Origin of the sequence: Pseudomonas sp. R1-6 (assembly GCF_051132115.1) — a bacterium.
GTDB lineage: Bacteria > Pseudomonadota > Gammaproteobacteria > Pseudomonadales > Pseudomonadaceae > Aquipseudomonas.
In genome coordinates this window covers 5,507,874-5,564,888 of record NZ_CP071662.1, presented here as the reverse complement: position 1 = coordinate 5,564,888, position 57,015 = coordinate 5,507,874, and the positions used below count along the sequence as shown (strand labels likewise).

Here is a 57,015-nt window from a genome sequence, read left to right as displayed (position 1 = left end):
ATGATGATGAAAACGTAGGGTGTGAGTATGGCCCCGAAGCCTTGTTGCATGAGTTCAATCATGGCCGTCCCCTAGAAATCCAATAAACCGACCGGCAGGAGCAAGTCGAAGCCATGGCGGAAGATGTAAAAGATCAACACCGACGAGACGACCGCGATCAGCCCGTATTGCAGGTGCTTGATTTTCTGTTCCGCAGGGGTCAGTACGATGAACTGGGCATAGAGATAAAGCACAGTCGTGATCACGAAACCCACCGGCTCCATCAGCGCTGTATACAGCAGCACCAACGCCAGGGATTTGAAGACCGTTGGGTAATCGATCGCCTCGGGTTTTTCCGCGGGTTCGGCACTTTTGTTCGGCAGCTTTCGCCAAGCCCACAATTGCAGCGCGCCCAACAGGCACAGCGACACGGCGAGCACCCAGGGCACAAACGCGGCATCGACCGTCCCGCGACGTGGCAGGTTCAAGGTCAACACCAGATAAGCCACGCCAGCGCCGAGCATGGCCAGGCCGGCGATCAGCTCGTTTCTTTTATAGGAATCCATACAGGCTCCTCTTGCTTGGAAGGACGGGGCGTCGGGTGCCTGCCAGCGCGGCGTGCACCCGAGCCGCTACGCAGATTATTTAGCCTTACGCATCTCGTCCTTGAACTGCATGAAGCTGTCGCGGGTTTTGTTCAACGTGGCAATGGCTTCTTCGGTGCCCTGGAAACTGACCGGCTGTTTGAACGACTTTTTCAGCTCTTCGGCGTATTCAGGTTCTTCGGTGATTTTTTTCATGGTTTCGGCCATTTTCTTGACGATGGCCGGGTCGGTGCCTTTCGGGAACGCGACAACGTAAGGCTTGTCCAGAACCAGGTCCACGCCTTGCTCCTTGAACGTCTTGACGTCACCCAGCAGCGCGTTGCGCTCGGCGTTGGGTTGGCCCAGGGCGGTCATCTTGCCGCTGGAAATGTAATCCTGGACCGAACCATAGCTGATGGCTCCCAGATCGATCCGCTTGCCCAGCAAGGCGACGATCTTTTCCGAGACGGTGCCGCTGTCCACCATTTTCAATTTCACGCCGGCGAGCTTTTCAAACATCAAGCCTTGCAGGTGGGAGAAGTTGCCCATCTCGGTGCCGTAGGTGATGGTGCCGGGCTTGGCCTTGGCTGTTTCAATCAGTTGGTCGAGGCTGTCGATGCCCGAGCTCTTGGCCGAGACGAACACCGCGCCTTTGTCGACGCCAGCGATGCAGGAGATATCAAACGCATCGAAACGGTCTTCGGACAGCCCCGCCACCTCATTGACGATCAACTGGCCGGTGTGGGTGAAAAGAATGGTGTTGCCATCGGGCGCCGCGCTCTTCACCGCATCGGCGGCGATGGTGCCGCCCCCGCCGGCCATGTTGGTGACCACCATGGTCTTGCCGGTGACCTTGGTGAAGTACTTGGCCATCATGCGTGCGTTGAAATCGGTGTCACCGCCAGCGTTGGCGATCACCACCACCTGTATCGGACGATTTGGCCAGTCGCTGGCATCGGCAGCGATCGCCGTCCCGGCAGTCAGGCTCAGGAAAGACGCGAGCAGTGAGGCATAGAGTTTTTTCTTCATTGTTGTTCTCCAAATACTGCCATTCAGTGTGAGGGGGAAACGGCTCGAGCAGCGCCTGCGGCCGGCGCTGATGCCTGGCGGGACGGACGAAGTCGATAAAGGGATGCGAGGGAGGAATCGGGTTGTGCTTGCAAGCAGGCGAAAGGGTTTTCAAGCGCCGACGCGAAGCGTGGCGGCAGCGCATCAGTGGCCGAGGCTGGCACGATGTGCAATGGATGGGCTGCAAGTGTGGAAACCATGACTGCGCCTTTCGTTTTTATTATTTTTTGATGTCATACGTTGTCGTACGACTGAATATCAACACCTATGCCCGGCATTGTCAACGCAGTTGTTCACTCGCCCATGAGGAAAGCGACAAACAGGAAAGGCGCGAATCAGAGGGCCCTCCGTAGCGCGTTTGCCCAAGGACGAGCCGGACCTTTTCCCAGCCCAAGAATAAACCCTTGGGTTTCAGGGGGTTAGTGCTCAAGCCTGGGGGCTTCTGATCGCTGGAAAAACTACTTGTGCCTGCATAACAAAGGGGATCCCAACCCTCCTGATTCGCGGCCGCTAGGAGTAGACGAGACATGGAACAAAAAAGATTTAAATCGCCCCCAGCAACCTCGGGATCGGTACAGCGCGACATTTCGGCCATTTGAGAACGAACTCACTGACGTTCGTTGAAGCAACTTTCCGCTGGTAATGACAGGGTCACGTCAGCAAGTTCCTTCACCATATAAACCGCCGATGCAGGGCAGAGCGCTGTGAATTCCTCGGAGTTGGAAATCACCTCCGGCGCTTGGGAGCGATCTCTGCGCTCGTATCCCCGAGCCTCGAAAAACTCGGGCGCCGTGTCGGTCAGAAGATGAAGGCTCAGGGCGCCATCGGCGGCAGCTATACCCTCAAGCGCTTGCAACAACAAAGTGCCAGCCCCAGATTTTCTCTGATTAGCCACGACGATGAGCGAGCGAAGAAGGCGCGCACCGCCGTTTCCTTCAATACCCCCGAAACCCAGCTCGGTTTCTCCACGGTGAAAGGAATAAAAGATTCGATTGGGCTGCAGAAGGTCCTGGGTTGGCAATCCCGCTGCGCTCAAATGAGCAGCCATCCCTTGGATTTGATCAGCATCAAGTAATCGCACGGAGATATCTGGGGGGTTCATCGCAGGCTCTGAAGGAGGTGATGGACGTTCAGTATAGGTTTCTAAACAAGGACACCTGCTGTGTTTGGGCGGAGCCTGGTGACCTAGGCCAGGCGGAATATCTGATTTACCGCATATTCGAATAAACGTATATTCCCGTTTTCAGATATGAGCCGTGCATTCCCCAGGAGGCCACATGCAGGAACCCCTGACACCCCTCGCCCTTTTCAAGTGTCTTGCTGACGAAACCCGAGCCCGGATGACCTTGCTGATTGCCCGTGAGGGCGAGCTTTGCGTTTGCGAGCTCACCTGCGCGCTGGACGTGAGTCAGCCGAAGATCTCCCGACACCTGGCACAACTGCGTGAAGCGGGAGTCCTCATGGACCGGCGCCAAGGTCAATGGGTTTATTACCGGCTACACCCGTCTCTGCCTGAATGGGTGGGCGTCATGCTCAAGGGTATTGTTGATGCGAACAAGGAATGGTTGAGCACCGATGCGCTGCGTCTCGCAGAAATGGGCGAGCGGCCGCAGAGCCTGACCGCCTGTGCCTGACCTTTTCTTCCGCTGACAGAGTAGTACTCATGCTGATCGCATTTCTGATTTTTCTGGTGACGATTGTTCTCGTCATCTGGCAACCAAAAGGTTTGGGTGTGGGTTGGAGCGCCGCTCTAGGGGCTCTCGTGGCGCTGCTGGCAGGTGTCGTGAGCGTGTCCGATATCCCCGTGGTGTGGCAGATCGTATGGAATGCGACTGCAACCTTCATCGCCGTCATTATCATCAGCCTGTTGCTGGATGAGGCGGGATTCTTCGAGTGGTCGGCGTTGCATGTGGCCCGTTGGGGCAACGGTAGCAGTCGTAAATTGTTCGCCTTCATCATCCTGCTGGGGGCGGCGGTATCGGCCCTGTTCGCCAATGACGGCGCGGCGCTGATTTTGACTCCGATCGTCATCGCGATGCTTTTGGCCCTGCGCTTTTCGCCGGCCGCTACGTTGGCGTTCGTCATGGCGGCGGGATTCATCGCTGATACCGCGAGCTTGCCTTTGGTCGTATCCAATCTGGTGAATATTGTTTCCGCTGATTATTTCAACATCGGCTTCAGCGAGTACGCTGCCGTCATGGTGCCGGTGAACTTGGTCAGCGTCGCAGCGACCCTGGTCATGCTGCTGTGGTTCTTTCGCAACGATTTGCCACGTACGTATGAGCTTGATCAGTTGAAGGCCCCCGAGGCGGCCATCCGCGACAAGGCGACGTTTATTGCAGGCTGGTGGGTACTGGGTTTGTTGCTGATCGGTTTCTTCGTTATCGAGCCGCTGGGCGTCCCGATAAGCGCCATAGCCGCCGTCTGCGCGTTTATTCTTTATCTGATCGCCGCCCGTGGGCACGTTATTTCGACTCGCAAGGTACTAAGAGAAGCACCTTGGCAGGTCGTAGTGTTTTCGCTGGGCATGTATCTCGTGGTCTATGGCATGCGTAACGCTGGCCTCACCGATTACCTGGCGCAAATTCTCAATGTCTTCGCTGGTTATGGCGTGTGGGGAGCGGCGTTTGGGACAGGGCTGCTGGCCGCAGGTCTTTCGTCGGTCATGAACAACATGCCCACTGTTTTGGTGGGGGCGCTGTCGATCCACTCCACAGAGGCTACCGGTGTCATCCGCGAGGCCATGGTCTACGCCAACGTCATCGGCTGCGACCTGGGACCGAAAATCACTCCTATCGGCAGCCTCGCCACCTTGTTGTGGCTGCATGTGCTGGCGCGCAAGAACATCGTCATCACCTGGGGCTATTACTTTCGCACCGGCATCGTCCTGACGTTGCCAATCCTGCTTGCCACCCTGGCCGCATTGGCCATCCGCCTGAGCTTTTGAACCGGAGATAGTTGATGAAAGTCTTGTTCATGTGCACCCACAACAGCTGCCGCAGCATTTTGTCCGAGGCGTTGTTCAATCACTTGGCACCCTCCGGTATGGAGGCTGTCAGTTCAGGCAGCTTTCCCAGCGGCAAGGTCAATGAACGGGCACTGAAGACACTGCAAGCCGCCGGTATTCCCACTGTCGGTCTTTCGAGCAAGGCGTCGGATGCCTTCGAAAGCGCCCCCCCCGATATCGTCATTACCGTGTGCGATCGCGCAGCCGGCGAGGCCTGCCCGATCTTCTTCGGCCCGTCACTCAAAGCCCATTGGGGCCTGGCCGATCCCTCTGCGTCAACGGGGAGCGAGGCGCAGATCGAGGAAGCCTTCCAAAACACTGTGGCGAAAATTGATGAAAGGGTACGCGCTTTCTTTGCGCTGCCTTTGCAACAAATGAGCCCGGATGAATTGAAAGGAGAGCTAGCCCGCATCGGCTCGCTCTAATCCTTGGATTAATGGAGACTGAAATGAACGACAACCTGCCGAATATTCAATCAGAGCTGATTGATCTCCCGTCGCTTGAGCGGCTGGAGCCCAAGGATCCTTCCACTCACAAACCGCGCATGCTCCTACTGTATGGATCCACCCGTCAGCGCTCATTCAGTCGTCTTCTTGTCCAGGAAGCAGCCCGCCTGTTGGAGGAACTCGGCGCCGAGGTCCACATTTTCGATCCGTCCGGGCTGCCGTTGCCGGATGACGCTCCCGACTCACATGAAAAGGTGCTTGAGCTTCGCAAGCTGATGCAATGGTCCGAAGGCCAGGTGTGGTGTTCACCTGAGCGCCACGGCTCGATGAGCGCCGTTTTCAAGGCACAGATCGACTGGGTACCACTGGCGATGGGGTCCGTGCGCCCAACCCAAGGCAAGACCCTGGCGGTGCTACAGGTCTGTGGCGGTTCGCAGTCCTTCAACGTAGTGAATCAGTTGCGAGTGTTAGGCCGCTGGATGCGCATGTTCACTATCCCTAACCAGTCTTCGGTACCCAAAGCCTTCCTGGAATTCGACGATGCCGGGCGTATGAAGCCCTCGTCCTTCTATGATCGGTTGGTCGATGTGATGGAAGAACTGATGAAGTTCACGCTGCTGCTGCGCGATCGCCAGGACTATTTGGTTGACCGCTACTCCGAGCGCAAGGAGTCGGCGGAGGAGCTTTCCAAACGGGTCAACCTTCGGTCCATTTGAGGTATCGAAACCATTATTGTGTTTGTGACATCCACCCGCGAAGCTGCTGAGCTCGATTGAGCCCAGCAGCCCGCCTGAAACTCATTCCACCGTCACAGACTTCGCCAAATTCCGCGGCTGGTCCACGTCGGTGCCCTTGAGCACCGCCACGTAGTACGACAGCAATTGCAGCGGGATGGTGTAGAGGATCGGCGACAGGATGTCGTGGATGTGCGGCATGTGTACCACATGGGTACCTTCGCCGTTGGTCATGCCAGCCTTCTCATCGGCGAAGACCACCAATTGGCCGCCACGGGCGCGTACTTCCTGCAGGTTCGACTTGAGCTTTTCCAGCAGCTCGTTGTTCGGCGCCACGGTGACCACCGGCATGTCGTTATCCACCAGGGCCAACGGGCCGTGCTTGAGTTCACCGGCCGGATACGCCTCGGCGTGAATATAGGAAATTTCCTTGAGCTTCAGGGCGCCTTCCATTGCCACCGGGAATTGCGCACCACGACCCAGGAACAAGGTGTGGTTCTTCTCGGCGAACAGCTCGGCGATTTTTTCCACGGTGCTATCCATCGCCAAGGCTTCACCCAGGCGAGCCGGCAAGCGACGCAGTTCCTCGACAAGCTTGGCTTCGACGCCCTCGCCCAGCGTGCCGCGCACCTGGCCCAGGGACAGCGTCAGCAACAGCAGGCCCACCAACTGCGTGGTGAATGCCTTGGTCGACGCCACGCCGATTTCCCGACCGGCCTGGGTCAGCAGGGTCAGATCAGACTCGCGCACCAGCGAGCTGATGCCGACGTTGCAGATCGCCAGGCTGGCGAGGAAGCCCAACTCCTTGGCGTTGCGCAGGGCAGCCAGGGTATCCGCGGTTTCGCCAGACTGGGAAATGGTCACGAACAGGGTGTCGGGCTGCACGACAACTTTGCGATAGCGGAACTCGCTGGCGACTTCGACCTGGCAGGGGATACCGGCCAGCTCTTCGAGCCAGTAACGCGCGACCATGCCGGCGTGATAGCTGGTGCCGCAGGCGACAATCTGCACGTTGCGCACCTTGGCGAACAGCTCGGCGGCTTGCGGACCGAAGGCCTGCACCAGCACTTGATCCTGGCTCAGACGGCCTTCGAGGGTGCGCTGCACCACGGCCGGTTGTTCATGGATTTCCTTGAGCATGTAATGCCGGAACTCGCCTTTATCGGCGGCTTCGGCGCCGTCGCGGTATTGCACCACCTCGCGCTCGACTTCCTTGCCGTCAAGGTCCCAGATCTGCACGCTGTCGCGGCGGATCTCGGCGATATCGCCTTCTTCCAGGTACATGAAGCGATCGGTGACCTGGCGCAGCGCCAGTTGATCGGAAGCCAGGAAGTTTTCCCCCAGGCCCAGGCCGATCACCAACGGGCTGCCACTGCGGGCCGCCACGAGGCGATCCGGTTGTTTGGCATTGATCACCGCCAGGCCATAAGCGCCATGGAGTTCCTTGACCGTGGCCTTGAGCGCTACGGTCAGGTCCACCAGGTCCTTGAGCTTGTGGGTGAGCAAATGGGCGATGACTTCGGTGTCGGTGTCCGAGGTGAACACATAGCCGAGTGCCTTGAGTTGTTCGCGCAAGGCCTCGTAGTTCTCGATGATGCCGTTGTGCACCACCGCCAGGTCGCCGGAGAAATGTGGGTGGGCGTTACGCTCGCACGGTGCGCCATGGGTGGCCCAGCGGGTATGGGCGATACCCAGGCGACCGATCAGCGGCTCAGCGTCCAGTGCCCGTTCCAACTCGCTGACTTTTCCCGGGCGCCGCACACGCTCAAGTTTTGCGTCTTGGGTGAATACCGCCACGCCGGCACTGTCGTAGCCGCGGTATTCAAGACGCTTGAGGCCTTCAAGCAGGATGGCCGTGATGTTGCGCTCAGCAACGGCGCCGACAATTCCACACATGTTATTTCTCCTGGCTGACAGGTGCGCAGATCAGATTGATGCCGCGGGCCTGAATCTGGTCGCGTGCCTCCACGGGCAGGCGATCATCGGTAATGAGGGTATGGACGCTGCTCCACGGCAGTTCCAGGTTGGGTATCTTGCGGCCGATCTTATCGGCCTCCACCATCACGATCACTTCGCGTGCAACCTCAGCCATCACACGGCTCAGGCCCAGCAGTTCGTTGAAAGTGGTGGTGCCGCGCGCCAGGTCGATGCCGTCGGCACCGATGAACAACTGGTCGAAGTCGTAGGAACGCAGCACTTGCTCGGCGACCTGGCCCTGGAAGGATTCCGAATGCGGGTCCCAGGTGCCACCGGTCATCAACAGCACCGGCTCGTGCTCCAGCTCGCTCAAGGCGCTGGCGACGTGCAGGGAATTGGTCATCACCACCAGCCCCGGCTGATTGCCGAGTTGAGGAATCATGGCCGCCGTGGTGCTGCCGCTGTCGATGATGATGCGCGCATGCTCGCGGATCCGCTTCACGGCGGCCCCGGCAATGGCGTGTTTGAACTTGGAGACACTCTGGGCGTTATCCGCCACCAGCTCCTGAGGCATTGGTACCGCGCCACCGTAACGACGCAACAGCAAGCCATTGGTCTCCAGGGCGGCGAGGTCCTTGCGAATCGTAACTTCGGAGGTTTCGAAGCGCTTGGCCAATTCGTCCACGCTGACCTCGCCCTGCTCCTGAAGCAGGACGAGGATATTGTGGCGACGTTGTGGTGTGTTGCGCTTGGACATGGCGGCCTAAGTTTCGATTCGAAAGATAACGTAAGCAATCAAAACCTATTGCAGCGATATCGTCAAGGCGCCAAGAGAAAAATTCAGAAATCGAGTGTGGCAGCTCACTCGCGATAGCGGTGGTTCAGTTAGAACGTTCTATCTGACAAACCGCTATCGCGAGCTAGCTCGCTCCCACCAAGGAGCATGTGTGGATATCTTCAGGGCTTCTTGATCTTTACCGGACGCTTCCAGCCGTCGATGTTGCGCTGGCGGGCGCGTGCCACGGCCAATTGGCCGTTATCCACATTCTGGGTAACGGTCGAACCAGCAGCCGTGGTCGCTCCACTGGAGATATCCACAGGCGCCACCAGTGAATTGTTGGAGCCAATGAAGACGTCTTCGCCCAGCACGGTTTTCCATTTGTTGGCGCCATCGTAGTTGCACGTAATGGTACCGGCGCCAATGTTGGTGCGGGCGCCGACTTCAGCGTCCCCCAAGTAGGTCAGGTGGCCCGCCTTCGCGCCCTCGCCCAGGTGGGCATTCTTCAGTTCGACGAAGTTACCCACATGGGCACGGGCTTCCAGCACAGTGCCCGGGCGCAGGCGGGCAAACGGACCCGCGTCGGAGCCTTCCCCCATCACCGCGCCTTCGAGGTGACTGTTCGCCTTGATCACCACACCCTTGCGCAGGGTGCTGTCCTTGATCACGCAGTTCGGGCCGATGACCACGTCATCTTCAATGATGACGTTGCCTTCGAGGATGACATTGATATCGATGACCACGTCGCGCCCCACGCTGACTTCACCGCGTACGTCAAAACGAGCCGGATCGCGCAGGGTCACGCCTTGAGCCATCAGGCGGCGGGCGGCGCGCAATTGATAGTGGCGCTCCAGCTCGGCCAGCTGCCGACGATCGTTGGCGCCCTGCACTTCCATGGCGTCCAGCGGCTGCTCGGTGGCGACGACCAGGCCATCGGCTACGGCCATGGCAATCACGTCGGTCAGGTAGTACTCGCCCTGGGCATTGTTGTTCGACAGACGACTCATCCAGTCGCCCAGGCGCTCGGCCGGCACGGCAAGAATCCCGGTGTTGCCCTCGGTAATCGCGCGCTGGGCTTCGTTGGCGTCTTTTTGCTCGACGATCGCTGTCACCTGGCCGTCGGCATTGCGCACAATGCGGCCGTAGCCGGTCGGATCATCCAGCTCGACGGTCAACAGGCCCAGTTGTTGTGGCGCGACTTGCTTGAGCAGACGTTGCAACGTGTCGACTTCAATCAGCGGCACATCGCCGTAGAGAATCAACACCGTATCGGCAGTAATGAATGGCACAGCCTGAGCCACGGCGTGGCCGGTACCCAGTTGTTTGTCCTGCAAGACGAAATTCAGGTCATCCGCCGCCAGGCGCTCACGCACCGCGTCGGCACCGTGACCGATCACCACATGGATACGCTGTGGATCAAGCTGTCGGGCGCTGTGGATAACATGGCCCAACATGGAATTGCCCGCGACCGGGTGCAAGACCTTGGGCAGCGCCGAACGCATGCGGGTGCCTTGACCGGCCGCGAGAATAACGATTTCGAGAGACATGACTGGCTACCAATCCTGGGTGGTCAGCGGCTGCGACCAAATGTTGAGTGTCGGGAAAAGAAAAAAGGGTAGCCGAGGCTACCCTTTTTAATCAATCGCACAGAAAGCTGACGGCTTAGCCGCCGAACTTCTTGCGGATCTGCTGGACGGTACGCAGCTGGGCTGCGGCCTCGGCCAGACGTGCAGCAGCAGAACCGTAGTCGAAGTCTGCGCCTTTTTCGTTCAGGGCCTTCTCGGCAGCCTTGACGGCTTCCTGAGCGGAGGCTTCGTCCAGGTCGGCAGCACGTTGCACGGTGTCGGCAAGGACCTTGACCATGTTCGGCTGAACCTCGAGGAAACCACCGGAGATGTAGAACACCTCCTTGTCCCCGCCCTGCTTGGTCAGAGTAATCGGACCTGGCTTCAAGCTGGTGATCAACGGTGCGTGACCCATGGTGATACCCAGATCACCCAGCTCACCGTGCGCAACCACAAACTCGACCAGACCGGAGAAGATTTCCCCTTCCGCACTGACGATATCGCAATGGACTGTCATAGCCATCTGATTGCCTCAACCTAAATTAGCGCCCGTTGCCGGGCGCCGGGATTACAGTTTCTTGGCTTTCTCGATCGCTTCTTCGATGCCGCCGACCATGTAGAACGCTTGTTCTGGCAGGTGGTCGTAGTCACCGTTGAGGATGCCTTTGAAGCCAGCAATGGTGTCTTTCAGGGAAACGTATTTACCCGATGCACCGGTGAAGACTTCAGCCACGAAGAACGGTTGCGACAAGAAGCGCTGGATCTTACGAGCGCGGGATACCAACTGCTTGTCGGTTTCCGACAGTTCGTCCATACCCAGGATCGCGATGATGTCCTTCAGCTCTTTGTAACGCTGCAGCACGTACTGAACGCCGCGAGCGGTGTCGTAGTGCTCCTGGCCGATCACGTTCGGGTCCAGCTGGCGCGAAGTCGAATCCAGTGGGTCTACCGCTGGGTAGATACCCAGGGAAGCGATGTCACGGGACAGAACGACGGTGGCGTCCAAGTGGGCGAAGGTGGTCGCTGGCGACGGGTCGGTCAAGTCGTCCGCTGGTACGTATACCGCTTGGATCGAGGTGATCGAACCTTGCTTGGTCGAAGTGATGCGCTCTTGCAGCACGCCCATCTCTTCAGCCAGGGTCGGCTGGTAACCTACTGCCGAAGGCATACGGCCCAGCAGTGCGGATACTTCGGTACCGGCCAGGGTGTAACGGTAGATGTTGTCGACGAACAGCAGAACGTCGTTACCTTCGTCACGGAACTTCTCGGCCATGGTCAGGCCGGTCAGGGCTACGCGCAGACGGTTTCCCGGCGGCTCGTTCATCTGGCCGTAGACCAGCGCCACCTTGTCCAGAACGTTGGAATCCTTCATCTCGTGGTAGAAGTCGTTACCCTCACGAGTACGCTCACCCACACCGGCGAACACGGAATAACCGCTGTGCTCGATGGCGATGTTACGGATCAGTTCCATCATGTTTACGGTCTTGCCCACACCGGCACCACCGAACAGACCGACTTTACCGCCCTTGGCGAACGGGCAGACCAGGTCGATAACCTTGATGCCTGTTTCCAGCAGCTCGTTGCCACCGGCCTGTTCAGCGAAGGATGGCGCAGGACGGTGAATGCCCCAACGCTCTTCGGTGTCGATCGGGCCAGCTTCGTCGATCGGGTTACCCAGTACGTCCATGATCCGGCCCAGAGTCGCTTTACCGACCGGTACGGAGATGGCTGCGCCAGTGTTGTTGACGTCCAGACCGCGCTTCAAGCCTTCGGTGGAGCCCATCGCAATGGTACGAACCACGCCGTCGCCCAGCTGCTGCTGAACTTCCAGGGTGGTTTCGGCGCCTTGAACCTTCAAGGCGTCGTAGATGCTCGGTACGCTGTCGCGTGGGAATTCCACGTCGATAACGGCGCCGATGATTTGAACGATACGTCCGCTACTCATAGCTGGATCCTCTGAATATTTGAACCGTTAAACCGCGGCAGCGCCGCCGACGATTTCCGAGATCTCTTGGGTGATCGCAGCCTGACGCGCCTTGTTGTAGATCAGCTGCAAATCGCTGATCAAATCACCGGCGTTGTCGGTAGCGTTCTTCATCGCGATCATCCGCGCCGCTTGTTCAGCTGCGTTGTTCTCGACCACCGCCTGATAGACCTGCGACTCCACGTAGCGGACCATCAAGCCGTCGAGCAGCTCCTTGGCATCCGGTTCGTAGAGATAGTCCCAGTGGTGCTTGAGTTCCTGTTCCGGGGTCGCCACCAGTGGAATCAACTGCTCCACGGTCGGCTGTTGCGTCATGGTGTTGATGAACTTGTTGGATACCACGGACAGGCGGTCGATCCGGCCTTCCAGGTAAGCATCCAGCATCACCTTGACGCTGCCGATCAAATCATTGATCGACGGTTCTTCACCCAGGTGGCTGATAGCAGCGACGACGTTACCGCCGAAGTTGCGGAAGAAAGCCGCACCCTTGCTACCGACCACGCACAGATCGATCTCGACGCCTTGTTCGCGGTTTACCGCCATGTCCTTGACCAGGGCCTTGAACAGGTTGGTGTTCAAGCCACCGCACAGACCACGGTCACTGCTCACCACAACGTAACCGACGCGCTTGATGGCGCGTTCGATCATGAACGGGTGACGGTATTCCGGGTTGGCGTTGGCCAGATGACCAATCACCTGGCGGATGCGCTCCGCATAAGGACGGCTAGCAGCCATGCGCATTTGTGCCTTGCGCATTTTGCTGACCGCCACTTTTTCCATGGCGCTGGTAATCTTTTGCGTGCTTTTGATGCTCGCAATCTTACTGCGAATCTCTTTTGCGCCTGCCATGTAACACCTATCAGGTTAGCAAGCGGGAGCCTTGCGGCTCCCGCTGCGGCTTACCAGGTTTGGGTGGCCTTGAACTTCTCGATGCCGGCTTTGAGGCCAGCGTCGATTTCGTCATTGAAGTCACCCTTCACGTTGATCTTGGCCATCAAATCGGCGTGATCGCGGTTGAAGAAAGCAATCAGCGCTTGTTCGAAGCTGCCGATCTTGGCGATTTCAATGTCAGTCAGGAACCCACGCTCAGCGGCATACAGCGACAGCGCCATGTCAGCGATCGACATCGGTGCGTATTGCTTCTGCTTCATCAGCTCGGTAACGCGCTGACCATGCTCAAGTTGCTTACGGGTCGCTTCGTCCAGGTCAGAAGCGAACTGGGCGAATGCCGCCAGTTCACGGTACTGGGCCAGGGCGGTACGGATACCACCGGACAGCTTCTTGATGATCTTGGTCTGAGCGGCACCACCCACACGGGATACCGAAACACCGGCGTTCACAGCAGGACGGATGCCCGAGTTGAACATGGCCGATTCCAGGAAGATCTGACCGTCGGTGATGGAAATCACGTTGGTCGGAACGAACGCGGAAACGTCGCCAGCCTGGGTTTCGATGATCGGCAGCGCGGTCAGGGAACCGGTCTTGCCAGTCACTGCGCCGTTGGTGAACTTCTCTACGTACTCTTCCGAAACGCGGGATGCGCGCTCCAGCAGACGGGAGTGGAGATAGAACACGTCGCCTGGGTAGGCTTCACGGCCTGGTGGACGGCGCAGCAGCAGGGAAATCTGGCGGTAGGCCACTGCTTGCTTGGACAGATCGTCATAAACGATCAGCGCGTCTTCACCGCGGTCGCGGAAGTATTCGCCCATGGTGCAACCGGAGTACGGTGCCAGGAACTGAAGGGCAGCCGATTCGGAGGCGCTGGCGGCAACGATGATGGTGTTGGCCAGTGCACCGTTTTCTTCCAGTTTGCGAACCACGTTGGCGATGGTCGATTGCTTCTGACCGATTGCTACGTAGACGCAGAAGATGCCGCTGTTTTTCTGGTTGATGATCGCGTCGATCGCCAGAGCGGTCTTACCGATCTGACGGTCACCGATGATCAGCTCACGCTGGCCACGGCCGACAGGGATCATGGCATCGACAGCCTTGTAGCCAGTCTGTACAGGCTGGTCTACCGACTTACGCCAGATCACGCCAGGAGCAACTTTCTCGACCGCGTCGGTCTCGGTGTTGTTCAGCGGACCTTTGCCGTCGACAGGGTTACCCAGTGCGTCGACAACGCGACCCAGCAGTTCCTTACCGACAGGAACCTCGAGGATGCGGCCGGTGCACTTGGCGCTCATGCCTTCAGCCAGAGTCGTGTACGCGCCCAGTACCACGGCACCTACAGAGTCTTGCTCCAGGTTGAGGGCCATACCGTAGACGCCGCCCGGAAACTCGATCATCTCGCCGTACATGACGTCGGCCAGACCGTGAATCCGCACGATGCCGTCAGATACGCTGACGACAGTGCCTTCGTTACGGGCTTGGGAGGTCACATCGAGCTTTTCGATGCGGCCCTTGATAATTTCACTTATTTCGGAAGGATTGAGTTGCTGCATTGCTCTGCTGCCCCTTCAAACTCAAGATTTCAATGCTTCGGCAAGTTTCGCGATTTTGCCGCGAATCGAGCCATCGATAACCAGGTCGCCGGCGCGGATTACAACGCCCCCTATCAGGGACTTGTCTTCCTCGACTTGCAGGCGCACTTCCCGGTTGAGTCGTGCACTGAGAACCTTGGCGAGTTTGTCTTGCTGTTCTTGGTTCAATGCAAAAGCACTGGTCACTTCCACGTCTACCGACTTCTCCTGCTCGGCCTTGTACAGGTCGAACAGTGCGGCGATCTCCGGCAGAAGCGGGAGACGGTCGTTTTCGGCAACGACGTGGATGAAATTCTGTGCCTTGGCATCGAACTTGTCGCCGCACACGTCAATGAACGTGGCGGCCTTTTCTGCGCTCGTCAGTCGCGGGGCCTTGAGCACGCGCTGCATGGTGTCGTCTTGCGACACCGCTGCTGCCAGGCCGAGCATGGCTGACCAATTGGCCAGTTGCTGGTGGGCCTGAGCGTGCTCGAAGGCCGCCTTAGCGTAAGGTCGGGCCAACGTGGTCAGTTCTGCCATGATCGCCCTCGCTTAGATTTCAGCAGCCAGTTGGTTTACCAGCTCTGCGTGCGCGTTTTGATCGATTGTGGCACCCAGGATCTTCGAAGCACCGCCAACGGCCAGGCTACCCACTTGGGCGCGCAGCGCGTCTTTGACACTGTTGAGTTCCTGTTCGATCTCGGCTTGAGCCTGAGCCTTCACACGGTCAGCTTCGACGCGAGCCTGTTCACGGGCTTCGTCGACAATCTGCGTACCGCGCTTCTTGGCTTGCTCGATGATTTCAGCTGCCTGAGCTTTCGCTTCGCGCAGTTGCTGACCCACTTTCTCATGGGCCAACTCCAGGTCGCGAGCTGCTCGGCTGGCAGCGTCCAGACCATCAGCGATCTTCTTTTGACGTTCGTGCAATGCCGCAATGACCGGAGGCCATACGAACTTCATGCAGAACAGTACAAAAATCAGGAACGCAACGGACTGGCCAATCAGGGTCGCATTAATGTTCACGCCAACACCTCGCAGTTACGTTGTCCATCACACCAAATTACCCGGAAAATCCGAGTAATCAGCCAGCGATCTGACCAACGAACGGGTTCGCAAAGGTGAAGAACAGCGCGATACCAACACCGATCATGGTTACGGCGTCGAGCAGACCGGCAACGATGAACATTTTGACTTGCAGCATTGGAACCATTTCTGGCTGACGCGCAGCGCCTTCCAGGAACTTGCCGCCCAACAGGCCGAAACCAATTGCGGTACCCAGTGCGCCCAGGCCGATCAACAGTGCAACAGCGATAGCGGTTAGACCAACTACAGTTTCCATCTTTCCTCCCGACTTTTACGTCGTATGGTTTAGGTTTTTTAGATTAAAGCGGTAAAACAAATCGTTTCATCGAGCCCGTTCGGGCCCCTTCCCTTTTGACCGGGAAGGACATCAGACTAGTCGAGACTGGCCTTAATGGTTTTCTTCGTGCGCCATCGACAGGTAGACGATGGTCAGCATCATGAAGATGAACGCCTGCAAGGTGATGATCAGGATGTGGAACACAGCCCACGCCCATTGCAGCACCACGCCCAGGCCGCTGAGCCAGAGCAGGCCGCTGCCGAACATCACAGCGATCAGGATGAACACCAGCTCGCCGGCATACATGTTGCCGAACAGACGCAGGGCCAGAGAGATTGGCTTGGCGATCAGGGTCACGAATTCCAGGAGGAAGTTCACCGGAATCAGCAGGGCCTGAACAAGGATGTTCTTGCTGCCGAACGGGTGCAGGGTCAGTTCGCCGATGAAGCCGCCGATGCCCTTGACCTTGATGCTGTAGAAAATGATCAGTGCGAAAACCGAGAACGCCATGCCCAGGGTCGCGTTCGGGTCGGTGGTCGACACGGCGCGGAACGGGATATGGGCATCGCCGGAGATCAGGATGGCCAGCTGAGGAATCCAGTCGACCGGTACCAGGTCGATGGCGTTCATCAGGAACACCCAGACGAAGATGGTCAGTGCCAGCGGTGCGATCACCGGGCTACGGCCATGGAAGCTGTCTTTCACGCTGCCATCGACGAATTCGACCAATACTTCAACGAAGTTCTGCAGTGCACCTGGCTGACCGGAAGTCGCTTTTTTCGCCGCCATGCGGAAAAGGAAAACGAAGATCAGACCCAACGCGACCGACCAGCCGAGGGTATCGACGTGGAAAGCCCAGAAGCCCATTTCCTTGGCTTCTGCTGCGGTGTGAGCAAAGCCCCAGCTGCCGTTAGGTAGCTGCCCGAAGGTCAGGTTCTGCAAGTGGTGCTGGATATAGCCCGAAGCGGTTGTTTCTGCCATGGTTGCCTCAAACGCCCTAAGGTCTCGAAAGTCTTGTTCTCATTAGCAGGGGAGCGAACCAACTGACCATCTGGGTCAGCAGGAACACGCCGAATACAGCCAGCGGCGCCAGTGGCTTCACACCTGCGAACGTCAGCGCAAACAGCACTGCCGTCAAAATCAGTTTCCCCGCCTCGCCGGCATAAAAAGACCGGACGATAGCCTGGGCTGCTCGGGCGCCGGAAAACCGAAATGCCCTGTGAGCGAAGTAAATATTGGGAAGCAAGGCTATCAGGCCTCCGCAAAGACCCGAGTATCCGGCGACGACTCCCTTCCATTGCCAAAGCGCCAACGCGGCGATCAATACAACGACGAACTGGGCCATCAACACCGGGAAAACTGCCAGACGATGGAACGGCAAGCGGTTTGGCGTGCGTGTTTCCATCGCTTTTGCTCTCCAATGGTCGGCTGCCTGAATTCAACAACTTGGCATAATTTGTGCCGACAAAATGCGCGCAGAGTATAGGGGCGGTTCTGCCCCTATTCAACCTTCAGGTAGTGATTTCCGACTGCGCGCTACAAGGGCAATTGTTTCAGCGAATGTGCGCAAGAACACCTTGCAGCTCATCGAGGGAGTTATAACCGATCACCAGCTGACCCTTGCCCTTCTTTCCATGGCGAATCTGCACGGCAGAGCCCAGGCGCTCGGCCAGGCGCTGCTCAAGACGAGCGATATCCGGATCGGGTTTTGGTGCTTCGACAGGCGCAGGTTTACCGCTCAGCCATTGACGAACCAGTGCCTCGGTTTGGCGCACGGTCAGGCCGCGTGCGACAACATGTCGCGCCCCTTCAACCTGTTGATTCTCCGGCAAACCGAGCAATGCCCGGGCATGTCCCATTTCCAGGTCGCCGTGGGACAACATGGTCTTGATGACCTCTGGCAACGCGATCAACCGCAGCAGGTTCGCCACTGTCACGCGAGACTTGCCCACCGCTTCGGCGACTTGTTGCTGGGTCAGCTGGAATTCCTGCTGCAAGCGCTGCAGGGCCACGGCTTCTTCGATAGGGTTGAGGTCTTCGCGCTGGATGTTCTCGATCAGCGCCATGGCGATTGCAGTCTCGTCCGGCACATCGCGGACCATCGCCGGAATGGTTTCCTGTCCGGCCTGCTGGCTGGCGCGCCAGCGGCGTTCGCCAGCGATGATCTCGAAACGCCCATCGGCAATCGGCCGCACCACGATCGGTTGCATCACCCCCTGCGTCTTGATCGACTGGGCCAGTTCCTCCAGCGCCTGCGGATCCATGTCCCGGCGCGGCTGGTATTTGCCACGCTGGATCAGGTCCAGGGGCAAATGCTGCAATTCACGGTGATCGGCCTGCACGGCCTGCTCTTCCAGCGAACTGACAGTCGGACCGCTGAGCAGCGCATCCAGTCCACGTCCGAGACCTCGTTTCTTGACGGCCATGGGGCTTCCTTAAGTTGGCTGGGCTGCAGCGATGCGTGGTTGACGACGTTGGCGGCGAACCATCTCGCCTGCCAGCGCCAGGTAAGCCAGCGCGCCGCGCGATTGTTTATCGTACGCCAGGGCCGGCATGCCGTAGCTCGGCGCTTCGGCCAGACGGATGTTGCGCGGGATGACCGTATCGTAGAGCTGCTCGCCGAAATGCTCCTTGAGCTGGGCAGAAACATCGTTCATCAGGCTCAGGCGCGGGTCGTACATGGTCCGCAACAGTCCCTCGACCTTTAGGTCCGGGTTTAGCAATTCAGCGATACGCTTGATGTTATCCACAAGGTCGCTCAACCCTTCAAGGGCGAAGTACTCGCACTGCATGGGGATAATCACCCCATCGGCGGCCACCAAGGCGTTGAGGGTCAACATCGACAGCGACGGTGGGCAGTCGATCAGGATGTAGTCGTAATTCTCGCGGACCGGCGCCAGCGCGCTGCGCAGGCGGCTTTCCTTCATCTGCATTTCCAACAGCACCACTTCGGCCGCCGTCAGGTCGCGGTTGGCCGGCAGCAGTTGATAACCGCCATGTTCGGAGAAGTGCATGGCCTGGCCCAGATCGCATTCGCCGATCAGGACGTCGTAGATGGAGTTTTCCAAGCCATGTTTATCCACACCGCTACCCATGGTGGCGTTGCCCTGTGGATCGAGGTCGATCAACAGCACCCGGCGCTTGGTGGCGACCAGGGATGCTGCGAGGTTGATGCAGGTGGTGGTCTTGCCCACACCACCTTTCTGGTTCGCTATTGCGAATACCTTAGCCATTCTTGCGTGTGTTCCCAATCATGCCGTGCGGCGCAGTATCAGCAGATGGCGTTGGCCTTGGCAACCGGGTACGGCCAAGGCGTGTTCGCTATCGAGGTGGAAGTCTGCCGGCAATGCTACCAGCTCATCGGCCGGATGAACGCCCTTCATTGCCAGCCAGCGCGTATTGGCGTCGCCAAGGTGGCGCGTCCAGTTGCTGAAGTTCTCCATGCTGCTGAAAGCCCTTGAGATGATTCCGTTGAAAGGCTTTTCAGGCTGGAAAGCTTCGACGCGGCTGTGGATAACCTGGAGGTTATCCAGTTTGAGTTCGAGTTTGACCTGGGTCAGGAAGCGGGTTTTCTTGCCGTTGCTGTCCAGGCAGGTCACTTGAGAATCCGGAAACAGGATCGCCAGCGGGATGCCCGGCATGCCACCGCCACTGCCAACGTCCAGCCACCGACCGTTCTCGACGAAGGACATCACACTCAGACTGTCGAGCAGATGCCGCGAAACCATCTCGTCGGGATCGCGTACCGCAGTCAGGTTGTAGGCCTTGTTCCACTTGATCAACAGCGCCAGATAGCCCAGCAGTTGCGCATGCTGGGCTTCGCTCAGGCTCACGCCGAGCTGGCGGGCACCTGTGGATAACTCTTCAGCGTGTTGCGAGGTGACCATCGAACTCAAGCGCTCTGCTCCAACTGGCGGCCCGCGCCGCGTTTTTTCAAATGAATCATCAACAGTGAAATGGCCGCCGGCGTGACGCCGGGAATGCGCGAGGCCTGGCCCAGGGTTTCTGGCCGCGTCGCACCGAGTTTGCTCTGGATCTCTTTCGACAATCCGGAGATGCCGGTGTAATCGATATCCACAGGCAATTTGGTGTCTTCGCTGGCGCGCAAGCGAGCGATTTCATCCTGCTGGCGGTCGATGTAACCGGCGTATTTGGTCTTGATTTCGACCTGTTCGGCGACTTGCGGATCCTCCGCACCTTGACCGGTCACTTCCACCAGCCCGGCGTAATCGATTTCCGGACGGCTCAACAAGTTGAGCAGGTTGTATTCGTGGGTCAACGGGGTACCGAACCGAGCTGCAATCGCATCGCCCTGTTCGGTGCCCGGGCGAACCCAGGTACTTTTCAGGCGCTGCTCTTCCAGCTCGATACTTTCGCGCTTCTTGCAGAACGCGGCCCAACGCACGTCATCCACCAAGCCCAGTTCACGCCCTTTTTCGGTCAGACGCAGATCGGCGTTGTCTTCACGCAGGATCAGGCGATATTCGGCGCGGGAGGTGAACATCCGATACGGTTCCTGAGTACCCAGGGTAATCAGGTCGTCCACCAGAACACCGATGTACGCCTCATCACGGCGCGGGCACCAGGCTTCCTTACCCTTGGCGAGCAGTGCGGCGTTGGCTCCGGCGAGCAAACCCTGGGCACCCGCTTCTTCGTAACCGGTGGTGCCGTTGATCTGTCCAGCGAAGAACAGACCGCCGATAACTTTGGTTTCCAGGCTGTACTTCAGATCGCGCGGATCGAAGTAGTCGTACTCGATCGCATAACCCGGACGCACGATGTGCGCGTTCTCCATGCCACGGATCGATTGCACGATCTGCAATTGCACGTCGAACGGCAGACTTGTGGATATCCCGTTCGGATACAGCTCATGGGTGGTCAAACCTTCCGGTTCGATGAACACCTGATGGCTTTCCTTGTCGGCAAAACGATGGATCTTGTCTTCGATCGACGGGCAATAGCGGGGGCCGACACCTTCGATTTCACCAGCAGCGGAATACATCGGCGAACGATCGAGGTTCGCCGCGATGATTTCGTGGGTGCGAGCGTTGGTATGGGTGATCCAGCAACTGACTTGCCGTGGATGCTGTTCTTTGTTGCCCTTGAACGACATCACCGGGATCGGCGTATCGCCAGGTTGCTCGGTCATCACCGAGAAATCCACCGACTTGCCGTCGATACGCGGTGGTGTACCGGTTTTCAACCGACCAACACGCAGCGGCAGTTCACGCAGGCGCTGGGCCAGGGCGATCGATGGAGGATCCCCAGCGCGACCGCCGGAAAAATTCTGCAAACCGATGTGGATAAGTCCGCCGAGGAAGGTCCCGGTGGTCAACACCACGGAATCGGCGAAGAAACGCAGACCCATTTGCGTGACGACACCGCGTACTTGGTCCTGCTCGACGATCAGGTCATCGGCTGCTTGTTGAAATATCCACAGGTTCGGCTGGTTTTCCAGGATTTCACGGACAGCGGCCTTGTACAGGACTCGATCGGCCTGGGCGCGGGTGGCGCGCACGGCTGGGCCCTTGCGGCTGTTCAACACGCGAAACTGAATGCCCCCTTTATCCGTGGCCATGGCCATCGCACCGCCAAGGGCGTCGATTTCCTTGACCAGGTGGCTCTTGCCGATGCCACCAATGGCGGGGTTGCAGCTCATGGCACCGAGGGTTTCCACGTTATGCGTCAGCAGCAGGGTTTTAGCGCCCATGCGTGCTGATGCAAGTGCTGCCTCGGTACCGGCATGACCGCCGCCGATGACGATCACTTCAAAACGGGAAGGGAAATCCACCACGCACCTCGTGCCTGCTTTATTCAGGTAATTCGGAAATAGATTCTGGCTTGGTTCCTGGGCGTTTTCGAACCAGGGTCGGCAAGTATAGGGACTTCCCTCTTCCTAAAGAACCCTCTGCACAAAATTTAACCAGCTGTGGAGAACTCGGGGTTAAAAAAATAAAAAAGAAAGAAATTTATAAAACCTTTGTTTTTATGTTTATTCTTAGTGACCGGCCTATCTGTGGATAACGTTCTGCATCCCTTGTTTTACAGCATGTACAGAGTTTCAAAACCCTGTGGCCATGTGCCCCGGAGCGCCTTGGATAACCGGTGTAAGCCTGTGGATTAATATGGTCGTTATCCACAGGCGCGGTTATATCCAGTTTTGAAGGAGCCTTATCAACCGACCTCAGTCGCAGTTATTCACAGGGCTTAATCCACAGAAAACAGCCGACAAGGGTCGCCGAAGCGTCCACAGGCAAGCCGCCATTAAGGGCAATCAGTTCAAAAAAAAGAGGAGGTAGCGGGTTTGTGTTGCGCTCGATAGGCTTTCGAGGACAAACCCGGCTGCAAAGACGTGATGTGGTTGCCGAGGAACGATAGGCCTGTGGCGAGGGAGCTTGCTCCCGCTGGGTAGCGAAGCGGCGCCCCAAAACCTGCCGAACGCGGAGTACCTGACACACCGCACCCGCCGGTTTACGACTACGTCGCAGCCGAACGGGAGCAAGCTCCCTCGCCACGGGTTTGTCGACAGCCCCAGCGGGGTTATTTACCGATGCAGAAGCTGGAAAAGATCCGCCCCAACAGATCATCAGAGCTGAAGGCGCCGGTAATTTCCCCGAGGAACTGTTGAGCCTGGCGAAGATCTTCTGCCAGCAGTTCTCCTGCCCCCGCCAAGGTCAATTGTGCGCGGCCGTGCTCCAAGGCCGCGCTGGCGTGGCGCAGTGCTTCGAGGTGTCTGCGCCTGGCGCTGAAGCTGCTCTCCGAGGTCTGTTCATAACCCATGCAAGCCTTGAGATGGTCGCGCAGCAATTCCAGCCCCTCGCCCGCTGATTTCGCGCTTAGGCTGATGGTCACGTGGCCGTCGTCGCTGACTTCGAGGGCAATCGCCTCCCCGGTCAGGTCAGCCTTGTTACGAATCAGCGTGACTTTCGCTGGATCCGGGCGAACATGGAGGAACTCAGGCCACAAGGCAAAGGGATCGTCCGCTTCCGGCGCAGTCGCGTCCACCACCAGCAATACACGGTCGGCTTCACTGATGGCCTTCAGGGCACGTTCAACACCAATTTTTTCGACCTGGTCATCGGTGTCGCGCAAACCAGCGGTGTCCACCACGTGCAGGGGCATTCCATCGATGTGGATATGTTCGCGCAGGATGTCTCGGGTGGTGCCGGCAATCTCGGTGACGATCGCTGCTTCGCGACCGGCTAAGGCGTTAAGCAGACTGGATTTGCCGGCGTTCGGCCGACCGGCAATCACCACTGTCATCCCGTCACGGAGCAAGGCACCCTGCCCAGCTTCACGCAGGACTGTGGATAATTCATCGCGGACCTTATCGAGCATGCTCAGCACGTGGCCATCGGCGAGAAAGTCGATTTCCTCTTCGGGGAAATCGATTGCGGCCTCGACGTAGATGCGTAGGCCGATCAGTTGCTCGGTGAGGTTATGCACACGCTGTGAAAATGCCCCTTGCAACGAGCGCAACGCATTACGTGCCGCTTGCGCGGAGCTCGCTTCGATGAGATCGGCAATGGCCTCGGCCTGGGCCAGGTCGAGTTTGTCGTTGAGGAATGCTCGTTCGCTGAATTCCCCCGGCCGCGCCAGGCGACAGCCCAGCTCGAGGCAACGCTGGAGCAACATGTCCAGGACAACCGGGCCGCCGTGGCCCTGCAGCTCCAACACATCTTCACCGGTGAATGAGTTAGGCCCCGGGAAATACAAGGCCAGCCCTTCATCGAGCACTTGCCGCTGCGAATCGAAGAACGGGCCGTAATGGGCAAACCTCGGCCTGAGTTCACGACCGCTGATCGCGTTGGCCGCGACACTGGCCAACGGCCCCGAAATACGGACGATGCCGACACCGCCGCGACCTTGAGCGGTGGCAACGGCGGCGATGGTTTCACGCGGTGCGCTCATAAACCGGTATCCAGACAAAAATGGCAGATAGCAAAACGCCCCACTAGGGGGCGTTTTGTGTGGTTATCCACAGAGCAAGTTACGCCTCGGCTTTTTTCGTAGCCGCTTCGATCTTACGCGTGATGTACCACTGCTGGGTGATCGACAGCACGTTGTTCACAACCCAGTACAGCACAAGACCCGCCGGGAACCACAGGAAGAAGAAGGTGAAGATGATTGGCATCATTTTCATGACCTTCGCCTGCATCGGGTCCGGAGGTGTCGGGTTCAGCTGCTGCTGGATGAACATGGTGGCGCCCATGATGATCGGCAGGATGAAGAACGGATCCTTGATCGACAGGTCCGTAATCCACAGCATGAACGGAGCCTGGCGCATCTCCACGCTTTCCAGCAAGACCCAGTAAAGCGCGAGGAACACAGGCATTTGTACAAGAATCGGCAAGCAACCACCCAGCGGGTTGATCTTCTCCTTCTTGTACAACTCCATCATGGCCTGAGACATTTTCTGCCGGTCATCGCCATGTTGTTCTTTCAGGGCGGCCAGTTTCGGCGCCACTGCACGCATCCGTGCCATCGATTTGTAGCTGGCAGCCGACAGCGGGAAGAAGATCCCCTTGATCAGCATGGTCAGGAAGATGATCGACCAACCCCAGTTGCCGACGATGCTGTGGATATGTTGCAGCAGCCAGAAGATTGGCTGGGCAATGAACCAAAGGAAGCCATAGTCAACAGTCAATTCCAGACCTGGGGACAACTCTTTCAGCACGGCCTGGCTTTTTGGACCGGCATACAGAACGGCGCTCGTTTCGACTTTTGCACCGGGCGCGGCAGTCAATGTCGGGCCGGTATAACCGATGATGAAGTTGCCTTTGCTGTCTTTACGCGTCTGGACGACGTTACTGTCGCCTTTTTGCGGGATCCACGCAGTTACAAAATAGTGCTGCAGCCAGGCAACCCAGCCACCTTGGACGGTTTCCTTGAGCTGAGCCTTGTCCATGTCCTTCATGGACACTTTCTTGTACGGTTCCGAACTTGTCCACAGGGCAGCGCCCAGGTAAGTCGCGGTGCCGGTGGCGGTGCTGGAGGATGGATCGTCGCTGGCATCACGCTTGAGTTGCGCGAACATCGCACCGGACCAAGGCTGGGCGCTCTGGTTGTCGATCAGATAAGAGACGGTTACGTCGTACATGCCACGTTTCACAGTGAAACGCTTGATGTAGTTGACGCCGTCCTTGCTGAACTTCAGGTCCACGACCAGTTGGTCCTGACCGTCAGCCAGTTGATAAGTCTTCTTCTCGGCAGAGTAGATCGGGCGACCGGCCGGGTTCGAATCCGGACCGTTGGTACCGATCAGGCCACTTTGGGCCAGATAGGTGCGCTCGTTACCGTTGTCGAACAACTGGAACGGAATTTCCGGATGATCCTGACGACGTGGGTACAGCGGCAGCTTCAGCTGCGCGACGTCACCACCTTGTGGGTCGATTGCCAGCTCGAGCACGTCCGTCTTGATCTGGATGAGATCTTTGCTTACAGCCACTGGGGCTTCGGCAGGAGCGCTGGTATCGCTTGCCGCGCGTGGGATGTCGTCATTGTTGGCAGCGTTGTTGCCAACTGGAGCATCCGGCAGGCTCGGTGCGGTATTGCTGGCTGCAACATTCTGAGTCGGCAGGGCAGCCTGGCCATAGTCCTGGTTCCATTTAAGGACCATGACGTAGGACACGATTGCCAGGGCGACGATCAGGATCGTGCGTTTGATATCCATGATTACTCGGCCATCGAAGAAGAACGGGAGGTAGGGATAGGCGGAACCGGGTCATAACCGCCGGGATTCCACGGATGACAGCGACCTAAACGACGAAAGGTCAGCCAGCCACCGCGCAGAAGGCCATGATTTTCTATGGCTTCATACGCGTAGCAAGAACAACTGGGGTAGAAACGACAGTGGCTGGCCATCAGGGGACTAATGGCGTAGCGATAAAACTGGATCGGAACGAGTGCCAGCTTACGCATCGGTACTGTCTACCCCTACAGTTTCGGTGTTGGCTGCTGGTGCTGGCTTGTTACGGGCCAGACGTTTCCAGAGCTTGCCGAAATGCTGAATCAATTCGGGGTTTTCTACGTCACCCAAACCTTTGCGCGCAACGATCACAATGTCCCACCCCACCAGTGAATCCTGATTCAGGCGAAACGATTCGCGCATCAAACGCTTGAGGCGATTGCGCTGAACGGAGAGCTTAACGCTCTTTTTCCCGATAACCAGCCCAAGTCGGGGGTGATCGAGATCGTTACTGCGCGCAAGGAGCAGGAGATTTTTCCCCGGAACCTTGCCGGTAGGGGAGTCAAAGACTGCCTTGAAATGCCGGGGGGTAAGCAGACGCTTTTCCCGACTGAAGTCCTGACTCACCTCCAGTGCCGGATTATCAAACTGCCAGACGCGCACGACCTTTGGCGCGACGACGCGACAGGACGGCACGACCATTCTTGGTAGCCATGCGAGCACGGAAACCGTGGGTACGAGCGCGTTTGATAGTGCTTGGTTGGAAAGTACGTTTCATGTCGTGTTACCTGGTTCGTCCACAACGGGCCGGAATGGCCCCCGTTTTAAGAGACCGGGGATTCTAGAGAAAGCAAGCCTCTAGGTCAATTTCCAACCAGCGTTTCCTTTAAATAGATGACCAGGCGCTTTTCGGCGGTTTCGTCACACAACGCTAGATATAGAAATAAAGAAGGAAAGTATTTAAAGCTTTTTTGTAGAGCTTATAAAAGCAAGGCCGGCGCCTAACTGTGGATAACCACTCCAAGGCCTTGTAATCCGCTATGTACAGAGAATGACAACTAGGCGGGAAAGCGGTGGCAAGCCTGTGCCGCGCTGTCGGATAAGCTGTGTGTGGAATGCCAGGTTATCCACAGGCCGGTTATCCACTGAGTTTCGCCCCCAGTTGTGCAACGGCTTCAGGCGCGGTTATCCACAGGGCTTATCCACCGACCGCCGGTCGCCTTTCGTTCGGTTTACGCATTGATAAATCATGGTCGATGAGCAAGCTGCGTGTGGATAAGTGCTCGTCTGCTCGCTACAATGGCCGCTTGTTTTTGCCTCACCGGCTTTCAACTTAGGGGATGTCCGTGTCAGTGGAACTTTGGCAGCAGTGCGTGGAGCTTTTGCGCGATGAGCTGCCTGCCCAACAATTCAACACTTGGATCCGTCCACTACAGGTCGAAGCCGAAGGCGACGAGTTGCGTGTCTATGCACCGAACCGTTTCGTCCTCGACTGGGTCAACGAAAAGTACCTGGGCCGGGTCATGGAACTGCTCGATGAGCATGGCAATGGCATGGCGCCTGCGTTGTCCTTATTAATAGGCAGCAAACGTAGCTCCGCCCCCCGCGCCGCGCCCAACGCGCCGCTGGCTGCTGCTGCGTCACAGGCCCAGCAGGCTGCGCCGGTACCGGTCAACAACCATGCCGCCCCAGCGCCCGCGCCAGCCCCGAGCAAGCGCAATGCACAAAAAGTGGCCGAGGTCAGTGAAGAGCCTTCCCGGGACAGCTTCGACCCGATGGCCGGGGCGAGCTCCCAGCAGGCGCCGGTGCGTACCGAACAACGCACCGTCCAGGTCGAAGGCGCGCTCAAGCACACCAGCTATCTGAACCGGACCTTTACCTTCGAGAATTTCGTTGAAGGTAAATCCAACCAATTGGCTCGCGCCGCGGCCTGGCAGGTGGCGGATAACCCCAAGCACGGCTACAACCCGCTCTTTCTTTATGGCGGCGTCGGCCTGGGTAAGACCCACTTGATGCATGCGGTGGGCAACCATCTATTAAAGAAGAACCCGAACGCCAAAGTTGTGTACTTGCATTCCGAGCGTTTCGTGGCCGATATGGTCAAGGCGTTGCAGCTCAATGCTATCAACGAGTTCAAGCGTTTCTACCGTTCGGTCGACGCCTTGCTGATCGACGACATTCAATTCTTCGCCCGCAAGGAACGTTCACAGGAAGAGTTCTTCCACACCTTCAACGCATTGCTTGAAGGCGGGCAGCAAGTCATTCTCACCAGCGACCGCTACCCGAAAGAGATCGAAGGCCTTGAGGAACGCCTCAAGTCGCGTTTCGGTTGGGGCCTGACGGTGGCCGTCGAGCCGCCTGAGCTGGAAACCCGGGTCGCGATCCTGATGAAGAAAGCCGATCAGGCCAAGGTCGAGCTTCCTCATGACGCCGCGTTCTTCATCGCCCAGCGTATTCGCTCGAACGTGCGTGAGCTTGAAGGTGCCCTCAAGCGGGTGATTGCCCATTCTCATTTCATGGGCCGGGATATCACCATCGAGCTGATCCGCGAGTCGTTGAAGGACCTGCTGGCGCTTCAGGACAAACTTGTGTCTGTGGATAACATTCAGCGTACCGTTGCTGAATACTACAAAATCAAGATTTCCGACCTGCTTTCGAAACGTCGTTCACGTTCGGTGGCTCGACCGCGACAGGTGGCCATGGCCTTGTCCAAGGAACTGACCAACCACAGCCTGCCGGAAATCGGCGACGTGTTTGGTGGACGCGACCACACCACGGTGCTGCACGCCTGCCGCAAGATCAACGAACTTAAGGAATCCGACGCGGACATCCGCGAGGACTACAAGAACCTGCTGCGTACATTGACCACTTGATGACCACCAGCGCAGCTTATTAAGGCAAGGGACTAGACCATGCATTTCACCATTCAACGCGAAGCCCTGTTGAAACCCCTGCAACTGGTCGCGGGCGTCGTCGAACGCCGCCAGACCTTGCCGGTACTTTCCAACGTGCTGCTGGTTGTCGAAGGCCAGCAATTGTCGCTGACCGGTACCGACCTGGAAGTCGAGCTGGTTGGTCGTGTCCAACTCGAAGAGCCGGCCGATCCGGGTTCCATCACCGTGCCTGCGCGTAAGCTGATGGATATCTGCAAGAGCCTGCCAAACGATGCGCTGATCGATATCAAGGTTGATGAGCAAAAGCTCGTCGTCAAGGCTGGTCGCAGCCGTTTCACTTTGTCGACCCTGCCGGCCAACGATTTCCCGACGGTCGAGGAAGGCCCGGGATCGCTGACTTGCAGCCTGGAGCAGAGCAAGCTGCGCCGCCTGATCGAGCGCACCAGTTTCGCCATGGCCCAGCAGGATGTGCGTTATTACCTCAACGGCATGCTGTTGGAAGTGTCTGCCGGGATCATCCGCGCCGTGGCTACCGACGGTCATCGCTTGGCGATGTGCTCGATGCAGGCTGATATCGGTCAGCCGGATCGCCATCAGGTAATCGTGCCGCGTAAGGGCATCTTGGAGCTGGCCCGTCTGCTGACCGAGCCGGACGGCAACGTCAGCATCGTGTTGGGCCAGCACCACATCCGCGCCACGACTGGCGAGTTCACTTTCACGTCGAAACTGGTGGACGGCAAGTTCCCCGATTACGAGCGTGTGCTGCCAAAAGGTGGTGACAAGCTGGTACTGGGCGATCGCCAAGCGCTGCGCGAAGCGTTCAGCCGTACCGCGATCCTCTCCAACGAAAAATACCGCGGCATTCGTTTGCAGTTGGCCAACGGGCAGCTGAAGATCCAGGCGAACAACCCCGAGCAGGAAGAAGCGGAAGAAGAAGTCGGCGTCGACTACAACGGCGGCTCACTGGAAATCGGTTTCAACGTCAGCTACCTGCTGGACGTGCTGGGCGTGATGACCACTGAGCAGGTGCGTCTGATCCTGTCCGACTCCAACAGCAGTGCGCTGGTGCAGGAGTCTGATAACGACGATTCGGCTTACGTTGTCATGCCGATGCGTCTGTAATCAGAATCAGCTAGATGTCCTTAAGTCGCGTCTCGGTCACCGCGGTGCGCAATCTGCACCCGGTGACCTTCTCCCCTTCCCCCCGCATCAATATTCTTTACGGCGCCAACGGCAGCGGCAAGACCAGCGTGCTGGAAGCCGTGCACCTGCTTGGGCTTGCCCGTTCGTTTCGCAGCACCCGTCTGTTGCCGGTCATTCAGTACGACCAACTGGCGTGTACGGTGTTTGGCCAAGTGGAACTGGCGGAAGGCGGCCATAGCGCCCTGGGGATCTCTCGGGACCGGCAAGGCGAGTTCCAGATCCGCATCGATGGCCAGAACGCGCGCAGTGCCGCGCAGTTGGCCGAAATCCTGCCGTTGCAGTTGATCAACCCGGACAGCTTCCGTTTGTTGGAAGGCGCCCCCAAGATCCGCCGACAGTTTCTGGACTGGGGCGTGTTCCACGTGGAACCGCGTTTCATGGCGACCTGGCAGCGCTTGCAGAAGGCGCTGCGCCAGCGAAACTCTTGGCTGCGACATGGTACACTTGACGCCGTTTCGCAAGCGGTTTGGGACAGGGAACTGTGTCAGGCCAGCGCCGAAATCGATGAATACCGCCGCGCTTATATAAAAGCCTTGAAACCGGTTTTCGAACAGACGTTGAGCGAACTCGTTGAGCTTGAGGGTCTGACGCTCAGCTATTACCGAGGCTGGGATAAGGACCGGGAATTGAGTGCCGTGCTGGCTGGCTCGCTGCAGCGCGATCAGCAGATGGGTCATACCCAGGCTGGACCTCAGCGCGCTGACCTGCGGCTTCGATTGGGCGCACATAATGCCGCGGACATCTTGTCCCGAGGGCAGCAGAAGTTGGTTGTGTGCGCCTTGCGTATCGCCCAAGGGCATCTGGTCAGCCAGGCCCGCCGCGGTCAGTGTATTTATCTGGTGGATGACTTGCCGTCCGAGCTGGACGAAGCCCACCGTCGGGCGTTATGCCGCTTGCTGGAAGACTTACGCTGCCAAGTGTTCATCACTTGTGTAGACCACGAATTATTGAGGGAAGGCTGGCAGACGGAAACGCCAGTCGCTCTGTTCCACGTGGAACAGGGCCGTATCACCCAGACCCACGACCATCGGGAGTGAAGGCATTGAGCGAAGAAAATACGTACGACTCAACGAGCATTAAAGTGCTGAAAGGCCTGGATGCCGTACGCAAACGTCCCGGTATGTACATTGGCGACACTGATGATGGTAGCGGCCTGCACCACATGGTGTTCGAGGTGGTCGACAACTCCATCGACGAAGCCCTCGCCGGCCATTGCGACGACATCAGCATCATCATCCACCCGGATGAGTCCATCACCGTTCGTGACAACGGCCGTGGCATCCCGGTGGACGTGCACAAAGAGGAAGGTGTTTCCGCTGCCGAGGTCATCATGACCGTCCTACACGCAGGCGGGAAATTCGACGATAACTCCTACAAGGTTTCCGGCGGTCTGCACGGCGTAGGTGTTTCGGTGGTGAACGCACTGTCCGAAGAACTGGTGCTGACCGTTCGCCGCAGCGGCAAGATCTGGGAACAGACTTATGTCCATGGCGTGCCCCAGGCACCGATGGCGATCGTTGGCGACAGCGAGACCACGGGCACCCAGATCCACTTCAAGGCTTCCAGCGAAACCTTCAAGAACATCCATTTCAGCTGGGACATCCTGGCCAAGCGGATTCGTGAACTGTCCTTCCTCAACTCCGGTGTCGGCATCGTCCTCAAGGACGAGCGCAGCGGCAAGGAAGAGCTGTTCAAGTATGAAGGCGGCCTGCGTGCGTTCGTTGAATACCTGAACACCAACAAGACTGCGGTCAACCAGGTGTTCCACTTCAATGTGCAGCGCGACGACGGCATCGGTGTGGAAATCGCCCTGCAGTGGAACGACAGCTTCAACGAGAACCTGTTGTGTTTCACCAACAATATCCCGCAGCGCGACGGTGGAACCCACCTGGTGGGCTTCCGTTCGGCGCTCACGCGTAACTTGAACAATTACATCGAACAGGAAGGCCTGGCGAAGAAGCATAAGGTCGCCACTACCGGTGACGATGCCCGTGAAGGCTTGACCGCGATCATTTCGGTCAAGGTGCCCGATCCGAAATTCAGCTCCCAGACGAAGGACAAGCTGGTGTCTTCCGAAGTGAAGACTGCGGTCGAACAGGAAATGGGGAAATACTTCTCTGACTTCCTGCTGGAGAACCCCAACGAAGCCAAGCTGGTGGTCGGCAAGATGATCGACGCCGCCCGCGCCCGTGAAGCGGCGCGCAAGGCTCGTGAGATGACTCGCCGCAAAGGCGCGCTGGACATCGCGGGCCTGCCGGGCAAACTGGCGGACTGCCAGGAAAAGGACCCTGCCCTGTCCGAGCTGTACCTCGTGGAAGGTGACTCTGCTGGTGGTTCCGCCAAGCAGGGTCGTAACCGTCGCACCCAGGCCATCCTGCCGTTGAAGGGCAAGATCCTCAACGTCGAGAAAGCGCGCTTCGACAAGATGATTTCCTCCCAGGAAGTCGGCACGCTTATCACCGCGCTGGGCTGTGGCATCGGCCGCGAAGAGTACAACATCGACAAGCTGCGCTATCACAACATCATCATCATGACCGACGCTGACGTTGACGGTTCGCACATCCGCACCCTGCTGCTGACGTTCTTCTTCCGTCAGTTGCCGGAGCTGATCGAGCGCGGCTACATCTATATCGCCCAACCACCGTTGTACAAGGTCAAGAAAGGCAAGCAAGAGCAATACATCAAAGACGACGACGCCATGGAAGAGTACATGACGCAGTCGGCCCTGGAAGACGCGAGCCTGCACCTGAACGAAGATGCGCCGGGCATTTCCGGTGAAGCCCTTGAGCGCCTGGTGAATGACTTCCGCCTGGTGATGAAGACCCTCAAGCGTCTGTCGCGTCTGTATCCGCAGGAACTGACCGAGCACTTCATCTACCTGCCGGCCGTAAGCCTGGAGCAACTGTCCGATCACGCTGCCATGCAGGATTGGCTGGCCCAGTATGAAGTCCGCCTGCGTACCGTGGAAAAATCCGGCCTGGTCTACAAGGCCAGCCTGCGTGAAGACCGTGAACGCAACGTATGGCTGCCTGAAGTCGAACTGATTTCCCACGGCCTGTCGAACTACGTCACCTTCAACCGCGACTTCTTCAGCAGCAACGACTACAAGACGGTCGTCTCTCTCGGCGCTCAGTTGAGCACGCTGCTAGACGAAGGGGCTTACATCCAGCGCGGTGAGCGCAAGAAGTCCGTGACTGAGTTCAAAGAAGCCCTTGAATGGCTGATGGCTGAAAGCACCAAGCGCCACACCATCCAGCGATACAAAGGGCTGGGCGAGATGAACCCGGACCAACTGTGGGAAACCACCATGGACCCGGGCTCGCGTCGCATGCTGAAAGTCACCATCGAAGACGCCATTGGCGCGGACCAGATCTTCAATACCCTGATGGGGGATGCGGTCGAGCCACGTCGTGACTTCATCGAGAGCAACGCATTGGCGGTATCCAACCTGGATTTCTGATCCGGGTTGTCGCTGCCCCAACGAAGAAGGCCAACGCGTATGCGTTGGCCTTTTTTTTTACGCTAACTCGCTTCGCAAGCCTCGCTGCCCGCCGCCACGCTCTCCAGACGATATCCATACCCATAGATAGTCAGCAACTGCCAGCCCCGATCCGCCGTCAGCCCTAGTTTGTTGCGCAAGCGGTAGATGTGGGTGTCGAGCGGACGGGACGAGGTCATTTCCTCGTGGGTCCAGAAGCGTTCATAAAAATACTCCCGGGACAGTGGCCGCCCGAGGTTGGCAAACAGGCAGCGAGCCAGGCGATATTCTCGTTCAGTCAGGCTGATGGGAATGCCAGCGCGGGTAACCGTGAGTTCCGCGTCGTCGAATTCGAGGTCGTTGAATACCAAGACATCACTGGTCGGTATGCGTTGCAGGTTATGACGGCGCAGTACTGCCGTAACCCGGGCCTTGAGTTCATTGGGACGGAATGGCTTGCTGACGTAGTCGTCGGCACCGGCATTAAGGGCTTGGACAATGTCGTGCTCGCCGTCACGGCTGGTGAGCATGATGGCAGCCGGTGGTGAGTCCATGTGCTCGCGTGTCCAGCGAAGCAAAGACAGTCCGCTGATATCCGGCAATTGCCAGTCGAGTATCAGCAGGTCGAATGTTTCGCGGCGCAGTTGGCGCAACAGATCTTCGCTTCGTTCGAAACTATGCAGTGTCCAGGCTTGCTCGCCCCTTCCGGGGATCTGTTGCAGTGTCTGTTCCACCCGGCGTAGTTCGGCCGGTTCGTCATCCAGTATGGCGACACGCATGGGACGCGATTCCTTGATCTTGAAAATACTGACATCCACAGGGGCGATGAAGGCAACTCAGCAGCTGACTTGTTTCACTCTCCTGTCGCAGGCTGAGACAATACCGGCTAGTGGCGACGAGGGAAAGGCAGCCGCATGCCACGATCGAGTCCGCTATAGTCTCGGGCTTGACGCTGAACGTATGACGCGCCAAGTCATGATCAATACCCCCCAGTCCATGTTCCGTCAGGTTACTTATGAGCAACCCGCTTCGCCATGAAAGTCGTGAACCCACCCAAGTCCAACGGTTGTTTCGTCGTTGGGTTCGCGAATGGTTGTGGATAAGTCTTCTCCTGTTACCAACGACCGCGTTGATGTCGTATTGCGTGCATTCGGATCGCGATGGGACGGTCGCCGCCTTGCTATCAACATGTCTGGTGGGCTGCGTCCTGGGTTCGCTGCTGTTGCGCCCGCGCTTTGCCCTGGGAACGACAGTGGCAGGCATGGCAGCGGCCCTACTCGTAAGCCTGTTGCTGGACGCGCAGGGTAGGTCGTGGTCGCCGGCACCTAGCCTGCTGGGCATGCTCGGCGGTTATCTGATCTGGAACTGGCGGCGCTTGAGCGTGGTGCTGGCTTATTTTGGTTGGGAGTTGGCACGCCTAGATGCGGAGCCGAAGGTATTCCCGGAGCGTCGTCGCGCGTCCTATATCGGCAGTGATGGTCTACAAGGACAAATCATGGCGTTGGAACAGGCCATGAATCGCACGCGGGACACGCGACGTTTTATTGCCGACGGCCTGGAGTATTTGCCGGTGGCGACGATGATCAGCGATCCGCAAGGCAACATACTGCTCGGCAATCGCAAGGCCCGTGAGTTGTTCGATCATGCCCTGGTGGGCGCGGATGTGCTGGAAGCACTGGCACGGCTGGGTTATCCCGCATTGGCGCACTCCCCTGCCCACCGATTGTCCACATTGCCGTTGGTAGAGTTTCGCGACATACGTGAACGCAGCCTGCGGCTGGAAAGAGCTGCGCTGCTGCCAGTTGATGGGGACGTCCCTATAGGTTGGCTGATGAGCCTGACGGACCTGAGCGCCGAGCGGGCGGCCGAAGAGCAGCGCAGTGTCATGCTCCGCTTCCTTTCCCATGACCTGCGCGCCCCCCACTCGGCCATCCTGGCGCTGCTCGATGTGCATCGGCATGACGCAGGGGCTGAAAACCCACTGTTCGACCAGATCGAGCGCCAGGTCCGTCGTGCCTTGGACCTGACTGACGGGTTCGTCCAATTGGCCAAGGCTGAATCAGACGCCTACCAGTTCCGGCCGACGCTGTTTGCAATGCTGGTCCTGGACGTCATGGACCAGGCATTACCCATCGCCCAGGCCAAGAACATCCATCTGCAATACCAACTGGATGATGACGAAGCGACAGTCAACGCCGATCAACCCCTGCTGACTCGCGCGCTCTTCAACTTGCTGGAAAACGCCATCAAATACAGCACGAGCGAAACCTGTATTTCACTGCATGTGCGATGTGCGGAGGGTTGGTTGACTTGCGATGTGGTTGACCAAGGCAAAGGCATCGATGCCGGGGAGCTGCCAGACCTGTTCATTCAGTATCGACGCTTTTCTTCAGCTCATGGCGTGGATGGCATTGGCCTGGGACTGTCCATGGTCAAGGCAGTCGTCGATCATCATGGCGGGGAGATTGAATGCCGTAGCGAAGTGGGGGAAGGGACAACCTTCAGCTTGCGGTTTCCGCTGTTGAGTTAAAAATCGCAGCTTCGACGAACACCGAAGCTGCGTTTCAAGAGCGCTATAAAAACTTATGCACCTTTTCCGCTGTTTTATGTGCTTAAGAAATATGCTTTAAAAACAAGGTATTAGGAAACAAAAGCAACTAAATTCAGCGAAACGGTACACAGGTTATCCACAGTTCTCAGACAGCGAGCGTGTCCGGCGTTGCCGGTGCGGCGGGGGCTGATGGTAGCGAACCCAAATCCCTTTGCGTCTGTTCGTTCCAGGCCTGGACGCGGTCGTTGAGCTCAGCGATTGCCCGGGGGCCGCTGCCCTCTGCATACATCGGTGCGCCGATGACCACGGTGATGGTTCCAGGCGTTCTGATCCAGCCCGTCTTTGGCCAGAATTTGCCGGCATTGTGTGCAATCGGCAGCACCGGCAGGCCTGCATTTACAGCCAACGCCGAACCGCTGCGGGAGAACTTTCCGATCGTCCCATAGGGCACGCGGGTGCCTTCGGGAAAAATGAGGACCCAGACGTTGTCCTTCAGCAGCTCATCGCCTTTTTGCGCCACTTGCTTGAGCGCAACCTTGGGGTTGTCGCGATCAATCGCGATCGGGCGCAGCATCGCCATGGCCCAGCCGAAGAACGGTACGAACAGCAGCTCGCGCTTGAGGACCTGGCTCAATGGCTCGAAATAGGCCGAGAGAAAGAAGGTTTCCCAAGTGCTCTGATGGTTGGACTGGATGACGCAAGGTCGGTCGGGCACGTTCTCGGCACCCTTCACTTCGTAACGAATGCCCAGGAACACCTTGCTTAGCCAAAGTGCGCAGCGGCACCAGTAGACGTTGATGAAGCGGTAGCGCGTCCTGAACGACATGAACGGTGCGACAAAAAAACTCAGCGTGCACCACAACAAGGAACTGGTGCCCAGCAGCAGGTAAAAGAGGAAGCTTCTGATGGCCTGCAGTATCGACATAGCGGCGTCTACCATGCGGGGAATGCCCGCCGTTCAAGCGCTTCCCGAACAATCCTTGATCAGGATGTCGGGGAGCCCAAGTTGTGGATAAGTTCAGCGGCAATCGCCGCCAGGTCGTCAAATATCAAGGTGCCCACCGGTAGGGTCTTGCCCAGAGTCTTCTCGCCTTTCCCGGTCTTTACTAAAACTGGCTGACAATCGACGGCCTTGGCCGCCTCCAGGTCACCGAGGCTGTCGCCAACGAACCATACGCCCGCCAGCGCAACGTCATAATGCGTGGCGATGGTTTTCAACATGCCGGGCTTGGGCTTGCGGCAATCGCAGCCCTCGTCCGGCCCGTGCGGACAATAAACGATCAGGCCGATTTCACCGCCCTGCTCGGCCACCAGCTCGCGCAAGCGCTCGTGCATGGCGTCCAGGACGGTTAGCTCGTAGTAACCGCGGGCAATGCCCGACTGGTTGGTGGCCACCGCCACCGTCCAGCCGGCCTTGCTCAACTGCGCAATGGCCTCGATGGAACCGGGGATCGGCAACCATTCCTCCACCGACTTGATGTAAGCATCGGAATCGTGATTGATCACGCCGTCCCGATCGAGAATCAGCAGTTTCAAGGCTTACCCCAGCAGCGAAATATCGGCAACACCAAGGAACAACCCGCGCAGACGCGCCAGCAGTGCATAGCGGTTGGCCCGTACGTTGGCGTCTTCAGCGTTGACCATTACCGCCTCAAAAAACGCATCCACCGGCTCGCGCAACGCTGCCAGGCGTGCCAGGGTTTCGCTGTACTGACGCGCCGCCGCCATCGGTTGGACCGCCTGGTCTGCCTGCTGGATCGCCGAATACAGGGAAAACTCGTTGGCGTTGTCGAAGTACTTGGCCTCGACGGTGGCCGCGATATTGCCTTCGGCTTTGCCCAGCAGGTTCGATACACGCTTGTTCACCGCCGCCAGCGCAGCGGCTTCCGGCAGTTTGCGGAACGCCTGCACCGCCTGTACGCGTTGATCGAAATCCAGGGCGGAGCCCGGCTTCAGGGCGCGCACCGACAGGTAGGTCGCGACGTCGACGCCTTCGTCTTCATAACGCGCACGCAGGCGGTCGAAGATGAATTCAAGCACCGCATCGGCCAGGCCGGCAGCCTTGACCTTGCTGCCGAACGCATTCACGGCGAAGGCCACGGCGTCGTTCAGGTCCAGGTCCAGCTGCTTGTCGATCAGGATGCGCAACACGCCCAGCGCCGCGCGACGCAGCGCGTACGGGTCCTTGCTGCCAGTGGGCAGCATGCCGATACCGAAGATCCCGACCAGGGTGTCGAGCTTGTCGGCGATCGCCACGGCCGCACCGGTCAAGGTGGTTGGCAACTCAGCGCCGGCACCGCGCGGCATGTACTGCTCGTTCAGGGCCAGTGCCACGTCTTGCGGCTCGCCATCGTTGAGGGCGTAGTAATAACCGGCGATGCCCTGCATCTCCGGAAACTCACCAACCATCTCGGTGGACAGGTCGCACTTGGAAAGAATGCCGGCACGGGCCGCGCGCTGGGCGTCACCGCCGATGCGTGGGGCAATGAATGCCGCCAGCCTGGAGACACGCTCGGCCTTGTCGTAGACGCTGCCGAGCTTTTCCTGGAAAACCACGTTCTGCAAACGCTGGTTGAAGCTTTCCAGGGATTGTTTCTTGTCTTGCTTGAAGAAGAACTCAGCGTCTGTCAGGCGCGGGCGAACCACTTTCTCGTTACCGGCGATGATCTGCTGCGGGTCCTTGCTTTCGATGTTGGCCACGGTGATGAAGCGAGGCAGCAGCTTGCCCTCCGCGTCCAGCAGGCAGAAGTACTTTTGGTTGTCCTGCATGGTGGTGATCAGTGCTTCCTGCGGCACTTCAAGGAAGCGTTCCTCGAACGAGCACACCAGCGGCACCGGCCATTCCACCAGCGCGGTCACTTCGTCCAGCAGGTTGGCCGGCACGATTGCCGTGCCTTCCTGGCTGGTCGCCAGCTCTTCGGTGCGCTTGCTGATCAGCTCGCGGCGCTCGTTGGCGTCGGCCAGCACATAGGCGGCGCGCAGGTCGGCCAGGTAGTTGGCCGGCGACGTGATGCGTACGCTCTGAGGATGATGGAAACGGTGACCACGGGAATCGCGACCGGCCTTCTGCGCCAGGATCGTGCAATCGATGACCTCGTCGCCGAGCAGCATCACCAGCCATTGGGTCGGACGCACGAACTCTTCCTTGCGCGCGGCCCAGCGCATGCGCTTGGGAATCGGCAGGTCGTTCAGGGAATCTTCGACAATGGTCGGCAACAGGCTGGCGGTCGGCTTGCCCTTGATGCTCTGGCTGTAGCGCAGCTTCGGACCGCTCTGGTCGATCTCGCTCAGGTCCACGCCGCACTTCTTGGCGAAGCCCAGGGCGGCCTGGGTCGGGTTGCCATCGGCATCGAACGCGGCCTGGCGTGGCGGGCCGTCGAGGTTGATGCTGCGGTCCGGCTGCTGGGTTTCCAGGGCGGTGATCAGCACGGCCAGGCGGCGCGGCGCGGCATAGACGTGTTTGGTTTCGAAGTTCAGGCCAGCGGCTTGCAGGCCTTTTTCGATGCCGGCCAGGAACGCATCGGCCAGGGTGTTCAGGGCTTTGGGTGGCAATTCTTCGGTGCCCAGTTCAACCAGAAAATCTTGAGCACTCATTGTGCAGCCTCCAGCTTAGCCAACACTTCATCACGCAGGTCCGGGGTCGCCATCGGGAAGCCCAGCTTGGCACGGGCCAGCAGGTAGGCTTGCGCAACGGAACGCGCCAGGGTGCGTACACGCAGGATGTATTGCTGGCGCGCGGTCACGGAAATCGCCCGGCGCGCATCCAGCAGGTTGAAGGTATGGGATGCCTTCAACACCATTTCATAGCTCGGCAGCGGCAGCGGCTGGTCCAGTTCGATCAGGCGCTTGGCTTCGCTTTCGTAGAAATCGAACAGTTCGAACAGCTTGTCGACATTGGCGTGTTCGAAGTTATAGGTCGACTGCTCCACTTCGTTCTGGTGGAACACGTCGCCATAGGTCACTTTGCCGAACGGGCCGTCGGCCCACACCAGGTCATAGACCGAATCCACGCCCTGCAGGTACATGGCCAGGCGCTCGAGACCATAGGTGATCTCGCCGGTGACCGGGTAGCACTCGATACCGCCCGCCTGCTGGAAGTAGGTGAACTGGGTCACTTCCATGCCGTTGAGCCAGACTTCCCAGCCCAGGCCCCAGGCGCCCAGGGTTGGCGATTCCCAGTTGTCTTCGACGAAACGAATGTCGTGCACCAACGGGTCGAGGCCCACGTGCTTGAGGGAGCCCAGGTACAGTTCCTGGAAGTTCTCCGGGTTCGGCTTCAGGACCACCTGGAACTGGTAGTAATGCTGCAGGCGGTTCGGGTTTTCGCCGTAGCGGCCGTCAGTCGGGCGGCGGCTGGGCTGCACATAAGCGGCGTTCCAGGTTTCCGGGCCGATGGCACGCAGAAACGTGGCAGTGTGGAAAGTGCCGGCGCCTACTTCCATATCGTAGGGCTGAAGTACCACGCAACCTTGCTCGGCCCAGTATTGCTGGAGGGCGAGGATCAAGTCTTGGAAGGTACGCACGGCTGGCGTAGGCTGGCTCACGAAATTCACCTGTTTCTTGGGCTGCGATTTAAAGAGCGGGAGTATACCCGATTCGTTCGTGCGCACGCCCCCTGGAGCCTTATGCCACGCTGCTTTTGGTGTTCCGAAGATCCGTTGTACATGGCTTATCACGATCAAGAGTGGGGCACGCCGCTGCGCGATGCGCAGGGTCTGTTCGAGTTGCTTTTGCTCGAAGGGTTCCAGGCAGGGCTGTCCTGGATCACTGTTTTGCGCAAACGCGAGCGCTACCGGCAAGTGTTGTACGGCTTCGATGTGCAACGAGTGGCGCAGATGAGCGACGCGGAAATCGATGAACTGATGCTCGACCCCGGCATCATCCGCAACCGTCTCAAGCTCAAGGCTGCACGCCGTAATGCCCAGGCCTGGCTGGCCCTGGAAGACCCGGTGGCATTCTTTTGGTCGTTCGTGGACGGCAAACCCATCGTCAACCATTTCAAGGACCGCACCGAAGTGCCAGCCATCACGCCTGAGGCGTTGGCGATGAGCAAAGGCCTGAAAAAACTCGGGTTCACCTTTGTCGGGCCGACTATTTGCTATGCGCTGATGCAGGCCTCGGGCATGGTCATGGACCACACCCAAGACTGCGACCGCTACGCCGAGTTGGTAAACGGCGGTTAGAATAGCCAGCTCGCAACACGCCCCATACATTCAGGAGTGACCTGTGGATAAGTTGAAAGGCGCCTTGCTGGTCGGCGCTCTGCGGTTGTTTGCGCTGCTGCCCTGGCGAGCGGTGCAGGCGGTAGGCTCGGCCATCGGCTGGCTCATGTGGAAATTTCCCAACCGTTCCCGCGATGTGGTGCGGATCAACCTCGCCAAATGCTTTCCCGAGATGGACCCCGCCGAGCGCGAACGCCTGGTGGGCCAGAGCCTCAAGGACATCGGCAAGTCTCTGACCGAAAGCGCCTGCGCCTGGATCTGGCCGGCCCAGCGCTCCATCGAACTGGTGCGCGAAGTCGAAGGCCTGGAGGTGCTGAAAGAAGCCCTGGCCTCGGGCAAGGGCGTGGTTGGCATCACCAGCCATCTGGGCAACTGGGAAGTGCTCAATCACTTCTATTGCAGCCAGTGCAAACCGATCATTTTCTACCGTCCGCCCAAGCTCAAGGCGGTGGACGAATTGCTGCAGAAGCAACGCGTGCAACTGGGCAACAAGGTCGCGGCGTCGACCAAGGAAGGCATCCTCAGCGTCATCAAGGAAGTGCGCAAGGGCGGCCAGGTGGGGATCCCCGCCGATCCGGAGCCGTCCGAATCCGCCGGCATCTTCGTGCCCTTCTTCGCCACCCAGGCCCTGACCAGCAAGTTCGTGCCGAACATGCTCGCCGGCGGCAAGGCGGTCGGCGTCTTCCTCCACGCCCTGCGCCTGCCGGACGGCTCCGGCTACAAAGTCATCCTCGAAGCCGCCCCCGACGCAATGTACAGCACCGACACCGAAACGTCCTGCGCCGCCATGAGCCAAGTGGTGGAGCGCTACGTGCGGGCCTACCCAAGCCAGTACATGTGGAGCATGAAACGCTTCAAGAAACGCCCGCCGGGCGAGGCGCGGTGGTACTGACGACCTGCTTTGGACGGCGCACCACGAAACCAACTGGCTACACCCTACTTTGTGGCGAGGGAGCTTGCTCCCGCTGGGCTGCGCAGCAGCCCCAATCTTTCCGCCAGACACCCCGCCCCAGCTTCAACGCCGACCCCACCGAGCAGAAAAACCCTCAGCGGCCGTCGTACCGGTTGATGGCTAAAAGCTACCATCGGATAATGCCTCTTCAAAAAAGCACATAAGGATTTGCTGTGAAGAAGCTCTACCTGGCTCTACCGCTCTGCGCGCTGCTGCTCCAAGGTTGCGGCGTAACCATGACCCGCTATGAACCCGATTTTCAGAACGTTCAGCAGCTCAGGAAAAATGAACCCATGCAGCCTCTGCGCGAAGCACAGGTGAATGCCGATTCGGGCCAGGGGTCGTTGATGGTGCGCTTGAACCCGATTTCCTCGCCCGAAGGCAGCGTTCCACTGCACATCCAGGCAGCGATCAACAATGAACTCCGTCAAGCTGGCCTGCTCGACGCCCGCGCTGACCGTCAGCTGCAGGTTCAATTGATCAAAAGCCAGCTCACCGCAGGTGTGGGTAGCGGCCACGGCGAATTGGCTGCACGGTTCACGTTGCGTAAAGGTGATCAGGTCTTGTACGAAACCACTAAAGATGTCCAGCGTGACTGGGACAGCAGTTTCTTCGGTGCGATCGCCATTCCGGCTGCCGCGAACAACTACAACCCGATGTTGCAGGATTTGCTAAAGAGCCTGTACAGCGATCCACAGTTCACTCAAGCATTGAAGTGAGCAAAAAAAGAGCCGCAATTGCGGCTCTTTTTTCTGAGTATCAGCCCCGTGGGATTTGGGTACCGACAGCTGAATATTTCATGCGGTTATTGTCGACCCAGTTCTTCAACAGCGCATTGACTTGCCGATTGAAAGTGTCGGTGACGGCAGCCTTGGGCGTGTTACCTGCCAACGGCAGGAACCAGATGCCCATCCACGTATTGATCGCATCGTGATTGCTGGCCTTGCCCAATGGTTGGCCATGCTCATCCAGCGTTTCCAGGCTCATGGTGTACTGGTCGGTTGCCAGCGCAGGAATGATGGTGAACGTAAAGCCGCTGATGAACGCCAAGACCATCTGCCCACCACCTGGCGCATGGTTGTAAACCTTCAATCGCAGACTGTAGTCGCCTGGTTGCTTCTGGAACTCGTCAAAGACCACGCGTCCGAATAGCCCTGATTCATCGAAAGTGCGTTTCAGCTCGGGCTTGAGCATGTCGCGAGCTTGCGGTACCTCAGTGGCCTTGGCATTGTCGGGGTCGCCCTGATAGAAATCGAAGTCGACATAGACGTTTGGCTTGTTCGAGTAACCCGCCATCGAAGGCATATCGACAGGTGCTACTTCATCTTTGGTGAAACTGGCGCATCCACTGAGACTCAAGGCCAAGGTGAGGCCTATGACTTTTGCAAATTGCATATCGACTTCCTTGCGTAAATTTCTACATGCCGCTCACGGAGAGGGCACGAATTCTAGCGAGATTTCCATGAAATCAAAAGGCCATCATTCGGGTGGGCTAGATAGGGTGTGAGGGGCTGTGTAAAGGGAACAGATTTATTTGTCGTTAAAATCGTCCAACCAATAGTACCGCACCCCCTGATTCACCCATCAAGGAGTCACGCTCATGAACATCGACTTCACCGGACGTCACGTCCTGGTCACCGGTTCCACCAGCGGTATCGGTTTCGCGACCGCCAAAGGCTTCCTGGAAGCCGGCGCCCATGTGGTCATCAACGGTCGCAGCGAGAGCAGCGTGGAGGATGCGTTGCAGCGGTTGGGTGATCTTTCCTCCAAGGCCACAGGCTTTGTGGGTGATCTCAGTAACGAGCGAGGTTGCCAGACACTCATCGCCAAGCACCCCAGCTTCGATATCGTCATCAACAACCTGGGCATTTTCAAACAGGAGGACTTCTTCGAGACGCCGGACAGCGAATGGCAGCGCTTCTTCGAAACCAACGTGATGTCCGGTGTGCGTGTTTCCAGGGCTTATGCACAGGGTATGGTCGAGCGCGGTTGGGGGCGGATTGTATTTGTCTCGTCGGAATCGGGCGTGAACATTCCCGCCGACATGATCCACTACGGCTTCACCAAAACCGCGCAACTGTCCATCGCTCGCGGCCTGGCCAAACGCCTCGCCGGCACGGGCGTGACGGTGAACTCAGTGTTGCCTGGGCCGACACTGTCCGAAGGCGTTGCCCAGATGCTCCAGGCAGACGTCGAGCGCAGCGGGGAAAGCCTGGAAAAGGTCGCGGCAGACTTCGTCAACGAGCATCGCAGCACCTCGATCATCCAGCGCGCGGCGCGCGTCGAGGAAGTCGCCAACATGATCATCTACGCCAGCTCGGAACAGGCCTCGGCTACCACCGGCGCGGCGTTGCGTGTGGATGGTGGCGTGGTGGATAGCATCGTTTAGGCTGCTCTGACACATTGCAAAAACGCCGCTTTCTCGTGAGAGATAAGCGGCGTTTCTGTTTTGGAAGTACATAGGTGGATTCGACCGTTTTTTAACGATGAACGGGTAGTTCAGCCCACTCTGTTTTCGATCAGTCGATCCGAACCACCTTCGGCTACGCGATTTTCGATCAGCCGATCCGAGCCCCCCTCAGCGAACGTGGGTTGAACAAAGGGAGTCGCGAACGCATTGCCGAGGGACAGAGCCAGAAGCGAGCCAACGAGTATTTTGCTAAGAGTGTTCATGTCCAGATCCTTTTATTCGTGGAGGAAGTGAGTTAGACGGTGACGTGCAAACGAACGTCGACGTTGCCGCGTGTCGCGTTGGAGTACGGGCAAACCTGGTGAGCCGCATCGACCAGCGCTTGAGCATCGGCTTGATCCAGGCCTGGCAGGCTGATGTGCAGGTCGATGTCCAGGCCGAAACCACCAGGGATCTGGCCAATGCCGACATGGGCCGTGATCGAAGCGTCAGCCGGAATGCTGCGTTTGCTTTGGCTGGCGACAAATTTCAGCGCGCCGATGAAGCAGGCCGAGTAACCCGCTGCGAACAATTGCTCGGGGTTGGTAGCTTCCCCTCCGGCGCCGCCCAAGGCTTTTGGAGTGGCCAGTTTCACGTCGAGAATTTTGTCGCTGGAAACAGCACGGCCATCACGGCCACCGGTGGAGGTTGCGACTGCGGTGTAAAGAACGTTCATGGTGTTTCCTCATTTGCTGATTGATTGGATCGATTTTTGTTTGCGCCAAATGTTTGCGCGCTAACCAGTGGCGTTAAAGTTAATGCATCAATAATTAGCGCGCAATGTAAATTTCAAAATATTTTCCTGCTTTTGGTTAACCCGTTGATATCTAGGAATATTTATTTTCAGCCGTCACAGTCGCGTCAGCACGTGCGCGCCGTGAGGGAATCGGAGGAAGGAGCCATTGGGGAAAGTCAAAAGGGCCAGCGCAATTGCAGGCCTTCGAAGAGAGGAACATCACAAGCCAATGATGGATTCTTGATCATGACCCGTAGAGCATGGACACCATCAAATTCCGACTGGTGATGCAAAGCCAATCCGGCTAAGCAACAGCCACTCGATTACGCCCCAGCGCTTTTGCCCGATACAGGGCCTTATCCGCATCGTTCATCAAGCTATGGAGATCCTTATTGCAGGCCTCCGTCGACGCGACGCCGAGGCTGGCTGATATGCCGTGAACAGGCTCGATCATCAAACCCGCAATGGCATCGATGAGCTGTTCTGCAATCTGGGTAGCGACCTCAATTGAAGTGTCTGGAAGCAGAATGGCGAACTCTTCCCCACCGAGCCGGCCATGTATATCCGTCGCCCGAAACGACGAACTGATCACCGTCCCCATCTCGCGTAAAACCTGATCCCCGACTTGGTGGCCGTAGGTGTCGTTGATGTGCTTGAAGTGATCCATATCCAGCATGACTGCGCACAACCCTAACCGGTTGCTCTTACATTCATCATAGAGCTGCTGGGCATGCTCAAAAAAAGCCCGCCGACTCTTCAGGCCGGTCAGTTCATCGGTTTGTGCGGCACGGGTGGAGATGCTGTTTGCCTGTTCCATCTCACGGGTGAGACGAAAGGCAATTTCCAGGGCTTGGGACATTTTGTGCGTGGCGCGAGCGGCAAATGCCGCGAACACCAAGATTGAAAGTGCCATGCCGACTTGAATCGGAGACGGTTGAAAGAGCAGCCAGACGGTGCACGGGAACAGCACCAGGCCAATGGAGGCCAGGGTCATATCGCGGTAAGCCGAATAGCAGGACACCGCACTGACAGACATGCCCACGGTAAACAGCATGACCAGCGCCTGGGACAACAGATCGTCCGCTGGCATCAGCATGAACGCACCACCGCCCCAGATGCTGGCGGATAGCACTAGCGTGACCCAGTACCTGCGCTCCCAGCGTTGTGGCGTACGCTCACTTTCGTCGCTGCGCAGATAGGCTATGAACATCGCGATACGCAACAGCGTCGATGCGGTCAGGATTAATAGCCACCAAGCGATAGTGCTGTGGTCAAACCGATCCCAACACAGCCAACTCAACATGATGGCAGCCAGGTAACTACCGAAAACCGCAGAAACAGACTGGCGAAACAGTTGCTGCAACCGATCTGTTCGAACCTGCTCGGCTATTACAAAATCCTGGCCATTGCGCAATCTTGGGCCATCCATTTGAACCACCTGATTATGACGCAGCGAAGAAGGCGATTGTGGCACCCTGCCATTAGCGCAAACAACTGAATTAAGCCCACAGCCCCAATTGCACCGAACTTAGTGGCGAGGATGCTTGCTTCCGCTGGGCCGTGACAGCGGCTCAACCTGCTAAAGAAAAAACCCGACGCTTCACGTCGGGTTTTTCGTGGCTACGACTGCAACCCGATGCGCTCAATGCTAGCGGATTACTCGACCTGCGACAGCTTCGCGTCGTCGCAACCGGCGGCACGGCATTCGCGCTCGATAGCCTTGAGTATGACGATACGCGCCTCAGTCTTCTCATTGGCACAGTCCAAGTAGAGCAGGCCATCGTTGGAACAGGCGTTGTCACGAGTCTTGATCCACTGGATCTGAGCGGCTTTCACTTTTTTCTTTTGATCCGGATTCAGCGCGCTCATCGTCTTCTTGTATTGATCATTGATGTCCTGATCTGACTGAACCATTTTCAGCGATGCGCAATAGGTTCTGTCATAGGCGTTTCTAGGATTATCGCAACTCATCGCAGACGCCGATGCCGATGCCGTTGCCAGCAATGCCCCAACCAACAAAGACTTGATCACTACTTCTCTCCCTGAATGCCCTCTATTGATTAGAGGTTGCGGCGCGAATTTATCATGAGGGTTTGTAAAACAATAAAAGTATTTGATTCAGCCATTTCTTTACCGAGCGGCAACCAGCTTGTTGTTTTAGCTCTTTATTCCAAGCATAAAAAAACGGGCCTGCATTCCCACGCAGCCCCGTTTTTTTGCTACCTGATCAGCTCAAAACGCCGGCAAAACCGCCCCTTTGTACTTCTCCAGAATGAATTTCTTCACTTCCGGCGTATGCAAAGCCGCCACCAGCTTCTTCATCGCCTCACTGTCCTTGTCGTCCGGACGGGCAACGAGGATGTTCACATAAGGCGAGTCGTTACCTTCAATCACCAACGCATCCTTGGAAGGATCAAGCTTGGCTTCCAACGCATAGTTGGTATTGATCAGAGCCAGATCCACCTGGGTCAGTACCCGCGGAATGGTCGCGGCTTCCAGCTCACGGAACTTCAGGTCCTTCGGGTTTTCAACGATGTCTTTGGTGGTCGACAGGATATTGTTCGAATCCTTCAACTTGATCACCCCAGCCTTCGCCAACAGCAACAGCGCACGGCCGCCGTTGGTGGCGTCGTTAGGAATCACCACGTTGGCGCCGCCTGGCAGTTCTTCCAGCTTTTTGTATTTGCTCGAATACGCGCCCAGTGGCTCCAGGTGCACACCCGCCACGCTCACCAAGTGCGTGCCCTTGGCTTTGTTGAACTCATCCAGGTACGGCTGGTGCTGGAAGAAGTTGGCGTCCAGGCGCTTTTCAGCCACCTGTACGTTCGGCTGGATGTAGTCGGTGAAGACTTTGACCTTGAGGTCCACGCCTTCCTTCGCCAACGCCGGTTTGACGAATTCGAGGATTTCCGCATGGGGGACCGGCGTGGCCGCGACGGTCAGGGTATCGGCGTGGGCAGAGAACGCTGCGGCGGCAGCGAAGGCAACCAGTAGTTTTTTCATTCAGCTAACTCCTTTTTAGGCGCCTGCTCTCGACGCCGCCAGCGAATGGCCGGCTCATGGTTTTATTGGCGCGAGGCCTTATTTTCTAGAGAAATGCACAACCAGTTTGTCGCCCACGGTTTGCAGAACCTGAACCAGCACCAGCAGCAACACCACGGTGACGACCATGACATCGGTCTGGAAACGCTGGTAACCGAAGCGGATCGCCAGGTCGCCCAGACCACCGGCGCCGACCACACCGGCCATGGCCGTGTAGGACACCAGCGTAATGGCTGTCACCGTAATCGCTGCAAAAATGCCCGGGCGGGCTTCCGGCAGCAAGGCGTTGACGATGATCTGCCGCGTGGTGGCGCCCATGGCCTGGGTCGCTTCGATGATGCCGCGATCCACTTCGCGCAGTGCCGTTTCCACCAGGCGAGCGAAGAACGGGGTGGCGCCGACCACCAACGGTGGGATCGCGCCGGCCACGCCCAGGGAGGTGCCGGTGATCAACACCGTGAACGGGATCATCACGATCAACAGGATGATGAATGGCAGCGAACGCAGGATGTTTACGACCAGCGACAGCAGCGCATAAACGCCGCGGGCTTCGAGCAACTGGCGCGGGCTGCACAGAAACAGCAACACGCCCAGGGGCAAGCCGAGCAGCACGGTGAACAGCAGCGAACCGAACAGCATCAGGAAGGTGTCGCCGGTGGCCAGCCAGATTTCCAGCCAGTCGATATTGGAGAAGAACGAACTCAACAGTTCCATTAGCGCAGCACCTCCATGTGGACATCGGCCGCGGTGAAGCGGGCGAACGCCGCCTCCATGTCACCGCCGGTGATGGCGAGGGTCAGTTGCCCGTAGGGGGTGTCTTTGATGCGGTCGATACGTCCCGCCAGGATGCTGTAGTCCACGCCGGTCTCCCGGGCGACGGTGCCGAGCAACGGCGCGTAGGTCGCATCGCCTTGGAACGTCAGACGCACGATGCGTCCTGGGACGTGGGCGAAATCGTCGCGCTGTTCGCTTTCGTCGATCTGCTCGTCTTCCTGGACGAAACGTTTGGTGGTCGGGTGCTTGGGGTGCAGGAACACGTCGGCAACCGGGCCTTGCTCGACGATTACGCCAGCGTCCATCACCGCCACTTGATCGCACACTCGGCGGATCACGTCCATTTCGTGGGTGATCAAAACGATAGTCAGCTTCAGCTCGCGGTTGATCTCCGCCAGCAATTGCAGCACCGAGGCGGTGGTCTGCGGGTCAAGGGCGCTGGTGGCCTCGTCGCAAAGCAGGATCTTGGGTTTGGTCGCCAGGGCACGGGCGATGCCGACGCGCTGCTTCTGGCCGCCGGACAATTGCGCCGGGTATTTGCGGGCATGGTCTGAAAGCCCTACCCGCGCCAGCAGCTCGGCGACGCGCCGGTCGATTTCGCTGCGGGACAATTCGCCCGCCAGCGTCAGCGGCAGCGCCACGTTGTCGGCGACAGTCTTGGATGCCAGCAGGTTGAAGTGCTGGAAGATCATCCCGACCTGTTGACGGAAACGGCGCAGGCCGCTGGCGTCCAGGGCGGTGACTTCTTCGCCATCGACGATGATCTTGCCGCCCGTGGAATCTTCCAGGCGATTGATCAGGCGCAGCAGAGTACTTTTTCCTGCTCCGGAATGGCCGATGAGGCCGAAGACCTGACCGTTCTCGATTGTCAGGCTGGTCGGATGCAGGGCGGGGATATCCCTACCGGCAACCCGGTAGGTTTTATGGACGTTTTGAAACTCGATCACGTAGCGAACCTTGTGGGGCGCGTTGAAAAAGGATCAGCGGTAAGCCGGGCGCGCATTTTAGCCTGTCCTTATAGGGGTTCTTAGCATTTATTTGAGATTGAACCAGCGAATTGGCAATAAGGCGATCAAAGGACATTAAAAAGGAACACAGCGAAACGGTACTGGTCACTCATTAGGCAACTCAAAACATGCCCAGGTACCGTGCCTGGCGCATCGAACTCATGGGTCCTGGCCACGGCGGGGATCGCAACGAGGAGTCACGCCTGATGAGCACTAAAAAGCCTGCCGCCCCTAGCCAACTGGCCGGGACCGATACCTTGGATCGCACCAACACCAACGCCAAGCTCGAAAGCCTGGAGCAGTTTCGCTCCGATGCCACGGAACAGGCGCTGCGCACAAACCAGGGCGTGAAAATCGCCGATAACCAGAACACCCTGCGTGCCGGCGCCCGTGGGCCATCGTTGCTGGAAGATTTCATCATGCGTGAGAAAATCACGCACTTTGACCATGAGCGGATCCCGGAGCGCATCGTCCATGCCCGCGGGACCGGTGCCCATGGCTACTTTCAGGCCTATGAATCACATGCGGCCCTGACCAAGGCTGGTTTCCTGCAAGACCCCAATAAAAAAACGCCTGTGTTCGTGCGTTTTTCCACCGTGCAGGGTCCACGCGGTTCCGGTGACACCGTACGGGACGTGCGCGGTTTTGCCGTGAAATTTTTCACCGACGAGGGCAACTTCGACCTGGTGGGCAACAACATGCCGGTATTTTTCATCCAGGACGCGGTGAAATTTCCAGATTTTGTCCACGCGGTGAAACCCGAGCCCCATAACGAAATCCCCACCGGTGGCTCGGCCCACGACACCTTTTGGGATTTTGTCTCATTGGTTCCGGAATCTGCTCACATGGTGATATGGGCCATGTCCGACAGGGCGATTCCAAAGAGCCTGCGCACGATGCAGGGTTTTGGCGTGCACACCTTCCGTATGATCAACGCTGAAGGGCGCAGCAGCTTCGTCAAGTTCCACTGGCGGCCCAAGGCGGGCACTTGTTCCCTGGTGTGGGACGAAGCCCAGAAGCTTGCAGGCAAGGACACCGATTATCACCGTCGCGATCTGTGGGAATCCATCGAGATGGGCGACTACCCCGAGTGGGAGTTCGGCGTTCAGATCGTTGCCGAGGAAGACGAGCATAAATTCGACTTCGACTTGCTCGACCCGACCAAGATCATCCCAGAAGAACTTGTGCCCATCACCCCGTTGGGCAAGATGGTACTGAACCGCAACCCGGACAACTTCTTCGCCGAGGTGGAGCAGATTGCGTTCTGCCCAGGACATATCGTGCCGGGCATCGACTTCACCAACGACCCATTGCTGCAAGGACGGCTGTTTTCATACACCGATACGCAGATCAGCCGACTCGGCGGCCCGAATTTTCATGAGCTGCCTATTAACCGCGCCATCACGCCCGTGCACAACGGCCAACGTGATGCGATGCACCGCACCACCATCGATAAAGGGCGCGCGTCCTACGAGCCGAACTCCATCGACGGTGGCTGGCCGAAGGAAACCCCGCCAGGTCCTCAAGATGGCGGTTTCGAAAGCTATCCGGAGCGTATCGACGCCCACAAGATCCGCCAGCGCAGCGATTCGTTCGGTGATCATTTCTCCCAGGCTCGGCTGTTCTACAAGAGCATGAGCGCCCACGAACAAGAGCACATTATCGCGGCCTATAGCTTCGAGCTGGGCAAGGTGGAGCGCGAGTTCATCAGGGCGAGGCAGGTAAACGAGATTCTCGCCAATATCGATCTGGAGTTGGCCGGGCGCGTTGCGAAAAACCTCGGCTTGCCGGCGCCCACCGCCTGTACGGTTGATGTTCCGACGCCTTCGTTGCAGCAGTCCCCGGCATTGAGCCAGGCGAACCTGCTGTCCGGCGACATCAAGACACGCAAGGTCGCGGTGTTGGTGGCGAATGGCGTCGACGGCGCGATCATCGATGCGCTCAAAAAGGCGCTGGAGGCAGAAGGCGCCCACGCGAAGATCCTTGGTCCGACGTCCGCTCCAGTGACGGCGGCCAACGGACAAACGCTGCCGGTGGATGCTTCGATGGAAGGCCTGCCGTCGATTGCCTTCGACGCGGTGTTTGTACCGGGTGGCGTGGAGTCGATCAAAGCCTTGAGTGCCGATGGAGTGGCGTTGCACTACCTGTTGGAAGCTTACAAACACCTCAAGGCCATTGCGCTGCATGGCGAAGCCCGGCAGTTGTTGATGTTGTTGAAGCTAGAGGCGGACGCAGGGTTGATTCCGGATGCTGACGCGAGCAAGTTCCAGGCGTTTTTTGACGCGATTGCTCAACATCGGGTTTGGGCGCGGGAGGCTAAGGCCAAGGCGGTTCCGGCCTAAAGGAAATTTGTTGTCCGCCGGGACGCTATCGCGAGCAAGCTCGCTCCCACGGGGGTTAGTAGTCGTTCACTAAACTCATGGGAAGCGAGCGTGCTACGGGCAGCGTTCCGACGAGGCTTTGTCAGGGCTTGCGCGGAGTTAGAACCAACTGCGCAGGCACGTTGCGTAAAATTTGCTTGCGCAGTTTCAGATCGAACCCAGGATCTAGCTTCTTGACTCGTTTGCTCAGCAATGTGGCCAACCAAGGGTAATCATCGGTGCGCGGCACCTGGATGCTGACATCACACTTGAAATTCACAATATCTGCGGCGATGGCGTCCAGTTGATGACGCATTTGCCGAATATCACCTAGATTCAACGCGACTGTCGTGCTGGGTGCGCTCGGATCGATCATTTTGGCGACCGGCTTGGCTTCGGCGGCCTTGAGATCGGCCTCGGCTTTTTCCAGGTCGGCTTTACGCGCTTCGGCAATCGCGCTGTTGACTTCGCCGGTAAGCGCCGGCGCCTTTGGCATCAGGGCGCGAGCTCGGCTAAGGGCCGTGGCGGCGGCATTTACATCGCCTTTCTGCAGATCGATCTGGCTACGGCGCAAGTACGCCTCGGCCAGTTGACGCTGGTAAGGCTCCAACGATGGGTCTTCCGGCGATTGAGCCTGCAACGTTGCCAATTGATCTTCGGCGGTGGCCAATTCATTGCCGGCCAGGCTCTGTTGCAGCTGCGCGAGGGCCGGACCCCGCGTATCAGGGGCTTGGGTGACCGGCGGCGTGCTCTGGCAGGCGCCCAGCAGGGAAAACGCGACAAGGAGCAGATAACGGGAGGCGAACGGCTTCATTCCTGCGACTCTCTATTTGCGCAAAAAGCGAGCAAGTCTACACCCCTCGACGGGGTAGGACAAAACTCAGCAGAAACAACGCCGCGGCGCTGACCACGATGGACGGGCCGGCCGGGGTGTCCTTGAACCATGAAAGTGCCAGCCCGCCACATACGGCGAGCATGCCCAGCAGGCTCGCGCCCAGGGCCATCTGCTCGGGCGAGCGAGCGTGACGCTGTGCCGCAGCCGCCGGAATGATCAGCAACGAAGTAATCAGCAACACACCGACGATCTTCATCGCCACCGCAATGACAACCGCGATCAACAGCATCAGCGCCAATCGCAGGCCCACCACGGGCAAACCTTCGACCCGCGCCAGCTCCTCATGGACCGTGACCGCCAGCAGCGGACGCCACAGCGCCACGAGCAACGCCAGTACCGCCGCGCTGCCGCCAAGGATCCAAGAGAGATCCGCCGGGCTGATCGCCAGCAGGTCACCGAACAGATAGGCCATCAGGTCGATACGGACGTCACGCATGAAGCTCAGCACCACCAATCCCAAGGACAGGGTGCTGGGGGCCAAGATGCCCAGCAACGTGTCGGACGCCAGCGGCTGGCGCTGTTGCAGGGTCACCAGCACCACCGCCAGCAACAGGCAGCCGACGGTAACGGCCACTGCGGGACTGACGTCCAGCAGGAAACCCAGGGCCACGCCCAAGAGCGCCGCATGGGACAAGGTGTCGCCAAAATATGCCATGCGCCGCCAGACCACGAACGAGCCCAGTGGACCAGCCACGAGCGCGAGGGCCAAGCCTGCAAGCAGGGCATACAACAGAAAATCAGCCATGCTTGCAGCCGTCTCCATGAACATGATTGGAAGCAGAAGGGGCGCTGACCACCGAACCGTGCAGGTCATGGGCATGGTCATGGTGGTGGTGATAAATCGCCAGGCTCTGTGCGTTCTTTCCGAACAATTCGACGAATGCTGGATCACCGCTGACTTGTTCGGGGTGGCCGGAGCAGCAAACGTGGCGGTTGAGGCACACCACTTGGTCGGTGGTGCTCATGACCAAATGAAGATCGTGGGAGACCATTAACACGCCGCAACCATGGCGGTCGCGCAGGCGGGTGATCAAGCTGTATAGCTCGGCCTGTCCCGCGACATCGACGCCTTGCACGGGCTCGTCGAGCACCAATAACTCCGGCTCGCGCAGCAGGGCCCGGGCCAGCAATACACGCTGCATCTCGCCCCCGGAAACACTTTGCACCGGACTGTCGATCACTTGCTCGGCGCCGACTTCCTTCAGCGCCGCCAAGGCTCGCTCGCGATCGACGCCTGGTACCAGGCGCAGGAAGCGCAGGACCGAAAGCGGCAAGGTCGGATCGACGTGGAGTTTTTGCGGCATGTAGCCGACGCGCAACTTGGGTTTGCGCCAGACGCTGCCGCTGTTTGGCTTGAGCAAACCCAGCACGGCGCGCACCAGGGTGGTCTTGCCGGCGCCGTTGGGGCCGATCAAGGTCACGATCTGCCCCGGTTCGACGCTTAAATGGATGTTGTCCAGCACGCTCTGCCCGGCGAACGTCACGGCCACCTGGTCGAGGCGGATCAACGCGTTGCTCATCAGGCCCCCTGGCAGCCGGAGCAGAGACCGACCACTTCGACGGTCTGGGTGTCGACCACGAAGCCGACCTCCCTGGCGCTGGCGATGATCGCGTCGCTGATGGACTTTTGTTCAAGCTCGATCGCCGCATGACATTCGCGACAGATCAGGAACTGGCCCTGGTGGGCATGCTCCGGGTGGTTGCAGCCGACGAAGGCATTCAGCGACGAGATGCGATGCACCAAGCCGTTTTCCAGCAGGAAGTCCAGCGCACGGTAGACGGTCGGCGGCGCGGCCCGTCGGCCGTCCTGCTCGCTGAGCACCGCGAGGATGTCATATGCACCCAGCGGCTTGTGGCTTTGCCAGACCAATTCCAGCACGCGCCGACGCAGGGCGGTCAGGCGCAACCCTTGGCGCGCGCAGATGGCGTCGGCCTCGGACAGTGCGCTGTGCACGCAGTGGGAGTGATCGTGGGGACGACTGGCAAGGGGTGTGATAGGCATGGGCAGCGACGAGTTTGGTGAGAGACGTTATTATGTTACCCGTTCTCGTCTCTCCGAGTGGTCATCGTGTCCCGAATTTTTTCGCTCTTTGTCGCTTTTGTCGCAAGTTTTCTGCTGATCGGCCCGGTCCAGGCGGACATCAAGGTACTCACCAGCATCAAGCCGCTGCAATTGATTGCCGCCGCGGTGCAGGACGGCGTGGCCGTTCCGCAGGTATTGCTACCGCCGGGGGCTTCGCCCCATCACTATGCGTTGCGGCCATCCGATGTACGCAAGGTGCAATCGGTGGATTTGCTCTACTGGATCGGCCCAGACATGGAAGGTTTCCTACCGCGTGTGCTGAATGGTCGTACCTTGCCTTCCATCGCGGTCCAGGACTTGCCGGGGCTCAAGTTGCGTCATTTCGCCGAGGACAGCGCGTCCCACGAGGATCATGACCATGATCAGGGCGATGACCACGATCACGACCACCGCCCCGGCACCGTGGATGCCCACCTGTGGCTTTCGCCGCATAATGCGCGGGTGATCGCCGCCAGGATGGCGGCTGACCTGAGCGCTGCGGATCCGGCGAACGCTGCCCGTTACCAAGGCAACCTCAAGGGCTTCAACCAGCGTCTCGATGCGTTGGATACACGCCTCAAGGCCCGCCTGGCCGGGGTCGCGGGCAAACCCTATTTTGTCTTCCACGAGGCGTTCGATTATTTCGAAGACACTTACGGCCTCAAGCACGCCGGTGTGTTCGCCGTGGCCGCCGAAGTGCAGCCCGGAGCCCAGCATGTGGCGGCGATGCGCACGCGCTTGCAAGCGGTAGGCAAGACCTGCGTCTTCAGCGAGCCGCCGTTGCGCCCGCGCCTGGCCGAAACCCTGGTGGCCGGGTTGCCGGTGAAACTGGCGGAGCTGGACGCACTGGGCGGCTACACCCCGGCGACGGCGCAAGGATATGAGCAGCTGTTGGAAAAGTTGGGCAATGATCTGGCGGGGTGTCTGGAGTCGTTGTAACCCCACTGCTCTAGTGGCGAGGGAGCTTGCTCCCGCTGGGCCGCGAAGCGGCCCTAAAAATCTTGCGGTCGCTGCGCAACCGAGCGGGAGCAAGCTCCCTCGCCACAAAAGCCTTCGCGCCGGCCTGCTGTTATAGGGCGAACGGCAACAACGCATGAACCGTCTGCCGCTGCGCCAAGCGCTGCTGGAACTCCATGGGATCGTGAATCAACACATCCTGCCCGGCAAACGATTCGGCGGCGATCAACCGCGACAACCAGAACCGCACGCACGCCACGCGCAGCATGGTCGGCCACAGCTGCGCCTCGGCGGCGGTGAACGGCCGTAGCGCGGCGTAGGCCCCCAGCAGTGCTCTTGCCCGGGGACCGTCGAGCACGCCGTCATCGTCCGAACACCAGTCATTCAAGGCGATGGCGACGTCATAAAGCATCGGCCCGGAGCAGGCGTTGTAGAAATCGATCAATCCGGTCAGGTGCGTGCCTTCGAACATCGCGTTGTCGCGGAACAGGTCCGCGTGGATGTTGGCGCGAGGCAGCGCGAGGATGCCGGCCTTTTGCAGCGAGATCTCGTCCAGCGCTGTTTCCAGCAGCCGACGGGCTTCGGCATCGAGGCGCGACAACAGCTTGGCACCCTCCTCCTGCATCCAGTCGAGGCCGCGATCGGTCTTGCGCTTGATCATTTTGTCGCGTGTCGCCAGGTGCAGGTGTGCGAGCAATTCGCCGACCTGCGCGCAATGCTGCGAATTGGCCTGCTTGATGTGCTTGCCGGCCAGGCGCGGTTGCAGCAGTGCCGGTTTGCCGGCCAGTTCACGCAACGCAACGCCGTCGGTGGTGCGCAGTGCGTAGGGCACCGGCAGGTTGGCGTCGTGCAGCACGTCCA

The 57,015-nt window shown here is 58.5% G+C and carries 58 protein-coding genes (2 of these 58 running past the window's edge); 15 read left to right on the top strand and 43 right to left on the bottom strand.

Features of this window, described 5'->3' with window-relative positions:
- The 4 genes from J3P81_RS24940 to arsN2 form a co-directional block, all read right to left on the bottom strand.
- Positions 1-62, bottom strand: the beginning of a protein-coding gene (locus J3P81_RS24940) for a tripartite tricarboxylate transporter permease (RefSeq protein WP_420766068.1). The gene continues 1,459 nt to the left of window position 1, outside the view; 62 of the gene's 1,521 nt are visible here — the first part of the coding sequence; the start codon lies at positions 60-62; its stop codon lies beyond the left edge, outside the window.
- A 9-nt stretch (positions 63-71) separates the two neighbouring features.
- Entirely contained in the window at positions 72-545 is a 474-nt protein-coding gene (locus J3P81_RS24935) for a tripartite tricarboxylate transporter TctB family protein (protein WP_420766067.1), read from the bottom strand.
- A gap of 75 nt (positions 546-620) precedes the next feature.
- Positions 621-1,592 (bottom strand): tripartite tricarboxylate transporter substrate binding protein, encoded by a 972-nt coding sequence (locus tag J3P81_RS24930; protein WP_434561502.1) that lies wholly within the window; start codon positions 1,590-1,592, stop codon positions 621-623.
- 646 nt (positions 1,593-2,238) lie between these two features.
- Positions 2,239-2,733 (bottom strand): arsenic resistance N-acetyltransferase ArsN2, encoded by a 495-nt coding sequence (gene arsN2, locus J3P81_RS24925; protein ID WP_434561500.1) that lies wholly within the window; start codon positions 2,731-2,733, stop codon positions 2,239-2,241.
- A 175-nt stretch (positions 2,734-2,908) separates the two neighbouring features.
- Between arsN2 and J3P81_RS24920 the strand changes: the two genes are divergently transcribed.
- Genes J3P81_RS24920 through arsH form a run of 4 tightly spaced genes read left to right on the top strand, consistent with a single transcriptional unit; the run spans position 2,909 to position 5,800 of the window.
- Positions 2,909-3,265 (top strand): metalloregulator ArsR/SmtB family transcription factor, encoded by a 357-nt coding sequence (locus J3P81_RS24920; protein ID WP_420766064.1) that lies wholly within the window; start codon positions 2,909-2,911, stop codon positions 3,263-3,265.
- A 29-nt stretch (positions 3,266-3,294) separates the two neighbouring features.
- Complete coding sequence (locus tag J3P81_RS24915) at positions 3,295-4,578, top strand: arsenic transporter (RefSeq protein ID WP_434561498.1); 1,284 nt, start codon at positions 3,295-3,297, stop codon at positions 4,576-4,578.
- Positions 4,579-4,592: 14 nt separating this feature from the next.
- Positions 4,593-5,063 (top strand): arsenate reductase ArsC, encoded by a 471-nt coding sequence (locus J3P81_RS24910; RefSeq protein ID WP_420766062.1) that lies wholly within the window; start codon positions 4,593-4,595, stop codon positions 5,061-5,063.
- A gap of 23 nt (positions 5,064-5,086) precedes the next feature.
- On the top strand, positions 5,087-5,800 hold the full coding sequence (gene arsH / locus J3P81_RS24905) for an arsenical resistance protein ArsH (protein WP_434561496.1): 714 nt from the start codon (positions 5,087-5,089) through the stop codon (positions 5,798-5,800).
- Positions 5,801-5,881: 81 nt separating this feature from the next.
- Here arsH and glmS read toward each other — a convergent pair whose 3' ends face one another.
- The 21 genes from glmS to rpmH all read right to left on the bottom strand — a co-directional run bounded on the left by glmS (position 5,882) and on the right by rpmH (position 26,350).
- Complete coding sequence (gene glmS / locus J3P81_RS24900; protein WP_434561494.1) at positions 5,882-7,714, bottom strand: glutamine--fructose-6-phosphate transaminase (isomerizing); 1,833 nt, start codon at positions 7,712-7,714, stop codon at positions 5,882-5,884.
- A gap of 1 nt (position 7,715) precedes the next feature.
- Positions 7,716-8,492 (bottom strand): DeoR/GlpR family DNA-binding transcription regulator, encoded by a 777-nt coding sequence (locus J3P81_RS24895; RefSeq protein ID WP_420766055.1) that lies wholly within the window; start codon positions 8,490-8,492, stop codon positions 7,716-7,718.
- A 200-nt stretch (positions 8,493-8,692) separates the two neighbouring features.
- Positions 8,693-10,060 (bottom strand): bifunctional UDP-N-acetylglucosamine diphosphorylase/glucosamine-1-phosphate N-acetyltransferase GlmU, encoded by a 1,368-nt coding sequence (gene glmU / locus J3P81_RS24890; RefSeq protein ID WP_434561492.1) that lies wholly within the window; start codon positions 10,058-10,060, stop codon positions 8,693-8,695.
- Positions 10,061-10,175: 115 nt separating this feature from the next.
- Positions 10,176-10,601 (bottom strand): F0F1 ATP synthase subunit epsilon, encoded by a 426-nt coding sequence (locus J3P81_RS24885; protein ID WP_420766053.1) that lies wholly within the window; start codon positions 10,599-10,601, stop codon positions 10,176-10,178.
- 45 nt (positions 10,602-10,646) lie between these two features.
- Positions 10,647-12,023, bottom strand: coding sequence for a F0F1 ATP synthase subunit beta (gene atpD, locus J3P81_RS24880; protein ID WP_039593181.1), 1,377 nt, complete (start codon positions 12,021-12,023; stop codon positions 10,647-10,649).
- A gap of 27 nt (positions 12,024-12,050) precedes the next feature.
- Entirely contained in the window at positions 12,051-12,911 is an 861-nt protein-coding gene (atpG, locus tag J3P81_RS24875) for a F0F1 ATP synthase subunit gamma (RefSeq protein WP_072397487.1), read from the bottom strand.
- A 50-nt stretch (positions 12,912-12,961) separates the two neighbouring features.
- A complete protein-coding gene (gene atpA / locus J3P81_RS24870; RefSeq protein ID WP_024777788.1) occupies positions 12,962-14,506 on the bottom strand; it encodes a F0F1 ATP synthase subunit alpha in 1,545 nt (514 codons plus the stop codon).
- Between the two features lie 21 nt (positions 14,507-14,527).
- Positions 14,528-15,064 carry a F0F1 ATP synthase subunit delta gene (locus J3P81_RS24865; protein ID WP_003187192.1) on the bottom strand — a complete coding sequence of 179 codons (537 nt, stop codon included), beginning with the start codon at positions 15,062-15,064 and terminating at the stop codon, positions 14,528-14,530.
- Between the two features lie 12 nt (positions 15,065-15,076).
- Positions 15,077-15,547 carry a F0F1 ATP synthase subunit B gene (locus tag J3P81_RS24860; RefSeq protein WP_030139033.1) on the bottom strand — a complete coding sequence of 157 codons (471 nt, stop codon included), beginning with the start codon at positions 15,545-15,547 and terminating at the stop codon, positions 15,077-15,079.
- Between the two features lie 58 nt (positions 15,548-15,605).
- Entirely contained in the window at positions 15,606-15,863 is a 258-nt protein-coding gene (gene atpE, locus J3P81_RS24855) for a F0F1 ATP synthase subunit C (RefSeq protein WP_003097235.1), read from the bottom strand.
- Positions 15,864-15,995: 132 nt separating this feature from the next.
- Positions 15,996-16,865, bottom strand: coding sequence for a F0F1 ATP synthase subunit A (gene atpB, locus J3P81_RS24850; RefSeq protein WP_305497744.1), 870 nt, complete (start codon positions 16,863-16,865; stop codon positions 15,996-15,998).
- 16 nt (positions 16,866-16,881) lie between these two features.
- On the bottom strand, positions 16,882-17,289 hold the full coding sequence (locus J3P81_RS24845) for a F0F1 ATP synthase subunit I (protein WP_039593179.1): 408 nt from the start codon (positions 17,287-17,289) through the stop codon (positions 16,882-16,884).
- A 148-nt stretch (positions 17,290-17,437) separates the two neighbouring features.
- The gene (locus J3P81_RS24840) at positions 17,438-18,310 is read right to left on the bottom strand and encodes a ParB/RepB/Spo0J family partition protein (protein ID WP_420766052.1); all 873 of its coding nucleotides are present in this window, start codon (positions 18,308-18,310) and stop codon (positions 17,438-17,440) included.
- Between the two features lie 9 nt (positions 18,311-18,319).
- The gene (locus J3P81_RS24835; RefSeq protein WP_186633322.1) at positions 18,320-19,117 is read right to left on the bottom strand and encodes a ParA family protein; all 798 of its coding nucleotides are present in this window, start codon (positions 19,115-19,117) and stop codon (positions 18,320-18,322) included.
- Between the two features lie 18 nt (positions 19,118-19,135).
- A complete protein-coding gene (rsmG, locus tag J3P81_RS24830) occupies positions 19,136-19,771 on the bottom strand; it encodes a 16S rRNA (guanine(527)-N(7))-methyltransferase RsmG (RefSeq protein ID WP_434564169.1) in 636 nt (211 codons plus the stop codon).
- Positions 19,772-19,776: 5 nt separating this feature from the next.
- Entirely contained in the window at positions 19,777-21,675 is a 1,899-nt protein-coding gene (gene mnmG, locus J3P81_RS24825; protein WP_434561490.1) for a tRNA uridine-5-carboxymethylaminomethyl(34) synthesis enzyme MnmG, read from the bottom strand.
- Between the two features lie 749 nt (positions 21,676-22,424).
- Positions 22,425-23,795, bottom strand: coding sequence for a tRNA uridine-5-carboxymethylaminomethyl(34) synthesis GTPase MnmE (mnmE, locus tag J3P81_RS24820; RefSeq protein WP_434561488.1), 1,371 nt, complete (start codon positions 23,793-23,795; stop codon positions 22,425-22,427).
- Between the two features lie 79 nt (positions 23,796-23,874).
- Positions 23,875-25,557: a membrane protein insertase YidC gene (yidC, locus tag J3P81_RS24815; protein ID WP_434561486.1), complete on the bottom strand. Its 1,683-nt coding sequence runs from the start codon at positions 25,555-25,557 to the stop codon at positions 23,875-23,877.
- Positions 25,558-25,559: 2 nt separating this feature from the next.
- Positions 25,560-25,805: a membrane protein insertion efficiency factor YidD gene (gene yidD / locus J3P81_RS24810; RefSeq protein WP_010465488.1), complete on the bottom strand. Its 246-nt coding sequence runs from the start codon at positions 25,803-25,805 to the stop codon at positions 25,560-25,562.
- Entirely contained in the window at positions 25,798-26,199 is a 402-nt protein-coding gene (gene rnpA / locus J3P81_RS24805; protein ID WP_420766123.1) for a ribonuclease P protein component, read from the bottom strand. The genes yidD and rnpA overlap by 8 nt, the downstream gene beginning before the upstream one ends.
- 16 nt (positions 26,200-26,215) lie before the next feature.
- Positions 26,216-26,350: a 50S ribosomal protein L34 gene (rpmH, locus tag J3P81_RS24800; RefSeq protein WP_003213577.1), complete on the bottom strand. Its 135-nt coding sequence runs from the start codon at positions 26,348-26,350 to the stop codon at positions 26,216-26,218.
- Between the two features lie 568 nt (positions 26,351-26,918).
- Here rpmH and dnaA point away from each other — a divergent pair.
- From dnaA to gyrB, 4 genes are read left to right on the top strand one after another with little or no spacing between them, the layout of a single operon-like run.
- On the top strand, positions 26,919-28,445 hold the full coding sequence (gene dnaA / locus J3P81_RS24795) for a chromosomal replication initiator protein DnaA (RefSeq protein ID WP_420766048.1): 1,527 nt from the start codon (positions 26,919-26,921) through the stop codon (positions 28,443-28,445).
- A gap of 39 nt (positions 28,446-28,484) precedes the next feature.
- Positions 28,485-29,588 carry a DNA polymerase III subunit beta gene (gene dnaN, locus J3P81_RS24790; RefSeq protein ID WP_025211054.1) on the top strand — a complete coding sequence of 368 codons (1,104 nt, stop codon included), beginning with the start codon at positions 28,485-28,487 and terminating at the stop codon, positions 29,586-29,588.
- Positions 29,589-29,602: 14 nt separating this feature from the next.
- Positions 29,603-30,706, top strand: coding sequence for a DNA replication/repair protein RecF (gene recF, locus J3P81_RS24785; protein WP_030139022.1), 1,104 nt, complete (start codon positions 29,603-29,605; stop codon positions 30,704-30,706).
- A gap of 5 nt (positions 30,707-30,711) precedes the next feature.
- Positions 30,712-33,129 (top strand): DNA topoisomerase (ATP-hydrolyzing) subunit B, encoded by a 2,418-nt coding sequence (gyrB, locus tag J3P81_RS24780; RefSeq protein WP_420766046.1) that lies wholly within the window; start codon positions 30,712-30,714, stop codon positions 33,127-33,129.
- A gap of 62 nt (positions 33,130-33,191) precedes the next feature.
- On the opposite strand, the gene J3P81_RS24775 is transcribed toward gyrB, so the two are convergent.
- Positions 33,192-33,926, bottom strand: coding sequence for a response regulator transcription factor (locus J3P81_RS24775; RefSeq protein ID WP_420766045.1), 735 nt, complete (start codon positions 33,924-33,926; stop codon positions 33,192-33,194).
- A 236-nt stretch (positions 33,927-34,162) separates the two neighbouring features.
- On the opposite strand from J3P81_RS24775, the gene J3P81_RS24770 reads away from it, so the two are divergent.
- Entirely contained in the window at positions 34,163-35,677 is a 1,515-nt protein-coding gene (locus J3P81_RS24770) for an ATP-binding protein (protein WP_434561484.1), read from the top strand.
- A 166-nt stretch (positions 35,678-35,843) separates the two neighbouring features.
- Here the strand turns inward: J3P81_RS24770 and J3P81_RS24765 are convergent, their stop codons facing one another.
- The 4 genes from J3P81_RS24765 to glyQ are packed head-to-tail and all read right to left on the bottom strand — an operon-like array spanning position 35,844 to position 40,242.
- A complete protein-coding gene (locus tag J3P81_RS24765) occupies positions 35,844-36,623 on the bottom strand; it encodes a lysophospholipid acyltransferase family protein (RefSeq protein WP_420766043.1) in 780 nt (259 codons plus the stop codon).
- 59 nt (positions 36,624-36,682) lie between these two features.
- Positions 36,683-37,234, bottom strand: a complete 552-nt coding sequence (gmhB, locus tag J3P81_RS24760) for a D-glycero-beta-D-manno-heptose 1,7-bisphosphate 7-phosphatase (RefSeq protein ID WP_434561482.1) — start codon at positions 37,232-37,234, stop codon at positions 36,683-36,685.
- A 3-nt stretch (positions 37,235-37,237) separates the two neighbouring features.
- Positions 37,238-39,292 (bottom strand): glycine--tRNA ligase subunit beta, encoded by a 2,055-nt coding sequence (gene glyS, locus J3P81_RS24755; RefSeq protein ID WP_434561480.1) that lies wholly within the window; start codon positions 39,290-39,292, stop codon positions 37,238-37,240.
- Positions 39,289-40,242 (bottom strand): glycine--tRNA ligase subunit alpha, encoded by a 954-nt coding sequence (gene glyQ / locus J3P81_RS24750; RefSeq protein WP_022641565.1) that lies wholly within the window; start codon positions 40,240-40,242, stop codon positions 39,289-39,291. The genes glyS and glyQ overlap by 4 nt, the downstream gene beginning before the upstream one ends.
- Before the next feature lie 81 nt (positions 40,243-40,323).
- Between glyQ and J3P81_RS24745 the strand changes: the two genes are divergently transcribed.
- From J3P81_RS24745 to J3P81_RS24735, 3 genes are all read left to right on the top strand, one after another.
- Positions 40,324-40,881, top strand: a complete 558-nt coding sequence (locus tag J3P81_RS24745; protein ID WP_420766040.1) for a DNA-3-methyladenine glycosylase I — start codon at positions 40,324-40,326, stop codon at positions 40,879-40,881.
- A gap of 43 nt (positions 40,882-40,924) precedes the next feature.
- Positions 40,925-41,812 (top strand): lysophospholipid acyltransferase, encoded by an 888-nt coding sequence (locus tag J3P81_RS24740; RefSeq protein WP_207963584.1) that lies wholly within the window; start codon positions 40,925-40,927, stop codon positions 41,810-41,812.
- A gap of 233 nt (positions 41,813-42,045) precedes the next feature.
- Positions 42,046-42,591: a hypothetical protein gene (locus tag J3P81_RS24735; protein ID WP_434561478.1), complete on the top strand. Its 546-nt coding sequence runs from the start codon at positions 42,046-42,048 to the stop codon at positions 42,589-42,591.
- A gap of 40 nt (positions 42,592-42,631) precedes the next feature.
- On the opposite strand, the gene J3P81_RS24730 is transcribed toward J3P81_RS24735, so the two are convergent.
- Complete coding sequence (locus J3P81_RS24730) at positions 42,632-43,267, bottom strand: hypothetical protein (protein ID WP_434561476.1); 636 nt, start codon at positions 43,265-43,267, stop codon at positions 42,632-42,634.
- 205 nt (positions 43,268-43,472) lie between these two features.
- On the opposite strand from J3P81_RS24730, the gene J3P81_RS24725 reads away from it, so the two are divergent.
- Complete coding sequence (locus J3P81_RS24725) at positions 43,473-44,261, top strand: SDR family NAD(P)-dependent oxidoreductase (protein WP_434561474.1); 789 nt, start codon at positions 43,473-43,475, stop codon at positions 44,259-44,261.
- A gap of 110 nt (positions 44,262-44,371) precedes the next feature.
- On the opposite strand, the gene J3P81_RS24720 is transcribed toward J3P81_RS24725, so the two are convergent.
- The 7 genes from J3P81_RS24720 to J3P81_RS24690 form a co-directional block, all read right to left on the bottom strand.
- A complete protein-coding gene (locus tag J3P81_RS24720; RefSeq protein ID WP_434561472.1) occupies positions 44,372-44,545 on the bottom strand; it encodes a hypothetical protein in 174 nt (57 codons plus the stop codon).
- Between the two features lie 32 nt (positions 44,546-44,577).
- Positions 44,578-44,997 carry an organic hydroperoxide resistance protein gene (locus tag J3P81_RS24715; RefSeq protein ID WP_030139009.1) on the bottom strand — a complete coding sequence of 140 codons (420 nt, stop codon included), beginning with the start codon at positions 44,995-44,997 and terminating at the stop codon, positions 44,578-44,580.
- Between the two features lie 364 nt (positions 44,998-45,361).
- Positions 45,362-46,486, bottom strand: a complete 1,125-nt coding sequence (locus tag J3P81_RS24710) for a diguanylate cyclase (protein WP_434561470.1) — start codon at positions 46,484-46,486, stop codon at positions 45,362-45,364.
- Positions 46,487-46,713: 227 nt separating this feature from the next.
- Positions 46,714-47,088: a lysozyme inhibitor LprI family protein gene (locus J3P81_RS24705; RefSeq protein WP_434561468.1), complete on the bottom strand. Its 375-nt coding sequence runs from the start codon at positions 47,086-47,088 to the stop codon at positions 46,714-46,716.
- 201 nt (positions 47,089-47,289) lie between these two features.
- Entirely contained in the window at positions 47,290-48,060 is a 771-nt protein-coding gene (locus tag J3P81_RS24700; protein ID WP_434561466.1) for a MetQ/NlpA family ABC transporter substrate-binding protein, read from the bottom strand.
- Between the two features lie 78 nt (positions 48,061-48,138).
- Positions 48,139-48,813 (bottom strand): methionine ABC transporter permease, encoded by a 675-nt coding sequence (locus J3P81_RS24695; RefSeq protein ID WP_420766034.1) that lies wholly within the window; start codon positions 48,811-48,813, stop codon positions 48,139-48,141.
- Positions 48,813-49,820 carry a methionine ABC transporter ATP-binding protein gene (locus J3P81_RS24690; RefSeq protein ID WP_420766033.1) on the bottom strand — a complete coding sequence of 336 codons (1,008 nt, stop codon included), beginning with the start codon at positions 49,818-49,820 and terminating at the stop codon, positions 48,813-48,815. The genes J3P81_RS24695 and J3P81_RS24690 overlap by 1 nt, the downstream gene beginning before the upstream one ends.
- Positions 49,821-50,086: 266 nt before the next feature.
- On the opposite strand from J3P81_RS24690, the gene katE reads away from it, so the two are divergent.
- The gene (gene katE, locus J3P81_RS24685) at positions 50,087-52,222 is read left to right on the top strand and encodes a catalase HPII (RefSeq protein ID WP_434561464.1); all 2,136 of its coding nucleotides are present in this window, start codon (positions 50,087-50,089) and stop codon (positions 52,220-52,222) included.
- A 121-nt stretch (positions 52,223-52,343) separates the two neighbouring features.
- On the opposite strand, the gene J3P81_RS24680 is transcribed toward katE, so the two are convergent.
- From J3P81_RS24680 to zur, 4 genes are read right to left on the bottom strand one after another with little or no spacing between them, the layout of a single operon-like run.
- Positions 52,344-53,054: a PA5502 family lipoprotein gene (locus J3P81_RS24680; RefSeq protein ID WP_434561462.1), complete on the bottom strand. Its 711-nt coding sequence runs from the start codon at positions 53,052-53,054 to the stop codon at positions 52,344-52,346.
- 37 nt (positions 53,055-53,091) lie between these two features.
- Positions 53,092-53,880 carry a zinc ABC transporter permease subunit ZnuB gene (gene znuB, locus J3P81_RS24675; RefSeq protein ID WP_420766029.1) on the bottom strand — a complete coding sequence of 263 codons (789 nt, stop codon included), beginning with the start codon at positions 53,878-53,880 and terminating at the stop codon, positions 53,092-53,094.
- A complete protein-coding gene (gene znuC / locus J3P81_RS24670) occupies positions 53,873-54,655 on the bottom strand; it encodes a zinc ABC transporter ATP-binding protein ZnuC (RefSeq protein WP_420766028.1) in 783 nt (260 codons plus the stop codon). The genes znuB and znuC overlap by 8 nt, the downstream gene beginning before the upstream one ends.
- On the bottom strand, positions 54,655-55,137 hold the full coding sequence (gene zur / locus J3P81_RS24665) for a zinc uptake transcriptional repressor Zur (RefSeq protein ID WP_420766027.1): 483 nt from the start codon (positions 55,135-55,137) through the stop codon (positions 54,655-54,657). The genes znuC and zur overlap by 1 nt, the downstream gene beginning before the upstream one ends.
- 66 nt (positions 55,138-55,203) lie before the next feature.
- On the opposite strand from zur, the gene znuA reads away from it, so the two are divergent.
- Positions 55,204-56,136, top strand: a complete 933-nt coding sequence (gene znuA / locus J3P81_RS24660) for a zinc ABC transporter substrate-binding protein ZnuA (RefSeq protein WP_434561460.1) — start codon at positions 55,204-55,206, stop codon at positions 56,134-56,136.
- 130 nt (positions 56,137-56,266) lie between these two features.
- Here znuA and J3P81_RS24655 read toward each other — a convergent pair whose 3' ends face one another.
- Positions 56,267-57,015, bottom strand: the 3' portion of a protein-coding gene (locus tag J3P81_RS24655) for a homoserine kinase (RefSeq protein WP_434561458.1). 202 nt of this gene lie beyond the right edge of the window; 749 of the gene's 951 nt are visible here — the last part of the coding sequence; its start codon lies beyond the right edge, outside the window; it ends in the stop codon at positions 56,267-56,269.

Coding starts and splice junctions, on each gene's coding strand:
- J3P81_RS24935 (WP_420766067.1), bottom strand. CDS start 545: ATGGATTCCTATAAAAGAAACGAGCTGATCGCCGGCCTGGCCATGCTC.
- J3P81_RS24930 (WP_434561502.1), bottom strand. CDS start 1,592: ATGAAGAAAAAACTCTATGCCTCACTGCTCGCGTCTTTCCTGAGCCTG.
- arsN2 (WP_434561500.1), bottom strand. CDS start 2,733: ATGAACCCCCCAGATATCTCCGTGCGATTACTTGATGCTGATCAAATC.
- J3P81_RS24920 (WP_420766064.1), top strand. CDS start 2,909: ATGCAGGAACCCCTGACACCCCTCGCCCTTTTCAAGTGTCTTGCTGAC.
- J3P81_RS24915 (WP_434561498.1), top strand. CDS start 3,295: ATGCTGATCGCATTTCTGATTTTTCTGGTGACGATTGTTCTCGTCATC.
- J3P81_RS24910 (WP_420766062.1), top strand. CDS start 4,593: ATGAAAGTCTTGTTCATGTGCACCCACAACAGCTGCCGCAGCATTTTG.
- arsH (WP_434561496.1), top strand. CDS start 5,087: ATGAACGACAACCTGCCGAATATTCAATCAGAGCTGATTGATCTCCCG.
- glmS (WP_434561494.1), bottom strand. CDS start 7,714: ATGTGTGGAATTGTCGGCGCCGTTGCTGAGCGCAACATCACGGCCATC.
- J3P81_RS24895 (WP_420766055.1), bottom strand. CDS start 8,492: ATGTCCAAGCGCAACACACCACAACGTCGCCACAATATCCTCGTCCTG.
- glmU (WP_434561492.1), bottom strand. CDS start 10,060: ATGTCTCTCGAAATCGTTATTCTCGCGGCCGGTCAAGGCACCCGCATG.
- J3P81_RS24885 (WP_420766053.1), bottom strand. CDS start 10,601: ATGGCTATGACAGTCCATTGCGATATCGTCAGTGCGGAAGGGGAAATC.
- atpD (WP_039593181.1), bottom strand. CDS start 12,023: ATGAGTAGCGGACGTATCGTTCAAATCATCGGCGCCGTTATCGACGTG.
- atpG (WP_072397487.1), bottom strand. CDS start 12,911: ATGGCAGGCGCAAAAGAGATTCGCAGTAAGATTGCGAGCATCAAAAGC.
- atpA (WP_024777788.1), bottom strand. CDS start 14,506: ATGCAGCAACTCAATCCTTCCGAAATAAGTGAAATTATCAAGGGCCGC.
- J3P81_RS24865 (WP_003187192.1), bottom strand. CDS start 15,064: ATGGCAGAACTGACCACGTTGGCCCGACCTTACGCTAAGGCGGCCTTC.
- atpE (WP_003097235.1), bottom strand. CDS start 15,863: ATGGAAACTGTAGTTGGTCTAACCGCTATCGCTGTTGCACTGTTGATC.
- atpB (WP_305497744.1), bottom strand. CDS start 16,865: ATGGCAGAAACAACCGCTTCGGGCTATATCCAGCACCACTTGCAGAAC.
- J3P81_RS24845 (WP_039593179.1), bottom strand. CDS start 17,289: ATGGAAACACGCACGCCAAACCGCTTGCCGTTCCATCGTCTGGCAGTT.
- J3P81_RS24840 (WP_420766052.1), bottom strand. CDS start 18,310: ATGGCCGTCAAGAAACGAGGTCTCGGACGTGGACTGGATGCGCTGCTC.
- J3P81_RS24835 (WP_186633322.1), bottom strand. CDS start 19,117: ATGGCTAAGGTATTCGCAATAGCGAACCAGAAAGGTGGTGTGGGCAAG.
- rsmG (WP_434564169.1), bottom strand. CDS start 19,771: ATGGTCACCTCGCAACACGCTGAAGAGTTATCCACAGGTGCCCGCCAG.
- mnmE (WP_434561488.1), bottom strand. CDS start 23,795: ATGAGCGCACCGCGTGAAACCATCGCCGCCGTTGCCACCGCTCAAGGT.
- yidC (WP_434561486.1), bottom strand. CDS start 25,557: ATGGATATCAAACGCACGATCCTGATCGTCGCCCTGGCAATCGTGTCC.
- yidD (WP_010465488.1), bottom strand. CDS start 25,805: ATGCGTAAGCTGGCACTCGTTCCGATCCAGTTTTATCGCTACGCCATT.
- rpmH (WP_003213577.1), bottom strand. CDS start 26,350: ATGAAACGTACTTTCCAACCAAGCACTATCAAACGCGCTCGTACCCAC.
- dnaN (WP_025211054.1), top strand. CDS start 28,485: ATGCATTTCACCATTCAACGCGAAGCCCTGTTGAAACCCCTGCAACTG.
- recF (WP_030139022.1), top strand. CDS start 29,603: ATGTCCTTAAGTCGCGTCTCGGTCACCGCGGTGCGCAATCTGCACCCG.
- J3P81_RS24775 (WP_420766045.1), bottom strand. CDS start 33,926: ATGCGTGTCGCCATACTGGATGACGAACCGGCCGAACTACGCCGGGTG.
- J3P81_RS24770 (WP_434561484.1), top strand. CDS start 34,163: ATGAGCAACCCGCTTCGCCATGAAAGTCGTGAACCCACCCAAGTCCAA.
- J3P81_RS24765 (WP_420766043.1), bottom strand. CDS start 36,623: ATGTCGATACTGCAGGCCATCAGAAGCTTCCTCTTTTACCTGCTGCTG.
- glyS (WP_434561480.1), bottom strand. CDS start 39,292: ATGAGTGCTCAAGATTTTCTGGTTGAACTGGGCACCGAAGAATTGCCA.
- J3P81_RS24745 (WP_420766040.1), top strand. CDS start 40,324: ATGCCACGCTGCTTTTGGTGTTCCGAAGATCCGTTGTACATGGCTTAT.
- J3P81_RS24730 (WP_434561476.1), bottom strand. CDS start 43,267: ATGCAATTTGCAAAAGTCATAGGCCTCACCTTGGCCTTGAGTCTCAGT.
- J3P81_RS24725 (WP_434561474.1), top strand. CDS start 43,473: ATGAACATCGACTTCACCGGACGTCACGTCCTGGTCACCGGTTCCACC.
- J3P81_RS24720 (WP_434561472.1), bottom strand. CDS start 44,545: ATGAACACTCTTAGCAAAATACTCGTTGGCTCGCTTCTGGCTCTGTCC.
- J3P81_RS24715 (WP_030139009.1), bottom strand. CDS start 44,997: ATGAACGTTCTTTACACCGCAGTCGCAACCTCCACCGGTGGCCGTGAT.
- J3P81_RS24710 (WP_434561470.1), bottom strand. CDS start 46,486: ATGGATGGCCCAAGATTGCGCAATGGCCAGGATTTTGTAATAGCCGAG.
- J3P81_RS24700 (WP_434561466.1), bottom strand. CDS start 48,060: ATGAAAAAACTACTGGTTGCCTTCGCTGCCGCCGCAGCGTTCTCTGCC.
- J3P81_RS24695 (WP_420766034.1), bottom strand. CDS start 48,813: ATGGAACTGTTGAGTTCGTTCTTCTCCAATATCGACTGGCTGGAAATC.
- katE (WP_434561464.1), top strand. CDS start 50,087: ATGAGCACTAAAAAGCCTGCCGCCCCTAGCCAACTGGCCGGGACCGAT.
- J3P81_RS24680 (WP_434561462.1), bottom strand. CDS start 53,054: ATGAAGCCGTTCGCCTCCCGTTATCTGCTCCTTGTCGCGTTTTCCCTG.
- znuB (WP_420766029.1), bottom strand. CDS start 53,880: ATGGCTGATTTTCTGTTGTATGCCCTGCTTGCAGGCTTGGCCCTCGCG.
- znuC (WP_420766028.1), bottom strand. CDS start 54,655: ATGAGCAACGCGTTGATCCGCCTCGACCAGGTGGCCGTGACGTTCGCC.
- zur (WP_420766027.1), bottom strand. CDS start 55,137: ATGCCTATCACACCCCTTGCCAGTCGTCCCCACGATCACTCCCACTGC.